The 55,389-nt window shown below is 68.3% G+C and carries 52 protein-coding genes and 2 riboswitches (2 of these 54 cut by a window edge); of the genes, 24 read left to right on the top strand and 28 right to left on the bottom strand.

From position 1 onward, the window contains the following. The 4 genes from AC5P56_RS01785 to def form a co-directional block, all read right to left on the bottom strand. On the bottom strand, window positions 1-1,622 hold the 5' portion of the coding sequence (locus AC5P56_RS01785; protein ID WP_049439261.1) for an ArnT family glycosyltransferase. It extends 88 nt beyond the left edge of the window; only the first 1,622 of its 1,710 coding nucleotides appear in the window; its start codon is at window positions 1,620-1,622; the stop codon falls past the left edge of the window. 24 nt (window positions 1,623-1,646) lie between these two features. Then, a complete protein-coding gene (gene rsmB / locus AC5P56_RS01790; protein ID WP_046432737.1) occupies window positions 1,647-2,978 on the bottom strand; it encodes a 16S rRNA (cytosine(967)-C(5))-methyltransferase RsmB in 1,332 nt (443 codons plus the stop codon). Between the two features lie 3 nt (window positions 2,979-2,981). Next, window positions 2,982-3,905, bottom strand: a complete 924-nt coding sequence (gene fmt, locus AC5P56_RS01795; protein WP_014648563.1) for a methionyl-tRNA formyltransferase — start codon at window positions 3,903-3,905, stop codon at window positions 2,982-2,984. A gap of 120 nt (window positions 3,906-4,025) precedes the next feature. Continuing rightward, window positions 4,026-4,538 carry a peptide deformylase gene (def, locus tag AC5P56_RS01800; protein ID WP_014648564.1) on the bottom strand — a complete coding sequence of 171 codons (513 nt, stop codon included), beginning with the start codon at window positions 4,536-4,538 and terminating at the stop codon, window positions 4,026-4,028. A gap of 126 nt (window positions 4,539-4,664) precedes the next feature. On the opposite strand from def, the gene AC5P56_RS01805 reads away from it, so the two are divergent. The 9 genes from AC5P56_RS01805 to AC5P56_RS01845 all read left to right on the top strand — a co-directional run bounded on the left by AC5P56_RS01805 (window position 4,665) and on the right by AC5P56_RS01845 (window position 14,241). Then, window positions 4,665-5,795, top strand: a complete 1,131-nt coding sequence (locus tag AC5P56_RS01805) for a LysM peptidoglycan-binding domain-containing protein (RefSeq protein WP_032958270.1) — start codon at window positions 4,665-4,667, stop codon at window positions 5,793-5,795. A gap of 129 nt (window positions 5,796-5,924) precedes the next feature. Beyond that, entirely contained in the window at window positions 5,925-7,052 is a 1,128-nt protein-coding gene (gene dprA / locus AC5P56_RS01810) for a DNA-processing protein DprA (protein WP_014648566.1), read from the top strand. Window positions 7,053-7,095: 43 nt separating this feature from the next. Then, entirely contained in the window at window positions 7,096-7,569 is a 474-nt protein-coding gene (locus tag AC5P56_RS01815; RefSeq protein WP_005419622.1) for a DUF494 family protein, read from the top strand. A gap of 39 nt (window positions 7,570-7,608) precedes the next feature. Beyond that, window positions 7,609-8,376 (top strand): pilin, encoded by a 768-nt coding sequence (locus tag AC5P56_RS01820; protein ID WP_288496749.1) that lies wholly within the window; start codon window positions 7,609-7,611, stop codon window positions 8,374-8,376. A gap of 49 nt (window positions 8,377-8,425) precedes the next feature. Next, on the top strand, window positions 8,426-9,355 hold the full coding sequence (locus tag AC5P56_RS01825) for an RDD family protein (protein WP_049408647.1): 930 nt from the start codon (window positions 8,426-8,428) through the stop codon (window positions 9,353-9,355). Window positions 9,356-9,548: 193 nt separating this feature from the next. Further along, window positions 9,549-12,041, top strand: a complete 2,493-nt coding sequence (locus AC5P56_RS01830) for a DNA topoisomerase I (protein WP_049408649.1) — start codon at window positions 9,549-9,551, stop codon at window positions 12,039-12,041. A 128-nt stretch (window positions 12,042-12,169) separates the two neighbouring features. Further along, a complete protein-coding gene (tsaC, locus tag AC5P56_RS01835) occupies window positions 12,170-12,760 on the top strand; it encodes an L-threonylcarbamoyladenylate synthase type 1 TsaC (RefSeq protein ID WP_288496748.1) in 591 nt (196 codons plus the stop codon). 43 nt (window positions 12,761-12,803) lie between these two features. Further along, window positions 12,804-13,493 (top strand): hypothetical protein, encoded by a 690-nt coding sequence (locus tag AC5P56_RS01840; protein WP_014648571.1) that lies wholly within the window; start codon window positions 12,804-12,806, stop codon window positions 13,491-13,493. A gap of 34 nt (window positions 13,494-13,527) precedes the next feature. Further along, a complete protein-coding gene (locus AC5P56_RS01845; RefSeq protein WP_041864295.1) occupies window positions 13,528-14,241 on the top strand; it encodes a hypothetical protein in 714 nt (237 codons plus the stop codon). Between the two features lie 94 nt (window positions 14,242-14,335). Here AC5P56_RS01845 and AC5P56_RS01850 read toward each other — a convergent pair whose 3' ends face one another. Then, window positions 14,336-15,112, bottom strand: coding sequence for an SDR family oxidoreductase (locus AC5P56_RS01850; RefSeq protein WP_014038643.1), 777 nt, complete (start codon window positions 15,110-15,112; stop codon window positions 14,336-14,338). A 112-nt stretch (window positions 15,113-15,224) separates the two neighbouring features. On the opposite strand from AC5P56_RS01850, the gene AC5P56_RS01855 reads away from it, so the two are divergent. Continuing rightward, complete coding sequence (locus AC5P56_RS01855; protein ID WP_134809345.1) at window positions 15,225-15,437, top strand: hypothetical protein; 213 nt, start codon at window positions 15,225-15,227, stop codon at window positions 15,435-15,437. Between the two features lie 98 nt (window positions 15,438-15,535). Here AC5P56_RS01855 and sppA read toward each other — a convergent pair whose 3' ends face one another. From sppA to AC5P56_RS01875, 4 genes are all read right to left on the bottom strand, one after another. After that, on the bottom strand, window positions 15,536-17,458 hold the full coding sequence (gene sppA, locus AC5P56_RS01860; protein ID WP_032958263.1) for a signal peptide peptidase SppA: 1,923 nt from the start codon (window positions 17,456-17,458) through the stop codon (window positions 15,536-15,538). Window positions 17,459-17,573: 115 nt separating this feature from the next. After that, on the bottom strand, window positions 17,574-18,938 hold the full coding sequence (locus AC5P56_RS01865; RefSeq protein ID WP_046432753.1) for an MATE family efflux transporter: 1,365 nt from the start codon (window positions 18,936-18,938) through the stop codon (window positions 17,574-17,576). 206 nt (window positions 18,939-19,144) lie between these two features. Continuing rightward, the gene (locus tag AC5P56_RS01870; RefSeq protein WP_032958258.1) at window positions 19,145-19,726 is read right to left on the bottom strand and encodes a DUF3106 domain-containing protein; all 582 of its coding nucleotides are present in this window, start codon (window positions 19,724-19,726) and stop codon (window positions 19,145-19,147) included. After that, entirely contained in the window at window positions 19,719-20,723 is a 1,005-nt protein-coding gene (locus AC5P56_RS01875) for a hypothetical protein (protein ID WP_014648577.1), read from the bottom strand. Before AC5P56_RS01875 ends, AC5P56_RS01870 begins: the two co-directional genes overlap by 8 nt. A 412-nt stretch (window positions 20,724-21,135) precedes the next feature. On the opposite strand from AC5P56_RS01875, the gene AC5P56_RS01880 reads away from it, so the two are divergent. Beyond that, on the top strand, window positions 21,136-23,313 hold the full coding sequence (locus AC5P56_RS01880; protein ID WP_197604966.1) for a primosomal protein N': 2,178 nt from the start codon (window positions 21,136-21,138) through the stop codon (window positions 23,311-23,313). Between the two features lie 96 nt (window positions 23,314-23,409). Here the strand turns inward: AC5P56_RS01880 and AC5P56_RS01885 are convergent, their stop codons facing one another. After that, window positions 23,410-24,030, bottom strand: a complete 621-nt coding sequence (locus tag AC5P56_RS01885) for a glutathione S-transferase family protein (RefSeq protein ID WP_014648579.1) — start codon at window positions 24,028-24,030, stop codon at window positions 23,410-23,412. A gap of 112 nt (window positions 24,031-24,142) precedes the next feature. After that, window positions 24,143-24,922, bottom strand: coding sequence for an NYN domain-containing protein (locus tag AC5P56_RS01890; protein ID WP_014648580.1), 780 nt, complete (start codon window positions 24,920-24,922; stop codon window positions 24,143-24,145). A gap of 123 nt (window positions 24,923-25,045) precedes the next feature. Here AC5P56_RS01890 and AC5P56_RS01895 point away from each other — a divergent pair, with 123 nt between their 5' ends. Continuing rightward, on the top strand, window positions 25,046-26,326 hold the full coding sequence (locus AC5P56_RS01895; protein WP_142235122.1) for an NAD(P)/FAD-dependent oxidoreductase: 1,281 nt from the start codon (window positions 25,046-25,048) through the stop codon (window positions 26,324-26,326). 92 nt (window positions 26,327-26,418) lie between these two features. Here AC5P56_RS01895 and AC5P56_RS01900 read toward each other — a convergent pair whose 3' ends face one another. The 3 genes from AC5P56_RS01900 to AC5P56_RS01910 all read right to left on the bottom strand — a co-directional run bounded on the left by AC5P56_RS01900 (window position 26,419) and on the right by AC5P56_RS01910 (window position 27,690). Continuing rightward, the gene (locus AC5P56_RS01900; protein WP_049408667.1) at window positions 26,419-26,835 is read right to left on the bottom strand and encodes a hypothetical protein; all 417 of its coding nucleotides are present in this window, start codon (window positions 26,833-26,835) and stop codon (window positions 26,419-26,421) included. 3 nt (window positions 26,836-26,838) lie between these two features. Beyond that, complete coding sequence (locus AC5P56_RS01905; protein WP_134809355.1) at window positions 26,839-27,270, bottom strand: nuclear transport factor 2 family protein; 432 nt, start codon at window positions 27,268-27,270, stop codon at window positions 26,839-26,841. Window positions 27,271-27,414: 144 nt separating this feature from the next. Next, window positions 27,415-27,690 carry a GIY-YIG nuclease family protein gene (locus AC5P56_RS01910; protein WP_111206764.1) on the bottom strand — a complete coding sequence of 92 codons (276 nt, stop codon included), beginning with the start codon at window positions 27,688-27,690 and terminating at the stop codon, window positions 27,415-27,417. Between the two features lie 40 nt (window positions 27,691-27,730). Continuing rightward, window positions 27,731-27,820, top strand: a riboswitch (glycine riboswitch). Between the two features lie 13 nt (window positions 27,821-27,833). Further along, a riboswitch (glycine riboswitch) is annotated at window positions 27,834-27,939 on the top strand. An 82-nt stretch (window positions 27,940-28,021) separates the two neighbouring features. On the opposite strand from AC5P56_RS01910, the gene AC5P56_RS01915 reads away from it, so the two are divergent. Continuing rightward, window positions 28,022-28,639: a trimeric intracellular cation channel family protein gene (locus tag AC5P56_RS01915; RefSeq protein WP_005411215.1), complete on the top strand. Its 618-nt coding sequence runs from the start codon at window positions 28,022-28,024 to the stop codon at window positions 28,637-28,639. A 262-nt stretch (window positions 28,640-28,901) separates the two neighbouring features. On the opposite strand, the gene AC5P56_RS01920 is transcribed toward AC5P56_RS01915, so the two are convergent. The 7 genes from AC5P56_RS01920 to AC5P56_RS01950 all read right to left on the bottom strand — a co-directional run bounded on the left by AC5P56_RS01920 (window position 28,902) and on the right by AC5P56_RS01950 (window position 34,353). Next, window positions 28,902-29,975: a 3-deoxy-7-phosphoheptulonate synthase gene (locus AC5P56_RS01920; protein WP_134809357.1), complete on the bottom strand. Its 1,074-nt coding sequence runs from the start codon at window positions 29,973-29,975 to the stop codon at window positions 28,902-28,904. A 294-nt stretch (window positions 29,976-30,269) separates the two neighbouring features. Then, window positions 30,270-30,527 (bottom strand): hypothetical protein, encoded by a 258-nt coding sequence (locus AC5P56_RS01925; RefSeq protein ID WP_014038658.1) that lies wholly within the window; start codon window positions 30,525-30,527, stop codon window positions 30,270-30,272. 90 nt (window positions 30,528-30,617) lie between these two features. Further along, window positions 30,618-30,956, bottom strand: a complete 339-nt coding sequence (locus AC5P56_RS01930) for a DUF6616 family protein (protein WP_134809356.1) — start codon at window positions 30,954-30,956, stop codon at window positions 30,618-30,620. A 48-nt stretch (window positions 30,957-31,004) separates the two neighbouring features. Then, the gene (locus AC5P56_RS01935; protein WP_014648587.1) at window positions 31,005-31,745 is read right to left on the bottom strand and encodes a DNA alkylation repair protein; all 741 of its coding nucleotides are present in this window, start codon (window positions 31,743-31,745) and stop codon (window positions 31,005-31,007) included. Further along, window positions 31,742-32,242: a MarR family winged helix-turn-helix transcriptional regulator gene (locus AC5P56_RS01940; protein WP_111206766.1), complete on the bottom strand. Its 501-nt coding sequence runs from the start codon at window positions 32,240-32,242 to the stop codon at window positions 31,742-31,744. The genes AC5P56_RS01935 and AC5P56_RS01940 overlap by 4 nt, the downstream gene beginning before the upstream one ends. A 72-nt stretch (window positions 32,243-32,314) precedes the next feature. Beyond that, window positions 32,315-33,613 (bottom strand): sensor histidine kinase, encoded by a 1,299-nt coding sequence (locus AC5P56_RS01945; protein ID WP_014648589.1) that lies wholly within the window; start codon window positions 33,611-33,613, stop codon window positions 32,315-32,317. Window positions 33,614-33,645: 32 nt separating this feature from the next. Next, window positions 33,646-34,353, bottom strand: coding sequence for a response regulator transcription factor (locus AC5P56_RS01950; protein WP_014648590.1), 708 nt, complete (start codon window positions 34,351-34,353; stop codon window positions 33,646-33,648). A gap of 106 nt (window positions 34,354-34,459) precedes the next feature. On the opposite strand from AC5P56_RS01950, the gene AC5P56_RS01955 reads away from it, so the two are divergent. Together AC5P56_RS01955 and AC5P56_RS01960 are read left to right on the top strand one after the other, a co-directional pair. Next, a complete protein-coding gene (locus AC5P56_RS01955) occupies window positions 34,460-35,389 on the top strand; it encodes a retropepsin-like aspartic protease (protein ID WP_241887574.1) in 930 nt (309 codons plus the stop codon). Window positions 35,390-35,456: 67 nt separating this feature from the next. Continuing rightward, window positions 35,457-36,620 (top strand): serine hydrolase domain-containing protein, encoded by a 1,164-nt coding sequence (locus AC5P56_RS01960; RefSeq protein WP_069117774.1) that lies wholly within the window; start codon window positions 35,457-35,459, stop codon window positions 36,618-36,620. A gap of 92 nt (window positions 36,621-36,712) precedes the next feature. Here AC5P56_RS01960 and AC5P56_RS01965 read toward each other — a convergent pair whose 3' ends face one another. The 3 genes from AC5P56_RS01965 to AC5P56_RS01975 form a co-directional block, all read right to left on the bottom strand. Further along, window positions 36,713-37,324: a DUF6445 family protein gene (locus AC5P56_RS01965; RefSeq protein ID WP_032958237.1), complete on the bottom strand. Its 612-nt coding sequence runs from the start codon at window positions 37,322-37,324 to the stop codon at window positions 36,713-36,715. Window positions 37,325-37,458: 134 nt separating this feature from the next. Further along, window positions 37,459-39,108 (bottom strand): chaperonin GroEL, encoded by a 1,650-nt coding sequence (gene groL / locus AC5P56_RS01970; RefSeq protein WP_005411226.1) that lies wholly within the window; start codon window positions 39,106-39,108, stop codon window positions 37,459-37,461. Between the two features lie 81 nt (window positions 39,109-39,189). Next, window positions 39,190-39,477, bottom strand: a complete 288-nt coding sequence (locus AC5P56_RS01975; RefSeq protein ID WP_005411227.1) for a co-chaperone GroES — start codon at window positions 39,475-39,477, stop codon at window positions 39,190-39,192. Between the two features lie 311 nt (window positions 39,478-39,788). On the opposite strand from AC5P56_RS01975, the gene AC5P56_RS01980 reads away from it, so the two are divergent. From AC5P56_RS01980 to AC5P56_RS02000, 5 genes are all read left to right on the top strand, one after another. Next, window positions 39,789-41,579 (top strand): endonuclease, encoded by a 1,791-nt coding sequence (locus AC5P56_RS01980; RefSeq protein ID WP_014648594.1) that lies wholly within the window; start codon window positions 39,789-39,791, stop codon window positions 41,577-41,579. Window positions 41,580-41,647: 68 nt separating this feature from the next. Further along, on the top strand, window positions 41,648-41,986 hold the full coding sequence (cutA, locus tag AC5P56_RS01985; RefSeq protein WP_014648595.1) for a divalent-cation tolerance protein CutA: 339 nt from the start codon (window positions 41,648-41,650) through the stop codon (window positions 41,984-41,986). Then, window positions 41,983-44,364 carry a protein-disulfide reductase DsbD family protein gene (locus tag AC5P56_RS01990; protein WP_053494579.1) on the top strand — a complete coding sequence of 794 codons (2,382 nt, stop codon included), beginning with the start codon at window positions 41,983-41,985 and terminating at the stop codon, window positions 44,362-44,364. Before cutA ends, AC5P56_RS01990 begins: the two co-directional genes overlap by 4 nt. Next, on the top strand, window positions 44,361-44,924 hold the full coding sequence (locus tag AC5P56_RS01995) for a TlpA family protein disulfide reductase (RefSeq protein ID WP_134809363.1): 564 nt from the start codon (window positions 44,361-44,363) through the stop codon (window positions 44,922-44,924). Before AC5P56_RS01990 ends, AC5P56_RS01995 begins: the two co-directional genes overlap by 4 nt. A 638-nt stretch (window positions 44,925-45,562) precedes the next feature. Continuing rightward, the gene (locus AC5P56_RS02000) at window positions 45,563-48,085 is read left to right on the top strand and encodes a sulfite reductase flavoprotein subunit alpha (protein WP_288496613.1); all 2,523 of its coding nucleotides are present in this window, start codon (window positions 45,563-45,565) and stop codon (window positions 48,083-48,085) included. Window positions 48,086-48,177: 92 nt separating this feature from the next. Here the strand turns inward: AC5P56_RS02000 and AC5P56_RS02005 are convergent, their stop codons facing one another. Beyond that, window positions 48,178-50,715: a methyl-accepting chemotaxis protein gene (locus AC5P56_RS02005; protein ID WP_288496612.1), complete on the bottom strand. Its 2,538-nt coding sequence runs from the start codon at window positions 50,713-50,715 to the stop codon at window positions 48,178-48,180. A 203-nt stretch (window positions 50,716-50,918) separates the two neighbouring features. On the opposite strand from AC5P56_RS02005, the gene AC5P56_RS02010 reads away from it, so the two are divergent. Next, window positions 50,919-51,758, top strand: coding sequence for an arylamine N-acetyltransferase family protein (locus tag AC5P56_RS02010; protein ID WP_197574716.1), 840 nt, complete (start codon window positions 50,919-50,921; stop codon window positions 51,756-51,758). A 65-nt stretch (window positions 51,759-51,823) separates the two neighbouring features. Here the strand turns inward: AC5P56_RS02010 and AC5P56_RS02015 are convergent, their stop codons facing one another. Continuing rightward, entirely contained in the window at window positions 51,824-52,195 is a 372-nt protein-coding gene (locus tag AC5P56_RS02015; RefSeq protein ID WP_014648601.1) for a VOC family protein, read from the bottom strand. Window positions 52,196-52,277: 82 nt separating this feature from the next. On the opposite strand from AC5P56_RS02015, the gene AC5P56_RS02020 reads away from it, so the two are divergent. Further along, window positions 52,278-52,994 (top strand): transporter substrate-binding domain-containing protein, encoded by a 717-nt coding sequence (locus AC5P56_RS02020; RefSeq protein WP_014648602.1) that lies wholly within the window; start codon window positions 52,278-52,280, stop codon window positions 52,992-52,994. A 34-nt stretch (window positions 52,995-53,028) separates the two neighbouring features. On the opposite strand, the gene AC5P56_RS02025 is transcribed toward AC5P56_RS02020, so the two are convergent. Next, window positions 53,029-53,928 carry a LysR substrate-binding domain-containing protein gene (locus AC5P56_RS02025; protein ID WP_032959086.1) on the bottom strand — a complete coding sequence of 300 codons (900 nt, stop codon included), beginning with the start codon at window positions 53,926-53,928 and terminating at the stop codon, window positions 53,029-53,031. Window positions 53,929-54,026: 98 nt separating this feature from the next. Between AC5P56_RS02025 and AC5P56_RS02030 the strand changes: the two genes are divergently transcribed. After that, window positions 54,027-54,170 carry a hypothetical protein gene (locus AC5P56_RS02030; RefSeq protein WP_167692587.1) on the top strand — a complete coding sequence of 48 codons (144 nt, stop codon included), beginning with the start codon at window positions 54,027-54,029 and terminating at the stop codon, window positions 54,168-54,170. 7 nt (window positions 54,171-54,177) lie between these two features. Here the strand turns inward: AC5P56_RS02030 and AC5P56_RS02035 are convergent, their stop codons facing one another. Continuing rightward, window positions 54,178-54,744 carry a GIY-YIG nuclease family protein gene (locus AC5P56_RS02035; protein WP_032959085.1) on the bottom strand — a complete coding sequence of 189 codons (567 nt, stop codon included), beginning with the start codon at window positions 54,742-54,744 and terminating at the stop codon, window positions 54,178-54,180. A gap of 132 nt (window positions 54,745-54,876) precedes the next feature. On the opposite strand from AC5P56_RS02035, the gene AC5P56_RS02040 reads away from it, so the two are divergent. Further along, on the top strand, window positions 54,877-55,389 hold the 5' portion of the coding sequence (locus AC5P56_RS02040) for a D-alanyl-D-alanine carboxypeptidase family protein (RefSeq protein ID WP_134809365.1). The gene runs 282 nt beyond the window's last position; the window shows 513 of its 795 coding nt (coding positions 1-513); the start codon lies at window positions 54,877-54,879; the stop codon falls past the right edge of the window.

Below are 55,389 nucleotides of genomic sequence, written 5' to 3' on the forward strand. Positions count from 1 at the left end.
CACCAGCGCCGCCGGTTGGCCACGCCGGCCAGTTCGGAGCGGTTGCGGTCGACGCACGACAGCATCGCGTACTCGTGGACCAGCAGCCAACGGCGTCCGGGTGCCAGCCGCTGCCAGCGCGTGGCCGCCACCAGCTGCTCGTCCCAGTCAGTCTCGAAACCGAAGGTCGCTGCGGGACGGTCGGCCAGCAGCAGGTGCTGTTCCTTCCAGGCCACCAGCCCCAGCTCGGCATCGGGGCCCAGGCGGGTACCGACCGCGCGCATCAGGCCACGGGCCGAACTGGAATCGTTCAGCAGCGGGTAGCCGACCAGGCTGTACAGCACCCAGACCACCGCCAGGGTCGACACCAGCGCAAGCTGCCGGCGACGGCCACAGGCCAGCAGGCTCAATCCGCCCCACAGGCCCATCGCCAGGATCGTCCACGCCAGCGCGTCGACGGCCCCGGGGGCGAGCCCGCGGCTATGGGTCAGGCGCAGCTCGAAGGCCGGGTCACCCAGCACCGCCATCACGCCAGCCACGGCCAGGCCCAATGACAGCAGGCCGGTGAACAGCCCCACCACGGCCTGCACATCGCGTCGCTTCAGCAACCCCGGCAACAGCGGTGCCAGCACCAGGCAGAACATCGGCAGCGCCGGCAGGATGTAGACGTCGCGCTTGCCGGCGGGAATCGAGAAGAACAGCACCACCATCAGCCACCAGGCCAGCGGCAGCAGATAGCGCGCGTCGCGGCGTTGCAGCCGGCGGCGCCAGGCCGGAATCGCCCAGGGCAGGGCCAGGAATGCCGGGATCCACATCAGCGGCATCGTCGCCAGGAAGTACCAGGCGGGCTGGTGGTGATCCCAGGAATGGGTGTAGCGCCGCGCCGTCTGCTGGAACAGGATATCGTCCATGTAGGCGCGATATTCGTCCGAGCCGGTGGCAAAGCCGGCCAGCAGCATCGGCGCCAGCCACAACGACACCGCCAGCAGGAAGGCCAGCGGCGCCAGCCAGAAGCGCGCGTCGCGCGCGTGCAGGCCCACCCGTGGCCACCGCAGCGCCGTGGCGATTGCCGCGGGCACGATCATCAGCAGCGCCAGCATGCCCACGCCCTTGGTGATCACGCCGATGCCGGCGAAGAACCAGCCCAGCCACCACCAGCGCCAGGCCGGCCCCAGCAGCAGGTGGCGCAGCAGGCCGTAGTTGGCCAGGGTGATGAACAGCAGCAGCAGGGGATCGATCTGCGCCTTCTTCGCCTGGAAGGTGAACTGCAGCGCGAACAGCAGCGCCCAGCCGGCATACAGCCCCACCCGCCGCGTCCACAGCCGCCGGCCCAGGTCGACCACGCACCACAGCGTGCCCAGTGCCGCCAGCAGCGACGGCAGCAGGAAGGCCACGCGCCACTGCCCGACCAGGCTGTACAGCGTGGCCTGCCACCACATCAGCATCGGCGGCTTGTCCGAGTACAGCTCGGTCCCGCGGTGCGGGAACAGCCAGTGGCCGCTGTCGAACATCTGCTTGGCCACCAGCGCGAAGCGCGGCTCGTCCGACGGCCACGGATCACGAAGGCCCAGCCCGGCCCCCAGCACCAGCAGGGCCATCACCACGAACAACCACGTCTCGCGCGACGCGCGGGATTTCAGCATGGGACTCGCAACGTCAGCGGGGGGTCAGGCCGTTTTTAGCAGACGCGCGTAAAAGAATCCGTCAGCATCGCTGTCACCCGGCAGTCGCTGGCGCGCGATCCCCTCGCAGTCCAGGCCGAATCTGTCATCCAGCGGCTGTGCCACCGCGTCCGGATGCCACTTCAGGAAGGCCCGCACCTGATCGATGTTCTCGGCGCGCAGGATCGAACAGGTGGCGTACAGCAGCACGCCGCCCGGACGCAGCATCGACCAGCAGGCCTCCAGCAGGCGGGCCTGCACGCCGACCAGCGCATCGATATCCTCGGCGCGGCGGTGGAACATCACGTCCGGCTGGCGGCGGATCACGCCGGTGGCCGAACACGGCGCATCCAGCAGGATGGCGTCGAACGGGGTGCCATCCCACCACGCACCGGGGTCGCTGGCATCGGCCACCCGGGTCTGCGCGCCCTCACCTACACCGGTGCGGGTGTAGGTATCGCGGGCACGCGCCAGGCGACGCGCATCGATATCCAGCGCCAGCAGGCGCAGGCTCGGGTCACGCTCCAGCAGGTGCGCCGACTTGCCACCCGGTGCCGCGCAGGCGTCCAGAACGCGGGCGCCGGACGCCGGTGCCAGCGCGTCCGCCGCACATTGCGCCGACAGGTCCTGCACCGACAGCGCACCGTCGGCGAACCCCGGCAACTGGTTCACCGCGATGGGCGCCACCAGGCGCAGCGCGTCGGCGCTGAGCGGGCTGGCTTCGGCAGCAATGCCGGCCTCGGCCAGCGTGGCCAGCGCCTTGTCACGCCCCCCCTGCTGGCGGTTGGCACGCAGCCACAGCGGCGCCGGCTGCAGGCTGGCAGCAAAGATCGCCTGGGCCTGGGACGGCCAGTCGCGCTCGACGGCATCGGCCAGCCACGCCGGAAAGGCGTCACGCGCAGGCTGCTCCGGGAACCCCTCGCGCTGCGCGCGGCGCAGGATCGCGTTGACCAGCCCGGCCTGGCGCTCACGGCCCAGCGCGCGGGCGGCGTCGACCGTGGCCGACAGGGCCGCATGCGCCGGCAGTTCCAGCACGTCCAGCTGCGCGAAGCCCACCATCAGCAACGTGCGCAGGTCGGCATCACGCGCCGACAGCGGCTTCTGCATCCACGACTGCAAGGCAGCGTCGTAGGTACTGCGGCGGCGCAGGACTGCAAAGCACAGCGCTTCCAGCAAGGCCCGATCACGACTGTCGGCCAGCTTGGGCAGTGCCCAGGCCAGTTCCGCCTTCAGCGAGCGGCCACGGGTGAACACCTGCGCCAGTACGCGTGCGGCCAGCATGCGGGTGGCCGCGCCCGGCGCCGCCTTGGCGACGGAGAAATCATTCTGCTTCGACACCGCTTATGCCCCCACGTGCAGGTCGCGGCGGGCATTGAGGTAGTCGGCGGCGGTGATCGCCTTGCCGCCTTCGCGCTGCAGCGTGCGCAGCCGCAGCGCGCCCTGGCCGCAGGCGATGTCGATACCATCGCGGCTGGCCGCCAGCACCGCCCCCGGCGCCTGGCCGTGGGCCAGGTCAAGAGCGACCGCGCCGTGGATGCGCACGCGCTCGCCGGCCAGCGTGGCCTCGGCGATCGGCCACGGATTGAAGGCGCGCACGGTGCGGGCCAGTGCATCGGCGTCCTGCGCCCAGTCCAGGCGGGCTTCGGCCTTGTCCAGCTTGTGCGCGTAGGTCACGCCCTGCTCGGGCTGCGGCCGCGCGATCGGCTTGATGCCGGCACGCAGCAGGCCCAGGCCGTCGGACAGCACCTGTGCGCCCAGTTCGGCCAGCTTGTCATGCAGCTGGCCGCCGGTATCGGTGGCCGCGATCGGCAGCTCCTGGTGCAGCAGCACCGGGCCGGTATCCAGGCCGGCTTCCATCTGCATCAGGCACACGCCGGTCTTTGCGTCACCGGCCTGGATCGCGCGCTGGATCGGCGCGGCACCGCGCCAGCGCGGCAGCAGCGAGGCATGCACGTTCCAGCAGCCGTGGGTCGGGATCGCCAGTACCGCCCTGGGCAGGATCAGGCCGTAGGCGACCACCACCATCAGGTCCGGCTGCAGGTCGCGCAGCTGCCGCTGGGCAGCTTCATCCTTCAGCGATTCGGGCTGGTAGACCGGAATGCCACGGGCCACGGCTTCGAGCTTGACCGGCGACGGTGCCAGGCCACGGCCGCGCCCGGCCGGGCGATCAGGCTGGGTATAGACGGCCACGACCTCGTGGTGGCGCGCCGCGGCGCGCAGCGACGACACCGCGAATTCCGGCGTACCGGCAAAGACAATCCTCATGGCTACCCCACTTGCAGGATGGATTCGTGCAGGAAAGAAAACGGCGCCGTCGGCCGGCGCCGTACAGCCCGCGCGCGTCGCGCAGGCACGGGCCACCCGGAGGGCGGCCCGGATTGGCGATCACGCCACGTGCTTGCGCTGCTTGGCCAGCTTCTTGCGGACCATCTCGCGCTTGAGCGGCGACAGATAGTCGATGAACAGCTTGCCGTCCAGGTGGTCCATCTCGTGCTGGATGCAGGTGGCCAGCACTTCACCGGCCTCCAGCTGCTGCTCCTGGCCGTTGCGGTCCAGGTACTTCACGGTGATGGTGTCAGCGCGGGTCACGTCGGCGAAGATGCCCGGGACCGACAGGCAGCCCTCCTGGTACACCCGGCCCCCGTCCTTGGCGACGATTTCCGGGTTGATGAACACATGCGGTTCATTCTTCTCTTCGCTGACATCGATGACCATGAAGCGCTTGTGCACGTCCACCTGGGTGGCGGCCAGGCCGATGCCCGGGGCGTCGTACATGGTCAGGAACATGTTGTCGATCAGTTCCTGGAAGGCCGGCGTGGTGACTTCGGCGGCGTCGATCAACGCAGCCTTGGTACGCAGGCGCGGATCGGGGAACTCGAGAATGGGGAGAAGGGCCATGGCTGTTTCCGGGTAGGGGGCCGGCACGCCGGCATACGTCGCAGATTCTAGCTCCAACGCTTGCCTTGCGCCCCGGTTTCTGGACTATAGTGCGTGGACCTGTTGGGGAATCAGGGCTTCACACCTATGTTGCTTCGTTTTCGTACGGTCGTCGCCGCGGCGATGCTGACCGTGGCTGCCTATGCTACCGCCGTGGAAGTGAATGGCGGGCACCCGGACACCTATGTGGTCCGAAAAGGGGATACGTTGTGGGATATCGCCGCACGTTTCCTGCAGAAGCCTTGGCTGTGGCCGGAGATCTGGCAAGCCAATCCGCAGATCGCCAACCCGCACCTGATCTATCCAGGTGACGTGCTGAGCCTGGCCTACCTGGACCGGGTGACCGTGTCCCAGGCCGGTCCGCGCCAGGAGGCCCCGATCGACGCCATTCCGCTGGCCCAGGTCGAGCCGTTCCTGAAGCAGCTGAGCGTTGTCGACAGCGTCAAGCAGCTGCCCTACGTCGTCGGCCTGGAGGACAGCCGCCTGCGCGTGTCCGGTGGCGACACCGTCTACGTGCGCCTGGCGGATGCCCAGGTGGGCCAGCGCTGGGCCGTGGTACGCCCGACCGTGCGTTACGCCCAGCCCAAGCCGACCGAGGACCTGACCGCCAATGGCGACGTCACCCCGGGCAGCGGCAACCTGTGGAAGGCCTACAACGCACCCAACGCACGTCGTGGCGTGCTCGGCTACGAACTGGCCCAGGTCGCCACCGGCACCATCACCCAGATCGCCGGCGGCAAGGTCGAGGCCTCCACGCTGGTGCTGGACAAGAACGTCGGCGGCCGCGAAGTGCGCGCCGGCGACCGCCTGGTGCCGGTCGAAGCCCGGCCGTACGACCTGCAGTTCGTGCCCCACGTACCCGCTGCGGGTGTCGAGGGCGTGGACGTGCGCGTGCTGGCGGTCACCGACATGTTCACCGCCGGTGGCCCACGCGACGTGATCGCGATTTCGGCCGGCCGTGCCCAGGGCGTGGACAACGGCACCGTGTTCTCGCTGTGGCGCCCGGGCCGCCATGTAGCGCACCGCATGAAGTACCCGACCTCCTCGCGCATGGACGACTCGCTCAGCACCGGCGCAGGCCGGGTCTCGCTGCCGGATGAATATGCCGCGCATGCGATGGTGTTCCGCACCTTCGACAACGTCAGCTACGCGCTGGTGATGCAGGGCGTGAAGCCGGTGCAGGTGGGTTACAACGCGCTGCACCCGGACGCGAAGTAACGGTTGCCGGACTGCCCCGGCCACCACTGGAGTGCCGGCCGCGGGCCGGCAGGCACCTCCGGCAAAACCTGACAGCCACATGCGAAGGCGCCCTAGGGCGCCTTTGTTGTGTGCGGCCGATAGTGGGGGATGACCACACATGCATACGAGGCGCTGCTGCGCCTGTTGATGGCGGGAGGCGCACTGGCGTCCCGACGGGCCCTGCTGCAGGCCGCGGGCGATGCGGAAACCGCCATCGCGCAAGGCACTGCGACCTGGCGTGCGCACGGTTGCACGCCGGAGCAGTGCGCCGCCCTGGAACGCCCCGATACCCGGGCCTGGACATCGGCCCGGCGCTGGCTGGAACAGGACAACCATCACCTGCTGCCGTGTACCGATCCGGCCTTTCCGCCATCACTGCTGGAGGTACCCAACCCGCCGCTGGCGCTATTCGTGGCCGGTGATCCCTGCCTGGCCTGGCGCCCTTCGGTGGCGCTGGTCGGCAGCCGCTCGCCCACCCCGGGCGGGCGTGCACTGGCCGCGCGTTTTGCCGGCTGCTTCGTCGAGGCCGGCCTGGCGGTGACCAGCGGCCTGGCCGCAGGCATCGATGCGGCCGCGCACCAGGCTGCGCTGGAGGCCGGCGGCTGCACCATGGCAGTGATCGGCACCGGCCCTGACCGGGCCTATCCGGACAGCCACGCGCGGCTGCAGGCGCGGATCGCCGCCGAAGGCGTGGTGCTCAGCGAGTACCTGCCGGGCACGGCTGCCCGTCCCAGCCACTTCCCTGCGCGCAACCGGCTGGTGGCCGGACTGGCGCTGGCCACCGTGGTGGTCGAGGCCGCGCAGCGCTCGGGCGCGCTGATCACCGCGCGCCTGGCCGCCGAGGCAGGCCGCGAGGTCTGTGCCCTGCCCGGGTCGGTGCTCAACCCGCGCGCGACCGGCTGCCATCGCCTGATCCGCGAGGGCGCGGCGCTGGTCGAGCGCCCCGAGGAGGTCCTGGAACTGCTCGCCCCCGCCCTTCGCCAGCAGCTGCCGGGCTTGCAATCGCGGTTGGCCACCCCCACTGAACAGGCACCGCCGGCGCTCCTGCCGGCGCGCTGGGCCGACGACCCTGACTACCAGTGCTTGTGGCGGGCGCTGGACCACAACCCAAGCGGTATGGATTCACTGATCACGCGTTGTGGATTGACGGCGTCACAGGTGTCCTCCATGCTGCTGGCCATGGAACTGGCGGGAATCGTGGTGTGCGTACACGGCCGCTACTGTCGAACTCCCTAGTTTCTTCACCTCCACAGCGTCGCGCGACGCAGGCCGAGGGGCAATGAAAGAGAGCATCCTGGATGTACTGCTGTACCTGTTTGAACACTATTTCAGCGAAGATGCGGACCTGATCCGTGACCGCGATTCGCTCCAGAACGGCCTGATCCAGGCCGGTTTCAGCCCCACCGAGATCAACAAGGCGTTCGACTGGCTCGATGCCCTGGCCGCGCAGCGGCCGAGCGTGGCCCAGGCGCGGGTCGATGGCCCCGTGCGCATCTACCACGGCCCCGAGCTGGACAAGCTGGACGTGGAATGCCGCGGCTTCCTGCTGTACCTGGAACAGCACGGCATCCTCGACGCCGACCAGCGCGAGCTGGTGCTGGACCGGGCGATGGCCCTGGACCAGGACGAACTGGACCTGGACGACCTGAAGTGGGTCGTGCTGATGGTGCTGTTCAACCAGCCCGGCTCCGAAGCGGCCTACGCCTGGATGGAGACGCAGATGTTCATGGACGAGCCAGAACCCCTGCACTGACCGTACACTTGGGGGCATAGCGCATTCAGGAGCGTCCCCGTGAGCGAGTGGTTCCACGCAGAAGGCAACCGGCAGCAAGGCCCGCTGCCGGCGGAACAGTTGGTCGAGTTGTTCCGCAACAACCAGATCTCCCTGGACACCCTGGTCTGGCGCGACGGCCTGCCGCAATGGCAGCCGTTGCGCAGCGTGGTCGATGAGCTGGGCCTGATCGTGCCGGCGCTGGACGTCGCCGCGCCGGCCGTGGAACCCGAGCCGGAGCCCGAACCGGAACCGGTTGCGCCGCCGCCGCCGCAACCACCGGTGCTGCCACCGTCCACGCCCTATGCCACGCAGACCCCGGCCGGGGTGCTGCCGCCGCCGAAAAAGAAGCTCTCCGGCTGCGCCCTGACCGCGATCATCGGCGGCGGCGGCCTGCTGCTGGTGCTGGTGCCGGTCATGGCCATCCTCGCGGCGATCGCCCTGCCTGCCTACAACGACTACACCGTGCGTGCCAAGGTTGCCACCGCGGTCAATGCCCTGCAGCCGCTGAAACAGCAGGTGCAGCACTTCGCCGACGACGAAGGCCGCTGCCCCGGTGCCAACGATGCCGGTTTCCCGGCGCCGGGTGATTTCACCCAGGCCGGCCTGTCGGCGGTGAACATCGGCCGCTTCAACAACGGCCACTGCGGCATCGAAGCAACGCTGGCCGTGCCCGGCAAGAGCCTCGATGGCGACCTGCTGTGGCTGGAATATGATCGCGACAGCGGCCGCTGGGAATGCAGCGGTGAAAGCGACGACAAGTACCTGCCGCCGTCGTGCCGCGGCTGAGCCACGCGCACGGCAGCACCTCCAAGGACGATCCAACAGGGAACATGCAATGACCGAGTGGTACTACGCCGAAGGACAGCAACGCCAGGGCCCGCTGCCGGTCCAGGAAATCCGCCAGCGCTTCCAGCGGGGCGAACTGAACCTGGACACCCTGGTCTGGCGCGAAGGCATGGCCCAGTGGGCTGCACTGCGCCAGGTGGTCGATGAGCTCGGCCTGCAGACACTGGCCGATGCCAGCACGGCCACCGCCAGCGGCGGCTTCGACCTGCGCGGCGACTACGCCGCCATCGACAACGGCACTGCACCGCTGCCTGGCACGGGCGCGCTCAGCAGCTCGCCCTACAGCGCCCCGGCCGCTTCCGGTGCCGGTGGCCCGCAGCCGGTGATCGGCGGCGAGGTGGTCTACGCAGGCTTCTGGAAGCGCGTAGCGGCGTACATGATCGACTACTTCGTGCTGGCCATTCCGGGCGGCATCATCGGCGCCATCATCGGCGTGGTGCTTGGCGCCAGCATGGGCGCGGTGGGCAGCGGCGAGACCTCCATCGAAATCGTCGCGCAGGTGGCCAGCGCGCTGATCAACATGGCCATCGGCGTTGCCTACTACACCTGGTTCCATTCCTCGCAGGGTGGCGCCACGCTGGGCAAGATGGCGGTCGGCATCAAGGTCGTGCGCAGCAACGGCGATCGCCTGACCAAGGGCCGCGCCTTCGGCCGCTACTGGGCCATGCTGCTGAGCAGCTTCACCCTCGGCATCGGCTTCCTGATGGCCGCCTTCACCGAGCGCAAGCAGGGCCTGCACGACATGATCTGCGACACCCTGGTGGTCGACCGCTGGGCCTACACCGACCAGCCGCACCTGCAGCGCCATGAGCTGGGCACGGTCACCATCGTGATCCTGGTGCTCACCGGCCTGCTGGTGCTGGCGGGCCTGGTGGTGCTGGTGGCCGCGGTCGGCTTCATCGCCAAGATGGCCTCATGAACGGCCATCCTCACGTCTGGCTGCTTGACAGGGGCTGGCCGGGCGTGATTCCTCTAATAAGGTGAAACCTGAACGCCCGGCACACTACCGGGCGTTCAGCGTATTGATTTGTCCGTGGCCGCTTCACTAATGCGGCCGTTTGCTCCACCCTAGCGGCCCCTCCCCTGCGGCTCGCCCCACAGACACTGCTGCCATGCCCAAGCACCTGCTCATCGTCGAATCGCCGGCCAAGGCCAAGACGATCAACAAATACCTCGGCAAGGACTACACCGTCCTGGCCTCGTATGGGCATGTGCGTGACCTGATTCCGAAGGAAGGCGCGGTCGACCCGGACAACGGGTTCGCCATGCACTACGACGTGATCGACAAGAACGAAAAACATGTCGACGCGATCGCCAAGGCCGCCAAGGGCGCCGACGACATCCTTCTGGCGACCGACCCGGATCGCGAAGGTGAAGCGATCAGCTGGCATATCGCCGAGATCCTGAAGGAACGCGGGCTGGTCAAGGACAAGCCGATGCAGCGCGTGGTGTTCACCGAGATCACCCCGCGCGCCATCAAGGAAGCGATCAGCCAGCCGCGCGCGATCGCCAGCGACCTGGTCGATGCCCAGCAGGCGCGCCGCGCGCTGGACTACCTGGTCGGCTTCAACCTGTCGCCGGTGCTGTGGCGAAAGGTCCAGCGCGGCCTGTCCGCCGGCCGCGTGCAGAGCCCGGCGCTGCGCATGATCGTCGAGCGCGAGGAGGAGATCGAAGCCTTCATCGCCCGCGAGTACTGGTCGATCGCCGCCGAGTGCGCACACCCGTCGCAGCACTTCAACGCCAAGCTGGTCAAGCTGGACGGGCAGAAATTCGAGCAGTTCACCATCACCGACGGCGACACCGCCGAAGCCGCCCGCCTGCGCATCCAGCAGGCCGCGCAGGGCTCGCTGCATGTCACCGACGTGGCCAGCAAGGAGCGCAAGCGCCGCCCGGCGCCGCCGTTCACCACCTCCACCCTGCAGCAGGAAGCCTCGCGCAAGCTCGGTTTCACCACCCGCAAGACCATGCAGGTGGCGCAGAAGCTGTATGAAGGCGTGGCGATCGGTGACGAAGGCACCGTCGGCCTCATCTCGTACATGCGTACCGACTCGGTGAACCTGTCGCAGGACGCGCTGGCCGAGATCCGCGACGTGATCGCCCGTGATTACGGTATCGCCTCGCTGCCGGACCAGCCGAACACGTACCAGACCAAGTCCAAGAACGCCCAGGAAGCGCACGAGGCGGTGCGCCCGACCTCGGCCCTGCGCACCCCGGCCCAGGTGGCGCGCTTCCTGACCGACGACGAGCGCCGCCTGTACGAACTGATCTGGAAGCGCGCCGTCGCCTGCCAGATGATCCCGGCCACGCTCAATACCGTCAGCGTCGACCTGTCCGCTGGCAGCGAGCACGTGTTCCGTGCCAGCGGTACCACCGTGGTGGTGCCCGGCTTCCTGGCCGTGTACGAGGAAGGCAAGGACAACAAGAGCGCCGAAGACGAGGACGAAGGCCGCAAGCTGCCGGCGATGAAGCCGGGCGACCGCGTGCCGCTGGAACGCATCCAGGCCGAGCAGCATTTCACCCAGCCGCCGCCGCGCTACACCGAAGCGGCGCTGGTGAAGGCGCTGGAAGAGTACGGCATCGGCCGTCCGTCGACCTACGCCTCGATCATCCAGACCCTGCTGTTCCGCAAGTACGTGGAAATGGAAGGCCGCAGCTTCCGCCCGTCCGACGTCGGCCGCGCGGTGTCCAAGTTCCTGTCCAGCCACTTCACCCAGTACGTGGACTACGACTTCACCGCCAAGCTCGAAGACGAGCTCGACGCCGTCTCGCGTGGCGAAGAAGAGTGGATCCCGCTGATGGCCCGCTTCTGGGAGCCGTTCAAGGAGCTGGTGGAAGACAAGAAGGAATCGGTGGACCGCGCCGAGGCCAGTGGCGCGCGCGAGCTCGGCACCGACCCGAAGACCGGCAAGCCGGTCAGCGTGCGCCTCGGCCGCTTCGGGCCTTACGCCGCCATCGGCAGCACCGCCGAGGACGCCGAGGAGAAGCCGAAATTCGCCTCGCTGCGCCCCGGCCAGTCGATGCACACCATATCCTTGGAAGACGCGCTGGAACTGTTCCTGATGCCACGCGCGCTGGGCGAGGACAACGGCGAGCCGGTCAGCGTCGGCATCGGCCGCTTCGGCCCGTTCGCCAAGCGCGGCAGCACCTATGCCTCGCTGAAGAAGGAAGACGACCCGTACACCATCGACCTGGCCCGCGCCGTGTTCCTGATCGAAGAGAAGGAAGAGATCGCGCGCAACCGGATCATCAAGGAGTTCGAGGGCAGCGACATCCAGGTGCTGAACGGCCGCTTCGGCCCGTACATCAGCGACGGCAGGATGAACGGCAAGATCCCCAAGGATCGCGAGCCGGCATCGCTGACCCTGGCCGAAGTGCAGCAGCTGATGGAAGAAACCGGCAAGCCCGTGCGCAAGGGCTTCGGCGCCAAGAAGGCTGCCGCGAAGAAGGCACCGGCCAAGAAGGCGGCGGTGAAGAAGGAAGCGGCGCCGAAGAAGGCCGCAGCCAAGAAAGCGCCTGCCAAGAAGGCGGCGAAGAAGGCCGTGGTAAAGAAGGCCGCTGCAAAGAAGGCACCTGCGAAGAAGGCCGTCAAGAAGGCCGCGAAGTAGATTCACGCCATGCGTGGATAAGGGGTAGTGCCGGCCGCTGGCCGGCAACATCCAGAAGCACCCGATGCCGGCCAGCGGCCGGCACTACCGGGCCAGGGTCCACCCCTTCTGCACGCCGCAGGGGGATAATGGGGGCCCACGTCGGGCCGGTCGCCGCCATGAAAGAACTCACCCTGGACTCTGCTGTCGCCACGCTCCGCGCCGGCGGCGTGATCGCCTATCCGACCGAAGCGGTCTGGGGCCTGGGCTGTGATCCCTCGCATGAGGCGGCGGTGCACATGGTGCTGCGGCTGAAGCAGCGCCCGATCGAGAAGGGCATGATCCTGGTCGCCGCCGAATTGTCGCAGCTGGAGGGCTGGGTGCGCCTGCAGGCGTTGCCCGATGCCCGACAGCGCGCGGTGCTGGCCAGCTGGCCGGGTGCCAACACCTGGATCCTGCCGGCCGGTCCGCGCGCCCAGCCCTGGATTACCGGCGAGCACAGCGGCATCGCCGTGCGCATCAGCGCGCACCCGCTGGTCGCCGCCCTGTGCCGCGCCTGGGGGGGGCCCCTCGTCTCCACCAGCGCCAACCTGGCCGGTGAACCACCGGCACGCAGCCGTGCCGAGCTGGATCCACGCCTGCTGCGCCTGCTCGATGGCATCCTCGATGGCGAAACCGGCGGCCTGTCCCAGCCCACCCCGATCCGCGACGCGCTCAGCGGCAACGTGCTGCGCTCCTGAGCGGACGATTGCACTGCCACGCACAATCACGCACCCTGCCGCCATGAACCTGCTGCGCACCGCCCTGGGCCTGTGCCTGCTGCTGCCATGGACCGCACCGGCCGCCGAGGACGTGCGCGTCTACCGCTGCGTCGCCAGCAATGGCGCCGTGGCCCTGCAGGACAGGCCCTGCAGCAGCGGCCGGCAGGAGGTGCGTGACCTGCAGCGCCCGCGCGATCCGGCACCCCGGGTGGTGCGCAGTGACGCCCCTCCCGCGGCGCCCAGCGAGGTTCCGGTGATGCGCGATCGCGAAGTCCGCCACGTCTACATCCAGCCGCCACAACCGTTGTACGAGTGCGTGAGCGACGACGGTCGCCGCTACACCAGCGACAGCAACGAGGGCAATCCGCGCTGGGTCCCGTTGTGGACCAGCGTGTGGCTCCCGCACGGGCACCACGGCGCGGTCCACCCCGGTCCACGCCCGGGCTTCGGCACGCCGGTCGGTGCGCCAATCGGTGAAGGCACAGGCTACCGGCCGCCTGCGGTGGGCGTCGGCGTGCAGGTGCCGGCCGGCAGCGTGCTGGTCCGTGACAGCTGCCATGCGCTGCCGCCGCAGGACGTCTGTGCGCGCCTGCGTGACCGCCGCTGGGAACTGGACCGCCGTTACAACAGCGCGCTGCAGAGTGAGCGCACCGCCATCAGCAATGAACAGCGCGGCATCGACGCGCGCCTGTCGCGGGACTGCGAACGCTGAGCGCGATGCCTGCCGGGGCATGTACGCTGTGCGCATGAAGAACCTGATCTGGCTGGCCCTGGGCCTGTTCGCCGGCAACGCGTTGGCCGACGACGGGGTGATCTACCGTTGTACCTCCAGCAGCAGCGATGTGCCCACCCTGCAACGCACGCCCTGCCCTGCCGGCAGCAAGCAGCAGGTGGTGAGGGTGCCGGCCAGTGCTCCGCCGGCGCCGGCCTCAGCGGCACCCGTGCCGGCCGCGCCCGGACCGGCCGCGGCCACTGCGCCGTCCGTTCCCGCACCCGCGCCTCGTCGCCCCGGGGAAGGACGCACGATCATGGAAGCTGGCATGGTCGAACGCGAAGGCGGCGATCTGATACTCGACAGTGCATCGCTGCCACGCCAGGCCGATGCCGCGCCGGACAGCAATGCGCCGCCGAAGCCGCCGCTGCCACCGATCTTCCAGTGCACCGACAGCCAGGGCGGTGGCTACCTGCACGAATACGAAGCCGCCCCCGGGCGCTGCGAACTGATGACCGTGCAGGGACTGGGCGGCGCCACGCCGGTCAATGCCGCCGGCTGCGAAGTGGTGCGCGACCGCTGCGAGGAACTGCCGGACGCGCAGCGCTGCAGCAGCTGGCAGCAACGCTTCCGCGACGCACGTGGCCGTGAGCGGTTCGCCTCGCCGGAAAACCGCGACAACGCCCGTGGGGAACGCGAACGGCTGCAGGGCGTGCTGGAGGCCAGCAACTGCCCGGTACCGGGGTGACAGCCACCCGGTAGTGCCGGCCGCTGGCCGGCAATCGCAGGATCTTCAAGTGATTCCAGTTGCCGGCCAGCGGCCGGCACTACCCTTTGGAAGATCAGAACCCGTAGCGCAGGAAGCCGCCATCCACCGCGATGCATTCGCCGGTGACATAGCTGGCCGCCGGCAGGCACAGGAAGCCAACGGCTGCGGCCACTTCCTCCGGCTCGCCGATGCGGCGCATCGGCGTGCGGTTGATCACTTCCTCGTAGTAGTCCGGGTCCGACAACGGACCGGACGTGCGCCGCGTGCGGATGTACCAGGGCGCCACCGCGTTGACCCGGATGCCATCCTCCGCCCACTCGACGGCCAGGTTGCGGGTCATCTGGTGCATTGCCGCCTTGGTCATGCCATAGACCACGCCACTGCGCACATGGGTCAGCCCGGACACGCTGCCGACATTGACGATCGAAGACGACGCGTGCCGGGCCAGCAGCGGATGCGCGTAGCGCGACAGCTCGAAGGCCGAGAACAGGTTGGTCTCGAAGATCTTGCGCCATTCGTCCTCGGAATATTCCGTGGCCGCCTTGGTGACGTTGCCACCGGCATTGTTGACCAGGATGTGCAGGCCATCGCTGTGATCTTCCACCCAGTCCAGGATCTGCCGACGGTCCTCGTCATCGGAGACATCGGCCGCCAGCGCGTGCACCTGGTGCTGCGGATAGACATCCAGCAGTTCGTCGCGCGCCGTTTCCAGCATGTCGATGTCGCGGCCGACGATCATCAGGTCGGCGCCGAGGCCAGCCAGTTCGTGCGCAATGGCCAGGCCAATACCGGCGCTGGCACCCGTGATCAGGGCCGTCTGGCCGTCCAGGCGCCACCGTTGCTGGGTCATGAGTCCTCCGGGGCCGCGCCCGCTGTGTTTCGATGCCGCAAGGATACGCGCTCACGGCAGCGCTCGGCCGGGGATGCGACACTTGCCCATACGCCCACCGCGGAGAGCCGCCATGCGCATCCTGATCCTGTCCACGTCGCTGCTGGCCAGCCTGCTGCTGGCGGCCTGCCAGCGGCCGCCCACGCCGAACCCGGAGAAGCCACCGGTGCCACGAGCGATGTCACGTGCGATCAACGACCCGCTGGACCGCGCCAAGGACGTGCAGAAAACCGTCGATGATGCCGCTGCGCGTGAGCGCAAGGCCGAAGCCGACGCGACGCAATGACCTGTGGGGTCAGAGACCTTTGTGCTGCCAAGGGATCCGACCCCATGAACGAAAACGCCCGGCCAGAGCCGGGCGTTTTCATTCGGTACCGTTGCCGATCAGAATCCGCAGAAGCAGTACGCCAGCGCCTTCACCGGAGCGCCATTGCCCTTCTCGCGGGCCGCGTTCTCGACGAAGCGCAACTGAGTGTCCACTTCCGGCATCGTGCGTGCCAGCATCATCCGCGCCATCCCCGAATCGGACAGCATCCAGGCACCGGCGCGGCTGCCGGCGAAACCGCTGACGAACTGCGCGAACGGCGTGGCCGCCTTCTCGATGTAGCGCACGCGATAGGCATCGGCCTTGCCCAGCTTGGCGCGGCTGGCCGCATCGGCCACCGCGTCCTTCAGGCCACCGAAGGCATCGACCAGGCCGCGTTCCTTGGCCTGTGCACCGCTCCACACGCGGCCACGGGCGACCTCGTCCACGGCCTCGACCGGCTTCTTGCGGGCGTCGGCGACACGGCCGGTGAAGTCCGCGTAGCCCTTGTTGATCACCGTCTGGATGACCTGGCCCACGGCCGGGTCCATCGGGCGGGTGACATCGAAGGCGCCGGCGAAGCGGGTGGTGCCGACACCGTCGGTGTGCACGCCGATCTTGTCCAGCGCGCGGCTGAAGTTCGGCACCATGCCGAAGATGCCGATCGAACCGGTGATGGTCGACGGATCGGCATAGATGCGATCGGCGTTCATGCTGATCCAGTAGCCACCGGAAGCGGCCAGATCACCCATCGACACCACGACCGGCTTGCCAGCGGCCTGCAGGGCTACCACTTCACGACGGATCTGCTCGGAGGCGAACACTTCCCCGCCCGGCGAATCCACCCGCAGCACCACCGACTTCACGTTGTCGTCGTCGCGCGCGGCACGCAGCAGCGCCGAGGTCGACTCGCCACCGATGCGGCCGGCCGGCAGGTCACCGCCACTGATTTCGCCGGCGGCCACCACCACGGCCACCTGCGGACGCGAGTCCACCGGGTTGCGGCGCGCGTCGAGTAGGGCCAGGTAGCGGCCGAAGTCAACGTTGCGGAAACCACCGTCGGCATCCTCGTCGGCCACGCCGCGCTCGATCATCAGATCCTCGAATTCCTCGCGGGTCTTCAGCGCGGTCACCAGCTTCTGCTGCAGGGCGAACTTGGCCAGGTCACCACCGGCGGCAGCGATGCCTTCCGGCAGGGTGTCGATGCCGGCGGCCAGCTGTGCCGGATCCAGGCGGCGGGCCTTGGCGATGTCGCCCAGGTAGCGCTGCCACACGTCGTTCATCCAGAACAGGTCGGCTTCCTTGGAGGCCGGCGACGCCGCGTCGAGCACGTACGGCTCGGCCGCGGACTTGTACTCGCCCACCTTGAACAGGTGCACGTCCACGCCCAGCTTGTCCTGCAGGCCGGTGCGGAAGTACTGGCGGTAGCGGCCGAGGCCTTCGAGCACGACCGAACCCATCGGGTCCAGGTAGACCTCGTCGGCCTGCGCGGCCAGCAGGTACTGCGACTGGCCCATGCTCTCGCTGTAGGCCACCAGCTGCTTGCCGGAGGCGCGCAGGTCCTGCAGCGCGGCGGCCACCTCACGCAGCGAGGCGAAACCGGACGGCTGCAGCTTGTCCAGCTCCAGCACCACGCGCTCGATCTTCTTGTCTTCCTTGGCCGACTCGATCACCCGCAGCAGATCGCGCAGCTGGATCTCCTCGGCGCCGTTGTCACCCACCGCCTTGGCCAGCGCGCGGCTGACCGGGTCGGCGCTGAACTGCTCGACCAGGCGGCCTTCCGGCGCGATCACGAGCGTCGTGCGGTCCTGCAGCGACTTGCTGGCACCGGCACCCATGCCGGCGGCGATGACGAACATCACCAGCAGCAGGAACAGCAGGCCGAAGAACACCAGGTTGAGGATCAACCGGCGGGTGAAGTTCATGACGTCCCACAGCCCGATGAAGAAACTGGCGACGGGGTTGCGACGCGCCGGGGGCAGCGGGGGCACGGGTTGATTCATGGAACGCTCCGGATGGCTTCTTGCCGTGGTACCAGCATAGCCGGTGCCGCGTGATGCAGCATCGGACACAAGTCAGGGGATCGCCCGTCACGGGTGAACGTGGCGGGCGGGAAGATCAGGACAGCGCGGATTGCCCGATGCGCTGGCTGCTGCGGCGCAGGCGCCAGCCCATCAGGATGGCAGCGGCGGTCAAGCCGACGATCAGGCCGATCCACATGCCCTGCGGGCCCATGCCCAGCCCCAGGCCGAGCCCGGCGCCGAGCGGCATGCCCAGGCCCCAGTACGCGAACATGGCGATGAACATCGGCACGCGGGTGTCCTTCAGGCCGCGCAGCGCGCCGGCCGACAGCACCTGGATGCCGTCCGGGAACTGGAAGGTGGCCGCGTACAGCAGCAGGGTCGAGGCCAGGCCGGCCACCGCCAGGTCGTTGGTGTACACACCGACGATGGCATCGTGGCCGAACAGCAGCACCGCCGCCGACAACGTCTGCGTGCCCATGATGATCGCGTAACCGGCCCAGGCCGCACGCCGCACGCCGAAGCCGTCACCACGGCCGACCGCATGGCCGACGCGCACGGTGGTGGCCTCGGCCACGCCCATCGGAATCATGAAGCACAGCTGCGCGACGTTGATCGCGATCTGGTGCGCAGCGGCTTCGTTGGCACCAAGGCGGCCGATCAGCAGCGCGGTGACGATGAACAGGCCGCCCTCCATCAGCACGGTGATGCCGATCGGCAGGCCGGTGCGCAGCAAGTCCCAGATCGCCTTCCAGCGCGGCCCTTCGAAATGCGAGAACAGCTGCAGATGGGCGAAGCGCCTGGTGAACCACAGGTAGGTGGCGAAGGCGATTGCCTGCAGCCACATCATCACCGCCGAGGCGATGCCCAGGCCTTCGGCGCCCATTTCCGGGAAGCCGAGCTTGCCGTTGGCCAGCACATAGCCCATCGGTGCCAGCACCAGCAGGCCACCGAAGCCGAGCAGCATCGTCGGCAGCGTCCAGTGCATGCCTTCACTGAGATAGCGCATGCAGAAGTACAGGGTCAGCGCAGGTCCGCCCCAGCGCACCGCATGCAGGAACGCGGTCGCCCCCGGCACGATGTCCGGCGCGATGCCGAACGACGGCAGCAGCGGCGGCACCACGGTGAGGAAGGTGAACATGATCAGGCCCAGCCCCAAGGCCAGCCACAGTGCCTGGCGGAACAGCGGGCCGATCTCGCGCTCGCGGCCGGCGCCATGCAGCTGCGACACCGAGGCGGTGAGCGAGATCAGGGTACCGATCGGAATCAGCATCGGCAGCCACAGCAGCGCCGTACCGATGGTGACGGCGGCCAGTGTGGCCGTGGCGTGGTGGCCGGCAATCACGTTGTCGACGAAGGAGATCAGACCGGTGGACACATGGCCCAGCACAAGCGGCAGGGCGAGCAGACCGGTGGCGCCGACTTCCTTGCTGAAGCGCGGCGTGGAGGTTGCAGTAGACATAAGGTGCTTGACGCGAACTGCGGTTGCGCGCGAAGGGCACAGGCACCGGGTTGCGGGCGCCCATCTTACGCGGGCGGCGCGTGCATTCCCATGACATGGCGTGAATGCTGGGTTTCAGCCGCCCCACACAAAAAGGGGACGGAGGGGATTAAGTCGTTTCAGGCCCGCTAGTGCCGGATGCGACTTAATCCCCTCCGTCCCCTTTTTTACTGGCCGGCCTGGCGCTTGAGCCAGCTGTCGCGCTCGGCGGCGGGCACGGCGAGGAAAGCGCTGCGCACTGCGTCGCGTTCCTGCGGTGGCGTGCGCTGCGCGACCAGAGTCAGCTGGGCCAGCTGCGCCGGGCTGAGCTGGCGCAGTACGGCCAGCGCGGTCTCGCGCTGTTCCGGCGGCACGAAGCCGAACAAGCCATGCAGCTTGGGGAATTCCAGGCCCAGTTGCGGGCCCAGCCGCCACCCGTCGCGGAACGCCTGGTCCTGGTCGCGGAACTGTTGGCGCAGGCGCTGCTGCTGGTCCGCAGGCAGCGCATTGAATCGCGCAGCCGCCTGGCGGATGCGCTCGCGCTCTCCTTCCGGCAGCGCGCGCCAGGCGGCGTAGTCGGCGCGGCGCTGGCGCTGCTGCTGCGCATCGAGCTGGGCGAAGCCAGAGGGTGCTGCCGTCGACGGTGCTGGCGAAGCCACCGGCGTGGCCGGCGACGTCGGTGGCGGCAACGGCACGTTCAACGATTGCGGCGCGGCAGACAGCGACAACGGCAGGGCCAGCAGCAGGCTGGCGAACACGGACTTATTCATCGGCAGCAGCGGTTTCCAGCGTGGCACTGGCCGGCTCCGGCCGGCTCGGCCTGGATTGCGATTCATCCACCGGCAGCGGGCCGCCCGCGGCAGTCCACGCGTACAGGTCGGCATCGGCAACCAGCGGGTAGTCACGATCGGCCAGCATCGCTGCGTCGTCCGTGGCCTGGGCCGTGGTCGCATCCGGCGTGGCGTTGACCTTGCTGGGTGGCAGGGCTTCCACCGTCACCGGACCGGCTTCGCCCACCACCCCCTCCGGCAGCGGTGCATCACTGCCGAAGGAATGCCCCTGCCAGTGGCGCCAGCCCAGCGCTGCGGCCAACAGTATCGCCACGGTCGCCAGCAGGATCAGCGGACCGCGCCAACGTGGCTTGGCGTTCGTGCGACGGCGCTTGCCATTGGCGGCCGCCCGCTCATCGCGCTGCGGTGCGCGCCAGCTCGGGGTCGGGGCTTCATTGTGGGCGGTCGCGGCGGCGGGTTGCTGCAGCTGCTGCAGGCGCGCGGCCGGCAACTCACGGATACGCGCCTGCACCTGTTCGGCCAACTGGCGCCAGGCCGAGGCATCCGGCTGGCCGTGGGCATCACGCGGGCAGGCGTCGGCCAGCAGGTGCTGGTAGCCGGCCTCGTCCTGGTCGAGCACGCGCATGGCGATGCCCTCGTCCAGGCTGCCCCCCACCCGCAGCAGCAGCGCAAGGCGCGGCAGCGGCGGCATCGCGCCCAGCACGGCCAACGGCGGCAGCCACTGCCCGCCCACCGGCTCGCGCAGCGCCTGGCGCTGGCCCAGAAGGGTCCAGAAGCGGGTCGGCCACTGCGCCATCGGCAGGTCGCTGGCCACTGCGGCAAAGGCGCGCATCACCGCCACCAGGGTCTGCTCGGCACGCGCGGCATCGCCGCACTGCAGTTCAGCGACCACCAGGGCACGGCGCTCGACGCCACGCAGGAACGCCGACAGCGCGCCGGCCGCGGTCGAGGAAACAGGGGCGGGCACAGCCGTCATCGGTCACTCCAAAGGTCTGCCGGCATGATAGCGGCAGGCCATCGACACCCGTAGGACTTGCGCCCACAGGCACTTCGTGCTGCAGGTTGTGCACAGCACCACGCCCCCTCCGGCGAAAACTGTGGTTTCGGGCTGAATTCACTCTGTTTCAGCATTGTTTCACACTTAAGATATTGATTTTATTGTCTTTTGTTGTGTGGCGATTTTTTGACCAACCCAAGCGTGAGGCCGTCGCCATCGGCCTTCTACGTTTCCGATGGCCGTTAACGCACAACGTTATCCACAGAACATGTGGATAAGACTGAATCTCCAATGGACACCGATATTTAGGTGACATTTATGATTCAACGGGCGCCGCCCCGCCGCTCCCGCTGCTGCCGTTCGCGCGCGCATGGCCCGTTACACTGGCCCGATGCTTTCACCGATTCCGACCCTGCAGGTCGCCCTGCCTGTCCCCCTGCCCCGCCTGTTCGACTACCTGTCGCCGGAGGGCGATGCACCGGCGGTCGCGGTCGGCTGCCGCCTGAAGGTGCCGTTCGGCAACCGGGAGCTGGTCGGTGTGGTGGTGGGGCACGGCCAGACCGACGACGGCCAGGGACTGCGCCAGGCCTTGGCCTGGTGCGACCCGCAGCCGCTGCTGCAGGGGGAGCTGTGGCAGAGCCTGCAATGGCTGGCGCGCTACACCCATGCGCCACTGGGCGAGGTGCTGAGCACCGCCCTGCCCGGCCCGCTGCGCCATGGCGAGGTCCTGCCCGACACACACCACTGGGGTTGGCAGCTGACCACCGAAGGCCACGCCCAGCGTGAAAAGCTGCGCGCTGGCAGCCGTCCACGGCAACTGGCCGAGCTGCTGGCCGAAGCCATCGTGGATGAGGACGTGCTGGGCGAACGCATGCAGGACTGGCGCACCGCCGCGCGCAGCCTGGCCAAGCGCGGGCTGGCCGAGCGGGTTGCGTTGAGCGTGGCCCCCCAACACGCGCAGCCACTGCCCGGTCCCACGCTCAACCCGGACCAGGCCGAGGCGGTGGCCGCGATCACTGCCGCCGACGGCTTCCAGCCGTTCCTGCTGGATGGCGTGACCGGCAGCGGCAAGACCGAGGTCTACCTGCAGGCGATCATCCATTGCCTGGCGCAGGGCAGGCAGGCGCTGGTGCTGGTGCCGGAAATCGGCCTGACCCCGCAGACCCTGGCACGCTTCCGTGGCCGCCTCGGCATCGCCGTGCATGCGCTGCACTCGGGGTTGAACGACAACGAGCGCGCGCGCGTCTGGGCAGCGGCCTCACGCGGCGAAGCGCGCGTCATCGTCGGCACCCGCTCAGCGGTGTTCACGCCGCTGCCCCAGGCCGGCCTGCTGATCGTCGACGAGGAACACGACGGCAGCTACAAGCAGCAGGACGGCATCCGTTACCACGCGCGCGATTTCGCCCTGGTCCGGGCCAAGTCGCTGGGCGTTCCGGTGTTGCTGGGCAGTGCCACGCCCTCGCTGGAAACCCTGCACAACGCCTACGCCGGGCGTTACACCCACCTGCGCCTGAAACAGCGCGCCGGCGATGCGCGGCCACCGCGCGTGCGCATCCTCGATGTACGCAAGCGCCCGCTGCATGACGGCCTCTCGGCCGATGTGCTGGCCGGCATCGGGGAGCATCTGCAGCGTGGCCAGCAGGTGCTGGTGTTCAAGAACCGCCGCGGCTACGCACCGGTGCTGCTGTGCCACGACTGCGGCTGGACCGCGCCATGCCAGCGCTGCGATGCGCCGATGACCGTGCATGGTGGCGGTCGTCGCCTGCAGTGCCACCACTGCGGCGCGCGGCAACCGGCGCCGCTGGCATGTCCGGCCTGCGGCAGCCTGGCGCTGCAACCGCAGGGCATCGGTACCGAACGCCTGGAAGAACATCTCACTGCGGCCTTCGCCGACTTCCCGGTGGTGCGCATCGACCGCGGCACCACCTCACGGCGCGACGCGCTGGAACAGCAGCTGGCGAAACTGGGCGACCAGCCCGGCATCCTGGTCGGCACGCAGATCCTGGCCAAGGGCCACGACCTGCCCAAGCTGACCCTGGTGGTGGTGGTGGGTATCGATGAGGGCCTGTTCTCGGCCGACTTCCGCGCCAGCGAAAAACTGGCGCAGCAGCTGATCCAGGTGGCCGGTCGCGCGGGACGTGCGCGCGACCCGGGCGAGGTCTGGCTGCAGACCCATCACCCCGGGCACCCGCTGCTGGAAACCCTGGTGAGCGGTGGCTACCATCCGTTCGCGCAAGCCGAGTTGAACCAGCGCCAGGCGGCCGGATTCCCGCCCTTCGCGCATCTGGCGCTGATGCGCGCCGAAGCGCAGCAGGTGGAGCATGCCAATGCATTCCTGCTGGCAGCCCGGCACCTGCTGGGCGAACAGAACGTGGTCGAGGCCTACGGGCCGATGCCGGCGCCGATGCCGCGGCGGGCCGGTTACCAGCGCACGCAGCTGCTGCTGTCTGCGGTGCAGCGGCCGCCGCTGCATGGCGTGCTTTCGCAACTGGTTCCGCAGCTGTACGCGCTGCCGGAAGCACGCAAGGTGCGCTGGTCGCTGGATGTGGATCCAACGGATCTTTATTGAGGGGTCAGAGCCCACCCGTCGGGTGGGATCCGACCCCGATGCCCTGGGGTCGGATCCCTTTTCGCAGAAAAGGGCTCTGACCCCGGACGCCTTCGCTTACGTCAGCGGCGACATCACGCCGCGCTGGTAGGCCGGTCGCTCACGCAGGCGCGCATACCACTCGGCCAGGTGCGGCAGGTCCGGGCGCTGGATCGGCAGTTCATACCAGGCGTACACCAGCGAGCCGAGCGGAATGTCGCCCATCGCGAACGTCCCGCCCGACAGCCATGGCTGCGTGGCCAGGGTGGCATCGGCCATCGCCAGGTAGTCACCGGCACGGACGATGGCCGCGCTGATGCGCGCTTCGTCACGGTCGGCCGGCGCGGTGCGCATGATGCCCCAGACCAGGTCGCTGTACAGCGGCGCCATCCGCGAGGTGCTCCAGTCCATCCACTTTTCGGCCTGCGCGCGCTCCATCGGGTCCTCGGCGTACAGCGTGCCCAGCGCATAGCGCGCGCTCAGGTAACGCACGATGGTGTTCGATTCCCACAGCGGCAGGCCGTGGTCCTCGATCACCGGCACCAGGCCGTTGGGATTCATCGCCTGGTACTCCGGCGTCTGCGTGCCACCATGGCTGCCGCCGACTTCGATGGATTCGTACGGCAGGCCGATCTCCTCGGCACACCACAGCACCTTGCGGACGTTGCTGGAATTGCGGCGGCCCCAGATCTTCAACATGCGGGTTTTCCTTGCTGGCAATGCGAGCGGCAACGATACGCCTGATTGGAGTGGAGATGTGCGTGCAGGATGCGGGATCGGGCGCCTGCGCGCTGCCGGCCGGCGGCCGGCACTACCGGTTCTTTTTTGGCAGCGCGCGCACGTAGGACGACTTGCCGTCCTTCTTCAGCTCGAACAGGCCGATCGCCGCCAGCAGATCGCTGAGTTTGCCGTAGCCATAGTTGCGCGGATCGAACGAGGCCTGGTTGCCGATCTGGCTGCCGACCGGCCCCAGGTGCGACCAGCCATCCTCGCCCTCGGCCGAGGACACCGCGCGGCGCAGCATCTTCACCAGCCGGGTGTCGCTGCGCATCTCCGCCCCGCTCTTGCGCGGGCGTGCATCATCATTGGCGACGGGCTCGTTCGATGCCTGTTCGCTCGATGCCTGCTCGGCATCCGGCACGCTGGCGTGGGTCTGGCCCAGCGCTTCCAGGTAGGTGAACTTCGAGCACGCGTTGACGAACGGTTCCGGCGTCTTCTTTTCGCCGAAGCCATACACCTTCACGCCGTCGGTCAGCAGGCGCATCACCATCGGGGTGAAATCGGCATCGCTCGACACGATGGCGAAGCCATCAAGGTTGCGCGCGTACAGCAGGTCCATGGCATCGATCACCATCGCCATGTCCGACGCATTCTTGCCCTTGCTGTAGGCGAACTGCTGGATCGGGCGGATCGCGTATTCGTGCAGCACCGCTTCCCAGCCCTTCAACCGCGGGCTCTTCCAGTTGCCGTAGGCACGGCGCACGTTGGCCACGCCATAGCGGGCGACTTCGGCCAGGACCTCGTCGATCTTCGAGGCCGGCGCATTGTCGGCATCGATCAACAGGGCGATGCGCTTTTCCGGTTCGCTCATGGATTCCTCGCGGGCGGTTGCCTGAACCCGAGTATCGCCGATCCACCCAGGCGCTGACGTGACAGGTGGCCGCCGTGCGAAGATGCCAGGCGCTTCCCCCAATGCCCCCACTGGAGTGAGTCGATGAGTCGCGAGCGCGTTCCCCACCTGGTCGTTGTCGGCGGCGGTTTTGCCGGTCTCTGGGCCACCCGTGCCCTGGCCCGCGAGCGCATACGCATCACCCTGGTCGACCGCCGCAACCATCACCTGTTCCAGCCGCTGCTGTACCAGGTGGCCACCGCCGGCCTGTCCGCGCCGGATATCGCCGCACCGCTGCGCCACATCCTCGGCCACCAGCGCAACGTGGAAGTCCGCCTCGGCGAAGTGGTGGCCATCGACAAGCAGGCACGGCAGATCGGCATGGCCGATGGCAGCACGCTGGACTACGACAGCCTGCTGCTGGCCACCGGCGCTACCCACGCCTACTTCGGCAACGACCAGTGGGCCGAAGATGCCCCCGGCCTGAAAACGCTGGACGATGCCATTGCGCTGCGCCGCAAGCTGCTGCTGGCGTTCGAGCGTGCCGAGGCCGAACCGGACCCGACCAGGAAGGCGGCGTGGCTGAGTTTCGCCATCGTCGGTGGTGGTCCCACCGGCGTCGAACTGGCCGGCACGCTGGCCGAGATCGCGCGCCACACGCTGCGCAACGAATTCCGCCACATCGATCCGGCCAGCGCCAAGGTGCGCTTGGTCGAGGCTGGGCCGCGCGTGCTGTCCTCGTTCCCGGAAGTGCTTTCGCTGAAGGCGCGCCGCCAGCTGGAAAAGCTGGGCGTGGAAGTGCTGACCGGTACCCCGGTGAGCGACATCGACAGCCAGGGCTTCAAGCTCGGTGAGCAGTTCGTGCCGGCCCGCACCGTGGTCTGGGCCGCCGGCGTGGCCGCTTCACCACTGGCGCGCACGCTGGACGTGCCGCTGGACCGCGCCGGCCGCGTGCAGGTGCAGCCGGACCTGACCCTGCCCGATCACCCGGAGCTGTTCGTGGCCGGCGACCTGGCCGCACTGAGCCAGGCCGACGGCAAGCCGGTTCCCGGCGTGGCGCCCGCGGCCAAGCAGATGGGCAAGTACGTGGCCGAGGTGGTCCGCGCGCGCCTGCATGGCAAGGCGGCACCGGGGCCGTTCAAGTACGCCGACTACGGCAACCTCGCCACCATTGGCCGCATGGCCGCGATCGTGCACCTGGGCCGGCTGCAGCTCTCCGGCGTGCTGGCCTGGTGGTTCTGGCTGGCCGCGCACGTGTTCTTCCTGATCGGCTTCCGCAACCGCATCGTGGTGCTGCTGAACTGGGCGGTCGCGTACTGGAGCTACCAGCGCAGCGCGCGCATCATCTTCGGTGATGATCAGGACGACCGGCGGCCGAGGCGGTAAGGCCGCACGCAACAGGGGTCGGATCCCTTTCCGCGGGAAAGGGCTCTGACCCCGTCAACAAACATGGAGCGCCATCCACGCATGGCGTGGATCTACTTCCGGCAGAAGTCCTCCTTCCTCGCGGTGTCCGCAATCTGCGCGGTACTCCAATGCCGGGTGATCCAGATCGCCAACGCGGTGCTGCTGAGATGCCAGCGCAGCATGCCGCGCCGAGGTTGCCGCCACAGGTGGCGCCGGGCAATCCAGAAGGCCTCCCGCTCCACTTCAGGCACCTTGTTCTTCATCCCGTCCTTGTCGAAGAACTGGGCGGTGAAGCGCCAGGGGTTCATCGGCTGGTATCCCGCCCGTGGCTCACCGCTGCACGCAGCCACACCACTGGGCGCGCGGTCGGCCGGCTTCGGCCGACCGTCCACCAATGCCAGCCCGAGCAGATACAGCAGGCCAGGCAGCAGCGCGATGCCGGCGACCAGCACGACGACGGAGATCCATGCGTTGCCGGCGGCACGCATCGCTCAGTGCGCCTTCGGTTTCGGGTACCACAGTGCGTTGACGATGACCCAGCGCTGGTCGAAACGCCCCATGTGGAAGTAGTCGACGAACCACGGGGTTTCCAGCCGCACCGAGGCCGCGTTGCCGGTCACGTCCAGCACCGTGCAGCGGCGATCCCATTGATCCTTCGGGGTCTTCAGCGCGCCCTGTTTCGTCAACGAGACCAGCTCTTCCTTCGACATCCGGCGCAGGCCCAGGCGCTCGTCGGGTGTATCGCCGAGGACCGCGCGCTTGGCCAGGTCCGGGTGCAGCGAACGGGCGACGCGCTGCGGATCGGCCTCCAGCTGGCCATCGACGTGGTCGTGGCAGGTGGCTTCGATGGCCGCGATCGTGGCGGGGTCGGCGGCAGGGCTCGTTGCTGCGGAGAGAGCGAATAGCAGGGCGATCGTGGACATCCGGGTCTCCAGCTCTGGGCGCGGGGCGATCATCGCATGGACCGGGTAGCCCATCCACGCAGGGCGTGGATCTACTGTAGAGCCGAGCCCGTGCTCGGCTCCCGCATCGGGCAGACGGAACAACAGCCGAGCGTGGGCTCGGCTCTACAGAAGCGCAGGATCCGTTGCCTGCAGCCAGGCCAGCTTGCGTTCGCGGGGCTGCTGCTTGAGTTGCCACTCGGCCCGCGAGGCGGCGGCCCGGTCCGGGTATTCGCGCACGGCCAGCACGCGCAGCGGCGGCCGGGCCCGGGTGTAGCGCGCGCCCTTGCCGGCCTGGTGGGCGGCGAAACGCGCCTCCACATCGGTGCTGATGCCGGCGTAATAGCTGCCATCGCGGCATTCGAGCAGGTACAGGAACCACGGGCGGACGGACGAGGCCATGCCTGGATTATGCCGTGCTGCACTGCAGCGGATATACTGGCACCCGAATGCAGGAGAGAGGCGCCGCGCTGGCGCCCGCCGAAGGCGCAGGCTCCCATGATCGCTCAGGCCGGTGGGCTGGAATCCCACCAACCATGCATTCGACTCGCCGAGCTGGAGAGAGGTCACCGGGCATGCCCGGGGCGATCCGCCGAAGGGGCACGCGGCCCATGCCGCTGAACTCTCAGGCAAAAGGACAGCGGGAGCGGCACCGGTCATCGTCATCCCGTCATTGCGCAGGCAGTGGCGGTGGTCGCGCATGGCCGGCCCCACCGCGCCCGGAGCCTGTCCCATGCTGCTGTCCATCATCTACCTGATCGCCATTTCCGCCGAAGCCATGACCGGCGCACTGTCCGCCGGCCGCCGCCGCATGGACCTGTTCGGCGTGGTCATGATCGCCTGCGTCACCGCCCTCGGGGGTGGTTCACTGCGCGACATCCTGCTCGGCCACTACCCGCTGGGCTGGGTGAAGCACCCCGAGTACCTGGGCTTCACCGTGTGCGCGGCGCTGATCGCCACCTGGGTGGCGCGCTGGATGCACCACTTCCGCCGCACCTTCCTGGTGCTCGACGGGCTGGGCCTGATCGCCTTCACCCTGATCGGCTGCTCGATCGCGCGCGAAGCCGGCCATGCAATGCCGATCGTGCTGATCGCCGGCATGCTGACCGGCGCGTTCGGCGGGGTGCTGCGCGACATCCTCTGCAACGAGGTGCCACTCATCTTCCAGAAGGAGCTGTACGCGATCATCGCGCTGCTGACCGGCGCGGCCTATCTGTTGCTGCTGCACTGGGGCGTGGCCGATGCCACCGCGATCCTGTGCTGCCTCGGCGGCGGCTTCGCGTTGCGCCTGCTGGCGATCCACTACCGCTGGGAAATGCCGAAGTTCGTGTACCACGACGAAGTGCATTGAGCCTCTTCGTAAAGTCGAGCCATGCTCGACTGCTCTTTGCAGGAAACCAACGCGCTTCGCGCGCAGGTCGGGCATGGCTCGACGCTACAGGAAGCGGTATCACCACCCCGGCGATGTACCTGGCGCTGTCGCTCATGCGCAGCGCCAGGCGCATCGCCGGTGCAGATGGGCCGGCCTCCAACTCCGACCGGCCCTGATCGCGGCCGCACCCCCGCAGGCGCTGGCCGCCATCCACACACGTGCCGCACTCAGGCGGCTTCGATCAGGCTGCTTCGGACACCTTCACGTCGCGACGGGCGCGCACGGCCGCAGCCAGACGCTCCAGCACCGTCACGGTGGTGTCCCAGTCGATGCAGCCATCGGTGATGCTCTGCCCGTAAACCAGCGGCTGGCCTTCCACCAGTTCCTGGCGGCCACCGACCAGATGGCTCTCGATCATCACGCCAACGATGCGCTGTTCGCCGTCTTCCAGCTGAACAACAATGTCTTCGATCACCTTCGGCTGGTTCTCGGGGTTTTTCAGGCTGTTGGCGTGGCTGGCGTCGATCATCAGGCGCGTCGGCAGCTTGGCCTTGGCCAGCACCTGGCAGGCGTCGGCGACGCTGCCGGCGTCGTAGTTCGGCTGCTTGCCGCCACGCAGGATCACATGGCAATCCGGATTGCCGGTGGTCGACACGATGGCGGTGCCGCCCTGCTTGGTGACCGACAGGAAGTGATGCGGGTTGGACGCCGCACCCACCGCGTCAGCGGCGATCTTGACGTTGCCATCGGTGCCGTTCTTGAAGCCGACCGGGCACGACAGCCCCGAGGCCAGCTCACGATGCACCTGGCTTTCGGTGGTACGCGCGCCGATCGCGCCCCACGCCACCAGGTCGGCGATGTACTGCGGCGAGATCACATCGAGGAATTCGACACCGGCCGGCAGGCCGAGCTTGTTGATGTCGCGCAGCAGGCCGCGTGCGATGCGCAGGCCCTTGTCGATCCTGAAGCTGCCGTCCAGGTCCGGGTCGTTGATCAGGCCCTTCCAGCCCACCGTGGTGCGCGGCTTCTCGAAGTACACACGCATGACGATTTCCAGTTCGCCGGCCAGCGCGTCGCGCAGCGGCTTCAGGCGCTGGGCGTATTCGATGGCGGCCTTCGGGTCGTGGATCGAGCACGGGCCCACCACCACTGCCAGGCGGTCGTCACGGCCGTGCAGGATCTGGTGCAGGGCCGCGCGCGAGGCGCTGACGGTGTCGGAGGCTTCATCGTCACAGGGCAGCATCGCCAGCAGCTGGGCAGGCGGTGTCAGCGGTTCGATGGTGCGGATGCGCAGGTCGTCGGTGTGCGGGGGCATTGCAGGAGATCTCCGGAACGTTGGGGTCCCCAGCGTGGCGGCATGAAAAAAGCCGCCAGGTTCGCTGGCGGCTTTCGGGAATGCGTCTGAAGCTTTCTTCAGGATGAGCGCAGTCCTTCCTCCGCCAGTGGCTTCGGAAAGTAATACCAGTAAAAGCGGGTGGCGGCTGCGTTCATGGGGTGTATTGATAGCACAGCTTTTGCGCAGTGCAAAATGTTTCATCCGCAACCGCGGGTGCGGTTCAGCGAGGCGCGCGCCGGCGCTGCCCACGCGGCAGCAGCCACGCAAAGCCGCTCATTTGCCATGCACTTCCACGTCCAGCAACAGGCCTTCGTGGATGTCGGCCCAGCGCTCCAGCACGCGGTCCAGCTCCTGCCTGGCCTCGTCCAGCTGCTCGGGATTGAGCAGGGAACGGGCGGTGTAGAGGTCGGAGACCAACCGCCGCAGGGCCGCCTCCGGGATGGCCACCGACGGCCCTTCCCGCCCCGGCAACTGCAATGCCGGGCTGTCGCCAAGCGGGCCGAACAGCGTGACCTGGAGCGTGCTCTGCATGATCAACTTCCCTGCGGATGGACATGGGCAATGTCCTGTTTACCGCGTCCGGGTGACAGGCGCATGTGCCATGCGCGTACGGAGACGCTGCTACAAGGCGGCCAGGTCGGCAAGGTGCTGCCCCATCCCATCGTCTGCGCCGACGGCGTTGACGGTGGCGAAGTACTGATGCCAACCGGTGGCGGCAATGCCGGCCACCAGCGCATCGGCGTCCGCGCGGCTTGCACAGCGCCAGACCGCATAGAACTGCTCATCGCTGCCGTGCTGTACGCCCCTGGCAATGCGGCCCATCGCCAGCAGTGTGATGCGGACCGGATCGAACTGCTGCATGCCTGCACCGATACGGGCGAAGAAGGCATTCCGCTGCTCGGGCTGGAGCGTGGTCCAGGCGGGGGTGGCGGTATAGAGCTCGATGAAGGTGTGCGACATGCTGCTTCTTCCTTGAAGGTTTGGGGGGTTGCCGGCCAGCGGCCGGCACTACCGGAGCGAGCGCATGGCGCGTTTGCGGATGTAGGCATTGGCATCACCAGGGTGCTGCTGTTGCCAGCGCGCGCACAGCGCACGCAGCCACTGCGGCTGTGTCTTGCCGGCATCATTGAGCCAGTTGCCGACCGAGTCCTGCACATAGCGCTCCGGGTCGTCGGCGAGTGCTTCCAGCATCGCCTCTGCAAGTTCCGGCTGCCGCTTGAACAGCGCGACATGTGTGGCCCACACGCCGCGCGGGCGCAGCGCTTCGCAGGCGAAGCGGCGCAGGTACGGCGATCCTTCCTGCGTCCATGGTTGCAGGTACTCCAGCGCCTGCAGTGGTGCGGCAACAATGTCGGCACGCAGCGCCAGCCACGCCCATTCGCGCACGCCGAAGTGCGGGTCGTCAGCCAGTGGCCGCATCGCCTGCAGCTTGGCCGGCAGCGTCGCGTCGGCGTCGCCGCCGATCAGGTAGCAGGCCCAGCCACGCACCGTGTCTGACGCATGCGCCTGCCAGCGCGCAGGCTCCCCCTGTCCGGCTTCGTGCAGCAACCGCGCCGCCAGCGCCATGCGCTGGGTGATGCCCTTGCCTGAGGCATCGCGCATGCATTGCAGCGATTCCGGCTCAAGGGCAGGCGCCACCACCTGCAGCAGCGCGGTGAAATCCACGGCCAGGCATTCGGCCAGATGGGTGGCAGCAGCGCTGCCACTGTTGAGTGCATGCAGCCTTTGCGCAGGAACGGGCGTGCTCATGCTGCCGATTCCCGCCCGCCGTCCGTGTGCTGCCAGACCTTGTGCAGCAGCTGCGACAGCTGCTGCTGTTCACCCGCATCCAGGCCGTCGAACAGGCCGCTGATCCATTGCGTGTGCTGCTCGAACAACGACTCGGCCAAGCGCTTTCCCGGTGCGGTCAATACGATCTGCAGACGGCGGCCATCCCCGTCATCGCTGCGACGCTGCAGCAGGCCTTCACGCTGCAGGCCATCGAGCAGGCCGCTGATGGTGGCACGGGTCACGCCGGCACGCTCGGCCAGCAGGTGCGGCGGCAGCGTGCCACCGGCCCCGTGCAGCAGGAACAGCACGACGAAGCGGCCCTCGCTGAGCCCATGCGGTGCCAGCCGCGCGGCGCAGTCGCGATCGATCGACGAGGACAACGAGAGCAGCTGGAAGCACAGGCGCAGTTGCGCGATGTTGGCGTGGCCGCGTCGCTGCGATTCCTCCAGAAGGGCCTGATGCTTGGCTTCGATCATCTCACGAACGCGATATGGTTAGGCGCCTAATCATATCACCGGATAGCCGCTACCTGTAAATCACAGCCGATATCAGGGGAGCTTTCCCAGCAGCAGGCGCGCGATCAGCCCGCCACCCTCGCGGTGCAGCAGCTGCAGTTCGCCTGCGTGACGCCTGGCCACGTTGGCGGCCATGGCCAGTCCCAGCCCGGTCCCACCGGTAGCGCGACTGCGCGAGCTTTCGCTGCGCTGGAACGGTTGCAGCAGGCGGACACGATCAGCTTCGGCGATGCCCGGCCCGCGATCCATCACATCCAGCTGCACCCCATGTCCCCACACGGCGACATGCAGCTCCACGGCGCCCGCGTAACGCTCGGCGTTGTCGATGAGATTGTCGACCGCGCGCCGGAGCAGCAGCGCATCGCCATGCCACGGCAGCGTATCCGGGCACTGAAGCGAAATGTCGACCCCGCGCAGCAGCGCCCCTTGCAGGCATTCCTGCAGCAGGGCAGCCAGATCCAGCGAGCGCATCTGCAAGGGCTGCAGCTCGCCGCGTGCATAGTCCAGCACCTGCTCGATCATCGCGTCCATGCGTTCGATGTCCGCCACCATCCGGGCGGCCTGTGGTGCGGGAGCGAACTCGGCGCGCAGGCGCAGGCCGGTCAGGGGCGTGCGCAGGTCATGCGCCACTGCCGCCAGCATATGGGTCATGTCCTGTGCCTGGACCCGCAGGCGTTCGCGACCGGTGCTGATCGCGGCGGCCAGCATCTGCACTTCGCGTGGGCCATCGTCGGGCAATGGCGACTCGGCCTGCAGGTCGACGCGTGCGCTCGCTTCGGCCAGGCGCCGCAGCGGGCGCCCCAACCGGATCGACGCCCACGCCGCCAACGGCGCCAGCAGGATCGCACCGCCCAACAGGGCGAGCATCACCTGGCGGCGCCAGGCCGCCAGGTCACTATGGTCGCTGCCGACCACCCGCCAGCGGCCGTCGGCCTGGCGCATCCCCAGTTCAAACGGCGGCCACTGCATCGCGGTCAGCAGCGCGGCCTGTGATTTCAGCACGCCAGCACGACCGGAGGCGTCCAGTACCGCGCCACCCTCGATGACCTGCACATCGGGCGCCCTGCCCTGCCCCGTCCATGCCAGGCGTACATCCTCGGCCGGCATGCCCATCTGCGCGGCCGCCAGCTGCGCGAGCCAGTCGCTGGCGCTACCTTGGGGGGGCGCGTCCTGCGTCGCCCTGCGCAATCCCAGTGACGCCGGCGCCTGTTCCCCACGCAGTACCTGCATCGCATGGTCCAGCCGCATCGGTGGCGGCGCGGGCCGGGGCATCCAACCCACCACTGCAACGCTGGCCAGGGTTGCCAGCAGCAGGCTGGCCAGCGCCAGCATCGCGATCCAGCGAGTGGTCGACCACCGGCTGCTCACAGCACCTGTACCTCAGCGTCGAAGCGATACCCTTCCCCGCGCAGTGTCTGCACGAGGGCTTCTGCCCCGGACGCGGCCTGCCCGAGCTTGCGGCGCAGGCGGCTGATCGCGAGGTCAATGGCACGGTCCACGCTGTCACTGGCTTCTCCGCGACTCAACTGCAGCAGCTGCTCACGCCCCAGCACCCGCCCGGGACGTTCGGCCAGCGCCAGCAACAGGGAAAACTCGCCACGACTCAGCACCAGCTCGGCACCGTCCGGTGCGAACAGGCGACGCTGGTCGGGCAGCAATCGCCAGCCATCAAACCGCAGTTCGCTGGCCACCTGCGTGCGCAGCTTGTCCTGACGGCGCAGCAGTGCGCGTACCCGCGCCAGCAGTTCACGCGGATCAAAGGGTTTGGCCAGGTAGTCGTCCGCGCCCATCTCCAGGCCGATCACGCGGTCCGGTGCAGCCCCCATCGCCGACAGCATCAGGATCGGGATCGCCCTCGCCTGCAGCCTGCGGCAGACCGACAGCCCATCCTCACCGGGCATCATCCAGTCGAGGATGATCAGGTCCGGTCGTTCGGCCTGCAGCAGCACGTCCAGTGCCGCCGCATCCGCCGCCAGGCGTACCTGGTAGCCGTGCAGCAGCAGGTGGTCGGCGATGGCGTCGCGGATGCTGGCATCGTCGTCGACGACGATGACACGGATGGGAGTACTCATTCGGACAGTATCCAGCACCTGTGTATCAGGACGGTATCAACGCCGATATTCCGGCGATACGCCGCCGTGCGCCAATGGTCACCCACGATCACTGCGGAGTCTTCCCTTGCGCCTCTTCCTGTTGCCCCTGTTCGCCGCTCCCTTGCCTGCGCTCGCCTCCAACGCCGCCGCGCACATCCTGCCGATGTGGATGCAGGGCGGTCATCCGGCGGTGGCCGTCTCGCTGGACGGGCGCGCCGAACCGCTGCGCTTCGTGGTCGACAGTGCCGCCGGGGCAACGCTGGTCGATGCCCGCGTCGTGCGGCGCTATGGCCTGGAGGATGCGGATGCAGAGGTATCACAGGCGCAAGGGGCGAGTGCAGCTTCGGCGCGGTTGCAGCGCATGCGCAGCACGTCCTGGCAGCTGGGCAGCTGGCAGCTGCAGGCCGAAGCCATGAACGTCGATCTGTCATCGTTGCCGAAGGATGATGATCCAGCCATCGACGGCTTGATCGGCAACGATCTGACCGGGCGCTGGGACACCCGTTGGGACTTCGGCCGCAATCAACTGGCGCTGTGGACACCCGGCGGATTGAACCTGGAAGGACCGGGTTGCCAGCCCAATGCGCTGCCCGGCCGCACTGGCGGCCTGCGCCAGTTCGGCTTCATCACGCTTGCACTGGGCGCGCCTGCGGTGGACGCCATCGCCGTGGTCGACACCGGTGCCGCACAGACCGTCCTCAACGCCGAAGCCGCCCGCGCACTGGGGCTGCGCACCGACGGCAGCGACGCGCGGGTGCGGGTGCGTGAAAAGGGCACCGAAGGCCTGGGCGGCGGCAAGCAGGCAACCTGGCTGTACACCCTGCCCGGCATGACCGGCGGCGGCTGGCAGCACCCGTCGATGGAGGTCCGCATCAGCGAACTGCCGGTGTTCAAGGCGATCGGCCTGGAGGGCCGGCCGGCGCTGATCCTCGGTGCCGATGCAATGCGCGGCGGCCAGGTGGACATCGGTGCCGGCGCGGCGCGGATCTGCCTGCGCCGGCCGCAGGCCGGCTGACATCTGGCGATGACGCCAGCGGCAGCCCGGCGTAGCATCACCGTGCGCCCCACCAGGAGTTCCACGCATGTGCCGTGCCACCCTGATGTTGCTGACGCTGCTCCCGCTGGCGGTACTGGCCGCGCCGCCACCCGTGCCCTCGCCCACTCGCATCGATGCCGAAGCACGGCGGCTGATGCAGGCGGCCCATGCGCGCGGGATGGCGCTGGCGGTGATCGATGACGGCAAGGTGGTGCATGTGGCCGCCTACGGTGAACGCAACGCCGCAGGCGAGCCGCTGCGCACCGACACCGTGATGTATGCCGCATCGCTCACCAAGATGGCCTTCGGCCACCTGGTCGCACAGCTGGCGCAGGACGGGGTGATCGATCTGGATGCCAGCATCGCCACAGCTCTGGACGTGCCGCTGCCAGACTACCCGCCCGAACCGAAAAAGTACGCCGACTACAGCGTGCTGGCGAGTGATGCACGCTGGCGCCGGCTCACGCCCCGAAAGCTGCTGAATCACGCCAGCGGCTTTGCCAACTTCGGCTTTCTCGAACCGGATGGCCGGTTGAAGTTCCACTTCGAGCCCGGCAGCCGCTACGGCTATTCCGGCGAGGGCCTGATCCTGCTGCAGTTCGTGATCGAACGTGGGCGACTGGGCGAGGATGTGGGTGCGTTGATGCAGCAGCGCGTGTTCGATCGCTTCGGCATGGCGCGCACCAGCATGTCGTGGCGCGCGGATTTCGCCGGCAACCTGGCCGATGGCTGGACCGTCGAAGGCAATACAGAGCCGCACGATCAACGCAGCCGTGTGCGGGCGGCAGGATCGATGGATACCACCATCACCGACATGGCCCACTTCGCCGCCGGTTATGTGCGCGGCGATGGGCTGTCTGCGGCAATGCGCAGGGAACTGGTGCGGCCGCAGCTGCCGATCACCACCGCCAGCCAGTTCCCAACGCTGCAGCCGGAGCTGCCCGTTGCGCAGCAGCACCGGGATCTGGCCGCGGGCCTGGGCGTGGTGACCTTCCGTGGCCCCCAGGGTGCAGGCTTCTACAAGGGCGGCCACGACGATGCGGTCGGCAACACCCTGGTGTGCATCGAGCGGCACAAACGCTGCGTGGTGATCCTGGGCAACGATGTACGGGCCGAGGCCACCTTCCCGGCACTGGTGGCGTTCGTGCTGGGTGATACCGGCGTGCCATGGCAGTGGGAATACGGCGCGGCGAAGGCCTTCGTCGAATGAAGGCGCGATGATCCCTGGGCGGGGAGTGCGGAGGGATGGGAGCAACCATGCATGGCGTGTGGATCCACCTCACGCGTGGATGCCTGCTCCGCTCAGCGCGCCTGCTCGAAGAACATCAGGTACACCAGCCGGCCATTCTCCGGGCGGTCGCCGAACGCTGGCCCGGCGGTATGCCAGAACCAGGGCCGCAGCAGCACCAGCCGGTTGAAACGCATCGGGATGCGCATGGTCATTTCCCACTGGCTGTCGTCGTTGCTGTCGCGCTCGATGATGTCACGATGCATGTCGCCGCCGTTGGCATAGCCCAATGCGGCCAGCTCCGCTGCATCCAGGGCCATGCGCTCGGTGCCGGTACGGCGGTGGCGGAAGAACTCGGTGCCGCCCTCGCAGTGCTCCGGTGCACTCAGGTAGAGGATGCCCGACCAGTGCGAGTGATCGGCGTGCACCTTGGCGCGGCCGGTGTCACCGGCCAGGGTAAGGCGGAACTTGCCATGCGACTGCAGTGGGTTGACCGGCCGCAGCGGTTCGTTGACCAGCCGCGAGACCGCGCCGGACAGCCCATCCAGTTCCAGCCGCTGCTGCGAATTGCGGCCGGGGAATGCACCCTCCTGCACCGGATAGGTCAGGCCCAGCGCCGCCTGGCGCAGCCCCTGCGCATCGGCAGGAGAAAGGAAGTCGTCGACGACGATGAAGGAGGTAGGCATGGCCACCGAGCGTAGCGATGCGCTGCTGCGGCGGCAACCGGGCAACGAAAAACCCCGCCTTGCGGCGGGGTTCTTCCTTGCATCGGGAGGGCGTGCCGACCAGGGTCGGCAACGACCGCCCGGGGGACGTGGACTTAGAAGTCCATGCCGCCCATGCCACCCATGCCGCCCATGCCACCGGCGCCACCCATGGCCGGCTCGTCCTTCTTCGGAGCTTCGGCAACCATGGCTTCGGTGGTGATCATCAGGCCAGCGATCGAGGCGGCGTTCTGCAGCGCCGAACGGGTCACCTTGGTCGGGTCCAGGATGCCGAACTGCAGCATGTCGCCGAACTCGCCGGTGGCGGCGTTGTAACCGAAGCTGCCGGTGCCTTCCTTGACCTTGTTGATGATGACCGACGGCTCGTCACCGGCGTTGGCCACGATCTCGCGCAGCGGGGCTTCCATCGCGCGCAGGGCGATCTGGATGCCGTGGTTCTGGTCTTCGTTGGCGCCCTTCAGGCCGGCCAGCGCGGTGATCGCGCGGACTAGGGCAACGCCGCCGCCCGGAACCACGCCTTCTTCAACGGCCGCACGGGTCGCGTGCAGGGCGTCGTCGACGCGATCCTTCTTTTCCTTCATTTCGATTTCGGTCGAGGCGCCGACCTTGATCACGGCAACACCGCCGGCCAGCTTGGCCACGCGTTCCTGCAGCTTCTCGCGGTCGTAATCCGAGGAGGTGTCCTGGATCTGGGTCTTGATCTGCGCCACGCGTGCATCAACGTTGGCCTTGTCGCCGACGCCGTCGATGATGGTGGTGTTCTCCTTGGAGACCTGCACCTTCTTGGCGCGGCCCAGGTCCTTGATGGTGGCCTTCTCCAGCGACAGGCCGACTTCTTCGGAGATCACGGTGCCGCCGGTCAGCACGGCCATGTCTTCCAGCATCGCCTTGCGACGGTCGCCGAAGCCCGGGGCCTTGACGGCCACGACCTTGACGATGCCACGGATGGTGTTGACCACCAGGGTGGCCAGCGCTTCGCCTTCAACTTCCTCGGCCACGATCAGCAGCGGCTTGCCGGCCTTGGCGACGCCTTCCAGCACCGGCAGCAGGTCACGGACGTTGGAGATCTTCTTGTCGTGCAGCAGGATGAACGGGTCATCCAGGTCAGCGGTCTGCGACTGCTGGTTGTTGATGAAGTACGGCGACAGGTAGCCGCGGTCGAACTGCATGCCCTTGACCACGTCCAGCTCGTTGTCCAGGCCCGAGCCTTCTTCAACGGTGATGACGCCTTCCTTGCCGACTTCCTTCATCGCGTCAGCGATGATCTGGCCGATCGACTCGTCCGAGTTGGCCGAGATGGTACCGACCTGGGCGATCGCCTTGTCGTCGGCGGTCGGCTTGGAGATGTTCTTCAGCTCGGCGACGGCGGCCGAGACGGCCTTGTCGATACCGCGCTTGAGGTCCATCGGGTTCATGCCGGCGGCAACGGCCTTGGCGCCTTCGCGGATCAGGGCCTGGGCCAGCACGGTGGCGGTGGTGGTGCCGTCGCCGGCATCGTCGTTGGTGCGCGAAGCAACTTCCTTCACCATCTGCGCGCCCATGTTCTCGAACTTGTCAGCCAGTTCGATCTCCTTGGCGACGGAGACGCCGTCCTTGGTGATGGTCGGCGCGCCGAAGCTCTTTTCCAGCACGACGTTGCGGCCCTTCGGGCCCAGGGTGGCCTTGACGGCATTGGCGAGAACGTTGACGCCGCGCACCATGCGCGAACGGGCGTCTTCACCGAAACGAATATCCTTGGCAGCCATTGCATTTACCTCATTGGTAGCGCCGGACGATGCCCGGCGGCTGGGAGTTTGGGATCAGGTTGAAACAGGTCGCGCCGGGGCTCAGCCGATGACGGCGAGCACGTCGTCTTCGCGCAGGACCTTGTATTCGACGCCTTCGCTCTTGTACGAGCTGCCGGCGTACTGGCCGTAGATGACCTTGTCGCCGACCTTCAGCGACGGCGCGCGCACGTTGCCGTTGTCCAGCGGCTTGCCGGGGCCGACGGCCACGACCTCACCCTTGGTGGACTTTTCCTTGGCCGAGTCGGGGATGACGATGCCACCGGCGGAGATTTCGTCGGCTTCGATCGGCTTGACCACAACGCGGTCGTGCAGCGGCTTGATGCTCATAGGAGACCTCTTAAGTGATTGATTGGTCTAAAAAAGTCCGGCGATGTTAGCACTCACCCCAGGCGAGTGCCAGAACCGCACGTGAAGAAACCCGACAACGTCGGGAGCAGGGCAGAGATGGAGCCCCGCCGCCCCCTTTCAAGGGCGGAATGAAAAAATTTTTCCGCCCGCGCGCCTCGGCCAAGGCGTCGGGCTTGGACAATTTCGGTGACAAGCGTCGCACTGTCAGATATCTGACGTTCATTTACGACAAAGTGTCACTGGATCGGCCTTAGGCTCGGTCAGGCATTCCCAATCACAAGGAGTAGTCGATGCGATTGCTGTCCCCGCTTGCCGCCGCCTGCCTGCTGGCACTGGCCGCCGCGCCGGCCCAGGCCGAGGTTTTCATCAACGAACTGCACTACGACGACAGCACCGCCGCCGGTGACGTCGGCGAAGCCATCGAAGTGGTCGCCACCGCCGGCGAGGACCTGTCCGGCTACCGCCTCTACCTCTACAACGGCAGCAATCCTTCGGCGGCCGCGGTCTACGCCAACAACCCGGTCCCGGCCGGCACCGCCGCCGGCTGCGGCAGCGCGACCATCGCCGTGGTCAACTACCCGACCAACGGCATCCAGAACGGCCCCAACGACGGCATCGCCCTGGTCGATGCCAGCGGCAAGGTGGTCCAGTTCCTCAGCTACGAGGGCGCCATCACCGCCTCCGGTGGCCCTGCCGCCGGCATGACCAGCCAGAACATCCCGGTGGCCGAGACCAACAGCACGGCCGCGGGCACCTCGCTGCAGCTGACCGGCAGCGGCAGCCAGTACACCCACTTCACCTGGGCCGAGTCGGCCAGGCAGACCTTCGGCAGCTGCAACAACGGCCAGACCTTCAGTGGCGGCGGAACCCCGGGCCCGAACACACCGCCGTCGGTCTCCACCACCACCCCGGCGCAGGGCAGCAGCACCTTCCCGGCCGCCGCCGACCTGGAAGTGGTGTTCAGCGAGACGGTGAACCTGGCCAGTGGCGCCTTCGCCCTGAGCTGCGGCACCTCCGGCAGCGTGCCGTTGACCTTCCCGGCCAGCGGCCGCAGCGTGAAGCTGTCCACCAACACTGCGCTGGTGGCCGGTGAGGCCTGCCGCTTCGACATCCGCGCCGCGCGCATCACCGACCTGCAGGGCGCGCACCCGGCCGCCGACAGCCGCATCGCCTTCACCGTGGCCAGCACCGGCGGCAATCCGGACCCGGGCAACCCGGGCGTGCCGGCCGGCTATTACTCCAAGGTCAACACCAGCAGCCCCAGCCAGCTGCGCTGCTCGCTGCATGCCACCATCAAGGGCCACACCGCCTACCCTTACAGCGGCTCGGGCACCAGTACCTGGACCATTCTGGAAATCGCCGACGAGGATCCGAACAATTCCGGCAGGATCCTCGATGCATATCGCAACCACAGCTACGCCAAGGTGACCGATCGCGCCGGCAGTGGCAGTGGCCTGAAGTACAACCGCGAGCACACCTGGCCGAACTCGCTGGGCTTTGCCACCACCACCGGTGACAAGGGCCTGCCGTACGCGCCGTATACCGACACCCACATGCTGTACCTGACCGACGCGCAGTGGAACGCCGACCGTGGCAACAAGCCGTTCGGCAAGTGCGACGCCAACTGCGGCGAGCGCGCCACCGAGGCCAACAACGGCCAGGGCGGCGGCAGCGGCGGCTATCCGGGCAACTCCAACTGGGTGCGCACGCCGGACGGCAACACCGGCACCTTCGAGGTGTGGGGCAAGCGCAAGGGCGACATGGCGCGTGCGGTGATGTACATGGCGATCCGTTACGAGGGCGGCAAGGATGCGGCCACCGGCCAGTCCGAGCCGGACCTGGAGCTGACCGACGACCGCAGCAAAATCGTCAAGACCAGCAGTTCGCCGGCCTACATGGGCCTGCTGTCCACGCTGATCGACTGGCACCTGTCCGATCCGCCGGATGATGCCGAGCGTGCGCGCAATGACGTGATCTACAGCTTCCAGGGCAACCGCAACCCGTTCATCGACCACCCCGAGTGGGCAACCCCGGCCCTGTTCACCTCGGCCAAGCCGGCCACCTGCCAGCTGGCCAACTGACCGCGCAACGCAGCGGTCCACTGCCGCCGCCCGGCCCTGACCCGGCGGCGGCCCTATACTCGGCGGTCATGTCGACCGTCGATCCCGTCCTGCTGCTGTTGACCACCTGCCCGGACCGGGCCAGTGCCGAGCGCATCGCGCACGCGCTGGTCGGCGAGCGCCTGGCGGCATGCGTGACCCGCCTCGATGGCGCGCAGTCGACCTACCGCTGGCAGGGGGAGGTGACCACCGACGCCGAACTGCAGCTGCTGGTGAAAACCACCGCGAGCCGCGTCGATGACGCAATTGCCCGGATCGTCGCACTGCATCCGTATGAACTCCCGGAGTGCATCGCGGTCGAAACCCGGGCCGGCCTGCCGGCGTATCTGGACTGGATCCGGGCACAGACCCGGGAGGACACTGATTGAAGACTCTGTTTGCGCGCGGCGCCGCCTTGTGCGCCCTGTTGTGGCTCTCGCTGCCGGCCTTCGCGCTGGATGAGAAGGACCTGCTGCCGGTGGACCAGGCGTTCGCGCTGACCGCCAGTGCCCCCGAACGGGGCCAGGTGCAACTGCAGTTCAAGATCGCACCGGGCTATTACCTTTATCGCCACCGCACCAGCGTCAAGGCCGACCCGGCCTTCAATGCCGGCGCGCTGCAGATGCCCAAGGGCGACAAGCACCACGACGATTTCTTCGGCGAAGTCGAGACCTATCGCGAGCGCCTGCAGGCCACCCTGCCCGGCACGCCGTCCGAGGCTGCCGGCACCATCAGCCTGGAAGTGCGTTACCAGGGCTGCGCCGATGCCGGTGTCTGCTACCCGCCGCAGAAGCGCGTGGTGCAGGTCACCCTGCCGGGCGCCGGTGCGGCGGCGGCGGTGCCTGCCGCGCGTGCCGGTGCGGCCAACCCGTTCAACAACCCGCTGGCCGGTGCCGGCAACAGCGGTGGCCTGCGCCTGCCGGGCGCGGCCAACAACAGCCAGGCCCTGCCGCTGCCGTCGGAACAGGCGTTCGGCTTCGATGCCATCGCCAGTGACGGCAACACCCTGCTGCTGCGCTTCAGCCCAGCGCCCGGCTATTACCTGTATCGCGACCGCACCTCGCTGAAGCTGGAAGGCAGCGCCGGCGTGCTGGCCGGCAAGCCGCGCTGGCCGGCCGCGCAATCGCATCGCGACGAGCACTTCGGCGATGTCTCGGTCTACTTCAACCAGGTGGAAGTGCCGCTGCCGCTGCGCCGCACTGTCACTGATGCCGTCGACAGCACCTTGGTGGTGACCTTCCAGGGCTGCCAGACCGATGGCATCTGCTACCCGCCGATGACCCGCCGGGTGAAGCTGTCGATTCCCGCTGGCAAGCTGTCCGCCAGCATTGACCAGGCGCCAGCGCGCAACGAGGTGATCAGCCCGCTGCCCGCCGCCGGCGTGCCACGTGAATCCGCCAACGGCGCACCGTTGCGCCTGCTGCCGACCGTCCCCAACGACGGCATTGCCACTCCCGCCGCCAGCGGCAGTGAGGGTGCGCGCAATGAGTTCGCCGCCGACGCGCGCGATGGCAACGCACTGCGCACGCGCCCACCGGCGACAACCCCGAACCCGGACCGTTCGTTCGTGTGGGTGCTGCTGCTGGCGCTGGCCGGTGGCCTGGTGCTGAACCTGATGCCCTGCGTGCTGCCGATCCTGTCGCTGAAGGTGCTGAGCCTGGCGCAGAGTGGCGAAAGCCCTGAGCGGGCACGCAGCCATGCCCTCTGGTACACGCTGGGCGTGCTGGTCGCGTTCGCGGTGATCGGCGCGCTGATGGTGGGCCTGCGCGCGATCGGCAACGCCGTCGGCATCGGCTTCCAGCTGCAGCACCCGGGCGTGGTGGCGGCGCTGGCCTACATCATGTTCGCGGTGGGCCTGAGCCTGTCCGGCGTGTTTACCCTCGGCGGTGGCATCGGCAACCTCGGCCAGTCGCTGGCCAGCCGCAGCGGGCCGGCCGGCGATTTCTTCACCGGTGCGTTGGCCTGCCTGGTCGGCAGCGCCTGCGTCGGCCCGTTCATGGGCGGGGCGATCGCCTACGCGTTCATTGCCCCGCCGCTGAAGGCGATGACCGTATTCCTGTTCCTCGGCCTGGGCCTGGCGCTGCCGTTCCTGCTGATCGGCTTCGTGCCGGCGCTGGCACGCCGCCTGCCCAAGCCCGGCCCGTGGATGGAAACGCTCAAGCACGTGCTGGCCTTCCCGATGTATGCCACCGCGCTGTGGCTGCTGTGGGTGCTGGGCAAACAGCGCGGCGTGGACGGCATGGCACTGGTGCTGGGTGGCCTGCTGCTGTTCGCCTTCGGCCTGTGGCTGTTCGAGCGCAATCGCTGGACCGGCTCGCGTGCGGTGACCCTGCTCGGCGTGCTGCTGGCGATCGGCGCGCTGGTTCCTGCCTGGGGCGTGACCCAGCTGGCACCACCGGCGCGGGCCGCACAGGCCGCCAGCGAGAACGTGGTCGAGTATTCGCCGCAGTTGCTGGACCGCCTGCGTGCGGACAACCGCGTGGTGTTCGTCAACATGACTGCCGACTGGTGCGTGAGCTGCAAGGCCAATGAACGTGCCGTGCTGTCGCGGCCGGAGTTCAAGGAACTGCTCAAGCGCACCAACGCGGTGTACATGCGCGGTGACTACACCAACGTCGACCCGCAGATCACCACGTTCCTTGAAGAGCACAAGGCCGTGGGCGTGCCGCTGTACGTGGTGTACGGCCCGGGGGCGCCGCCGACCGTGCTGCCGACCCTGTTGACCCAGGCGGTGGTCGAGGAAGCGCTGCTGCGCACCGCACGATGAAGTGGCAACGGCCAGCGCTGCTGTGGACAGCGGTGCTGGCCGCCGGCCTCGGCCTGTGGGCCGGGCATCGATTCTCACCCGGCCCGTCTGCACCGGCCGCGCCAACGACGGCTTCCACAGCGACGGCCGTGAAGCCTGCCCTGCAGGTGGGTGATCCCTTGCCGGCGCTGATCCTGCCGGACCTGGCGGAACAGCCGCTGGACCTGCGCGCCCGCTTCGCCGGCCGGCCGCTGCTGATCAATGTCTGGGCCAGCTGGTGTGCGCCCTGCGTGGAAGAGATGCCCGAACTGGCCCGCTTCGCCGAAGCCCAGGGCGACAACGGTGTGCAGGTGCTGGGCATTGCGCTGGATGCTCCGGACGACGTGCGCGCTTTCCTGCTGCGGGTGCCGGTGGACTACCCGATCGTGGTCGAGACGCCGGGGCCACGCGATGCCAGCGTGCAGCTGGGCAATACGCAGGGCCTGCTGCCCTACAGCGTGCTGTTCGATGCACAGGGACGGCGGGTGAAGGCAAAGCTGGGGCCGTTCGCCCACGGCGAGATCGACGGCTGGGTGAAGTGAGGGTGTTTTTGCAGGGCTTGCAGCCCTGCACCCTGCTCAATGCAACGGCAACAGCCAAAGCGGGCTTTCCGTGGGATGGCGGGGCGCTGTGGCCGTGCAGGACACGCCGTAAACCCGTCCGTGGGGGCTCGATGGCGCCATCCATGGCGCCAACGGTCCTGCACAGCCACACCGCCCCACCTTCGACAGATTCCGGCGGCTGTTGGTAGGTGTCGACCTTGGTCGACACATCTGTCAGATATCGATATTCAGAACGGAATCAGACCCCGTGCCGACCAACGGTCGGCACCCACCAAAGCAGAACGTCGTTCCGACAGATCGCAGGAAACTGTCGAAGGCGGGGTGGGTCCGGTTGAGGGGGTGTCCGCGGCATGGATGCCGCGGCCAAGGCTACAGGGACGTACTTGCGCCGTCCCCCGCAACCGGACCCGCCCCGCTTCCTCACAGGAAACCCGCTGTTGCTTCGGCTGTTGCTTCTGAGGTTGCCGGCCAGGCCGGCACTACCGCGGGTGCCGGGCGCAGCCCGGCCGGCAACCCCTGCTTGACCGCAGGCAGGGCGCCACGGAGAATTCCGCGACTAATTCTCATTTGCTGTTGCGCAGGATGCGGGCGGCAGCCTCCCGGGCCCCTCTCCTTCGATGTTCAAGAACGTCCTGTTCCAACTGCATTGGCTGCTGGGCATTACCGCCGGTGCCGTCCTGGCCCTGATGGGCCTCAGCGGCGCCATGCTGTCCTTCGAGGACGAGCTGCTGCGCGCGGCCAATCCTGGCTTCGCTGAGATCGCCGAGCACCATGCGGACGGCCAGCATCCCCTTGCACTCAGCGAACTGGTGCCGTTGCTGCAGGCTGGCAGCGAGCGTCCCCTGCAACGCCTGCGCGTGGATGCCACCGGACAGCGGCCGTCGGTCGCGCGCTTTGCCGGCGGCAAGGAACACTGGGTGTACTTCGATCCGTACAGCGGCGAGCGCTTCAGCGCCCTGCGCGGGCAGGCATTCTTCGACGTCGTCGAGGACCTGCATCGCCACCTCGCTGCCGGTGAGCGCGGCAAGTGGATCACCGGCAGCTGTGCAATCGCGCTGCTGTTCTTCACCCTGTCCGGTCTCTACCTGCGCTGGCCACGACGCTGGTGGCACTGGCGCAGCTGGCTGGCGGTGGAGTGGACGCGCAGCGGCCGAGGCTTCCTGTGGAGCCTGCACTCGGTGGTCGGCACCTGGGTGCTGCTGATCTACCTGATGAGTGCGCTGACCGGCCTGTGGTGGTCGTTCGACTGGTACCGCAACGCGGCCAACACGCTGCTCGGTGTGGCGCCGGCGGCAAAGCACACGGTTGCCGCCGACGCGGCACTGGACGTCCATCGCATCGAGGCCACGCTGTACGCGCTACCCGGCGTGCGCACCGGCTTCATCGACCTGCGCCTGCCGGAGAAGCCGGGGCAGGCGCTGAACGTGCGGGTGATGGCCGGTGATCCGTCGCAGCGCGGCGGCCACCACGACCGTGCGCATGACCTGCTGCAGCTCGATCCGGCCAGCGGCGCGGTTCTCGATGCCCGCCCGTACGCACGCCAGGGCGCGGGCGGACAGCTGGCCACCAGCGTGTTCGCGCTGCATTCGGGCAGCTACTTCGGTGTGCCCGGGCGCGTGGTGGTGATGCTCAGCAGCCTGGGCATGAGCCTGTTCTTCATCACCGGCTGGATGCTGTACCTGGACCGCCGCCGCAGCCAGCGTGCAGCGCGAGGGCTGCGCCGCGCGCTGCCGGCCACGACCACCGATGGCCGTGGTCCGCCGTGGCTGGTGGTGCATGCCAGCCAGAGCGGACTGGGCGAACAACTGGCGTGGCGTGCGGCCGCGCAGCTGCAGGCGTCCGGTCATGCGGTGCAGGTGCTATCGCTGGCCCGCGTCGATGCCGCGACGCTGCAGGCCACCTCCCAGGCGCTGCTCGTGCTGAGCACGTTCGGCGACGGCGAGCCACCGGATGCCACGCGCCGCGCGGCGCGGCTGCTGCTCGCACAACGCTTGGACCTGTCGCGCCTGCAGTTCGGCCTGCTCGCGCTGGGCGACCGCCAGTACCCGCATTACTGCGGCTTCGGCCGCCAGTTCGATGGCTGGCTGATCGGCAACGGCGCGCGCCCGCTGTTCGAGCGCATCGATGTCGATGCCGCTTCGGTGCCGGCATTGCGCCAATGGCAGCAGCAGCTGGGTACGCTCACCGGCATCGTCACCGATGACAGCGTGCTGCCTGCGGCTACGCAGATGCATGAGTGGCGCCTGCTCGGCCGCGACCACCTCAACCCGGGCAGCGTCGGCGGAGCCATCTGGCGTATCCGTCTTGCCGCACCGGCCGACGTGCAGTGGCAGGCGGGTGACATCCTGCACATCGCACCCCGCCACAACGCGCGGCATGCCGGTGCCGTGCTGAAGGGACACGGTCTGGATCCGCTGCAGCCCCTGCTGGTCGATGGCCATCCGCGCACGCTGCTGGCGCTGGCCAGTGAACGCGAGCTGCCCGAGGCCGATGCCGCGCTGGCGGTGCAGGATGCCTGCCTGTGGCTGGCCGGGCTGCCGCTGCTGCCCAGCCGCGAGTATTCGATCGCCTCCTGCACGGATGATGGCGTGGTGGAGCTGGTGGTGCGGCTGGTGCATGACGCCTCCGGTCGCGCCGGGTTGGGCTCGGGCTGGCTGTCGTTGCATGCACCGATCGGTGCCGGCATCGTCGCCCGCGTGCATCGCAACCCCGGTTTCCATCGCGTCAGCGGCGCGCCGATGGTGCTGATCGGCAACGGCACCGGCATCGCCGGGCTGCGCAGCCTGTTGCGCGAAGCTGCCCACGCAGGCGAGCGCGGGCACTGGCTGCTGTTCGGTGAACGCCAGCGCGCACACGACTTCCTGTTCGCCGACGAGATCGAAGCCTGGCAGGCCAATGGCCATCTCACGCGGGTGGACCTGGCGTTCTCGCGCGATGGCGAGGGTGGTTACGTGCAGGATCGCCTGCGTGCGGCCGTCGATGCGCTGCGCGACTGGATGCACCGTGGTGCGGTGGTCCATGTCTGTGGGTCGTTGCAGGGCATGGCCGAAGGCGTGGACCAGGTGCTGCGAACCGCGCTGGGTGATGAAGCGGTGGAAACGCTGCTGGAAAACGGGCGCTACCGCCGCGACGTGTATTGATTCCTGCCGCCGAACGCTGGTGTGAGCCGAGCATGGGCTCGGCTCTACAGTGTTCGTGCAGCCGATGTAGCGCCGAGCCCACGCTCGGCTGACTAGGCCGCCGCGCGCGCCTGCGGCATCGACTGCAAGCGGAACGCGCCCACGGCTTCTGCCAAGGCACGCACCTGCGCCTGCATCTGCGCCGTGGAGGCACCGGCCTCTTCCACCAGGCTGGCGTTGCGCTGGGTGCTGGCTTCCATCTGCACGATGGTCTGGTTCACCTGTGCGATGCCCGCATGCTGGTCCTGCGACGCACTGCGGATACCTGCCAGCAGCTCGGCCAGCTGCTGCACGCTGCCGACGATCTCGCCCATCGTGGTGCCGGCCTGCGCGGCCTGCTGGTTGCCCTGGCCGACACGCGCCACCGAATCCTCGATCAGCCCCTTGATCTGCTTGGCCGCCTCGGCACTGCGCTGCGCCAGCAGGCGCACTTCGGCGGCCACCACGGCGAAGCTGCGGCCCTGCTCGCCGGCACGCGCCGCTTCCACCGCCGCATTGAGGGCAAGGATGTTGGTCTGGAAGGCGATGCCGTCGATCAACTGGGTGATGTCGCCGATCCGTCGCGAGGCTTCGCTGATGCCATGCATGGTCGCGACCACCTGGCCGACCGCCTCGCCACCCCGCTGGGCCACCGCCGCCGCGCCCTGCACCAGTGCATCGGCGCGGCCTGCGGCATCGGCGTTGCGGCCGACGGTATCGGTCAGCTCCTGCATCGACGCCGCGGTCTCTTCCAGGTTGGCGGCCTGCTGCTCGGTGCGCCGCGACAGATCGTGATGGCCGGCGACGATCTCGCCAACGCCGGTATCCAGGCTGGAGGTGGCCTGCTGGATGCGGGTGACGATGCGGCCCAGCTGCGCGACGGTGGCATTGGCATCGTCGCGCATGCGCGCGAACACGCCCTGCAGGTCCCCCTCCATGCGCACGCTGAGGTCGCCGCAGGCCAGCGCAGCCAGCAGTGCCTGCAGGTCACCAAGGTTGGTTTCAAAGGTGGCCAGCAGGCGATTGATGCTGGTCGACAAGGTGCGCACGAAGCCCTGCTTGCCCTCCAGCACGATACGGCCATGCAGGTCGCCGCGTGCTGCAGCATCGACCAGGGCAGCGACCTCGGTTTCCAGCAGCGTCTCCAGCGCACGACTGCGCCATTCCACCGCTACGCCGAGGAACTGCCCTTCGTCGATGATGGGGTTGGCAATCAGCTGGTAGCGCACGCCGGCATGGCCGATCTCGCGCTCCTCGCGCTGGCGCGCGCCGGCCAGGCTGGCCAGCGCCGGATGCAGGCGCAAGGCATCGCTGCCCACCAGATCTTCGGCCTCGCGCTCGAGTTGCTGCAGCAGTGCCGGATTGACGTAGGCCACCTGGCCCTCGGCATCGATCACCATCAGCCCGGTCTGCGCACTGTCCAATGCCTGCCGCACACGGGTGTTGCCGCGCGCCACGGCACGCTCGGTCTCGATGCGCGCGCGCAGGCGCTGCTGCATGTCGACCAGGCGCTGCGCCAGCTGGCCGATTTCATCGTTGGCGTTGTAGACGCGCAGGGTGGTGTCGAGTCGGTCGTCGGCGATGTCGCTGGCGAAGCGCAGGGTGTCCTGGATCGGCTGGCGCACCGCACGCCGCACCAGCACCAGGCTGGTGATCAACACACCGGCGACCAGCAGCAGGGTCACCGCGAACAGCACGCTCATGGTGCGTGCGCCGGCCTGCTGGCGCGCCTGTGCCTTGGCCAGCGCCGCCACCTGGGCCTGCTGGAAGGCGGCCAGCGCCGGCGCCACGCCGGCGGCGGTATCCAGCAGCGATTGCGCCTCTACATCCAGGCCCACGCGGGCGGCGGTATAGCCCAGCAATGCGGCCTGATAGGCCTCCATGCCGTTGCGAAGGGCATCCTGCGCATCGGTCGGCAGGCCCACCAGTGCGAGATCGAACGGCAGCTTTTCTTCGCTCGCACGGTCGGCATGGGTGGAGTCGCCATCGAGCAGCAGCAGTGCCTCCTGTCGGCGCATCTTCTGCAGGGACAACGCCAACGAAGGCCGCTGCAACGCATCCACCTGCGCCTGCAGGGCGTCGGCGGCCTGCTGCAATTGCGCGGCGAGGCCGGCATCGCCACGACCCATCTCATCGACGCGTTCGAACAGGGCGGCCACACCCTGCGAGAACGCGCCGGCGGCTTCGGTCAGTGCCTGCAGCGCCTCGCGCCAGCCGGGATCCATCGGCATCGCGCGCAGCGTCTGAAGATCGGCCTGGAGCGCCTTCTGCGTCGCCAGCAGCTGCGCGCGGTCGGCATCGTCGAAACTACGTGCATACTGGGTCTGCAGACGACGCGCCTCGGCCACCCGCGTGGCCACGCTCGCGGCCAGATCGCTGCCGTGCTGGTAGCTGGCCTGGCTGCGCGCCGCCTGCGTGCTGGCATGGCCGGTCCAGGCGTAGACGGCGGCGATCGCGATCAGGCCCAGCCCACAGACCCACAGGGTCGCCTTGAGCTTGCTGGCCACACTGAGCCGATGCGGCTGCAGCCACAGCAGCAGGCCGGGGGACGCCGAGCGCAGTGCGGCAAGCCGCATGCGCAGGGACCGGAGGTGGGGGACGACGGCCGACATGACAGGCTCCAGGCGGAAGGACGCACCTGTATCGGCGGGAAATGGCGCAACTTTAGGGCGCTCCTGGTTCACTCCCACCGATTGCTGGCGGACGCGGCCTTTGTACCCGGCACAGGCGACGGGGGGATGACACCCGCGCAATGCTTGACCTCAACCCCGGTTGGGAGAGCACAGTAGATCTCCCTCCCCCGCCCGGCGCGCGCATGACGACGCTCGATGTCCCCCGCTACCTGCAACGCCTGAAGCTGGATGCACCGCCACCGCTGACGCTGGCGGGCCTGACCCTGCTGCAGCAGCGCCACAACGCACTGCTTCCGTTCGAAACCCTCAGCTGCCTGCTGCGCGATGCAGTACCGATCGACCTGGACAGCGTGCAGCGCAAGCTGCTCGACGACCGTCGTGGCGGCTACTGCTTCGAACTCAATGGCGGCCTGCTGGCACTGCTGCAGGCGCTGGGCTTCGATGCACAGCCGTTGAGCGCGCGCGTGCTGCTGGCCGCCCAGGACGGCGAACTGACCGCACGCACCCACCTGCTGCTGCGCGTGCAGGTGGACGGCGATGACTGGCTGGTGGATGCCGGTTTCGGCAGCCTGACCCCGACCGTGCCGCTGCGGCTGCATGATCCGCAGCCGCAGGCCACGCCCCACGAGCGCTTCCTGTTGCAGCGCCTGCCCGGCGAGGGGGATTTCGTGCTGTCCGCCGAGTCCGGCGATGGCTGGCGGGCGATGTATCGCTTCGACCTGCACGCGCCGGCACCGATCGACAACGTCGTGGGCAACTGGTACGTGTGCACCCATCCCGATTCCAGTTTCCCCGGCCAGCTGCGCGCATCCCTGACCGGGCCGGACTGGCGACGCACCATCGGCAGTGGCAACTACACCGAGTACCGTCCCGGCCAGGCACCGGACAAGCGTCCGCTGCGCGATGTGGGCGACGTGCGCGAAGTGTTGCAGCAGCGCTTCGGCATGCAGCTGCCGGACGACCCACGGCTGGACCCGGCGATCAACGACTGGCTGCAGCGCTCACGCTCGGCCACGGTGTAGAGCCGGGCCGATGCTCGGATGAGCGTTGGCGGCTGGGTCAACAGCAGCCGAGCATGGGCTCGGCCCTACAGAACCACGCGCGCCTGCAGCGCAATGCGATTGCCTTCGCTGTCGGCGATCTCGGCCACGCGCCAGTCACCGGCATCGGCCGGGCCGAAGCGCAGCTCGGCCCCGGCCTGCAGCGCACGCTCGAGGCTGGCATCCAGGTCGTCAACCCCGATGTAGATGCGCGCACCGTGGACGGAGGGCAGATAGTCGGCCCCCCGCACCAGCGCCATGCTGGCACCGGTGGCCTCATCGGCAAACGGCAGGTAGGCCATCCTGCAGTCGTGCAGCAGGATCGGTTCGTCCACCGCCACCTGCAGCCAGTGCTGGTAGAACGTGATGGCCCGGCCCAGGTCAGTGACCGGTATCTCGACGTGCAGGATGGGGTTCATGTCCGCAGGATAACCGGATGCTGACACTGCCTTGCAGGTCCGTACTGGCATGCTGGACCGCCCTTTCCCCGCGGAGTCCTGCATGTCCCTGGCCGATCATCGTGGTGCGCTGGCACCGCTGGGCTTCCTGCGCGTGGCCATCAACCTGGGCAATCCAGTACTGGCGCAGGGGGACGCGCGCTCACCGCGCGGGCCGTCACTGGAACTGGCCACGGCATTGGCGCAGCGCATGGGCGTGCAGGCACGCTTCACCTGCCACGACGCCGCGGCCGCGGTGGTCGCTGCAGCCAGCAAGGATGCCTGGGACCTGGCCTTCCTGGCCATCGATCCGGCGCGCGCCGACCGCATCGCCTTCAGCGCCCCCTATGTGGAGATCGAAGGCACCTACCTGGTGCGCGAGGACAGCCCTGCGCAGCAGGTGGCCGACCTGGACCGCGATGGCCTGCGCATCGCGGTCGGTCGTGGCGCCGCCTACGACCTGTTCCTCAGCCGCGAACTGCGCCACGCCATGATCGAGCGGGCCGAGACGTCGGCCGCTGCCATCACCCTGTTCGATCTGCAGCGCCTGGATGCCGCCGCCGGCGTGCGCCAGCCGCTGGCCGCCTGGGCGCAGGCGCATCCCGGCCACCGCGTGCTGGCCGACCGTTTCACCGTGATCCAGCAGGCGGTCGCGGCGCCGGCCTCGCGCCCGGCCGATGCATTGCAGGCGCTGTTCGAGGAAGTGGAGGCGATCAAGGCAGGCTCGTTGCTGGGCGAAGCCTTCGCCCGTGCCGGGCAGGCGGTTACGTTGGTACGGTGACTGCCGGACACACGCAGTCGAGCATGGCTCGACGCTATAAATGCGCGTCTGCCATGTGCCGGACGTGCTCGGCCGCCTGAGCGTGCAGCCAGTCGCGGAAGGCCAGGAAGCCGCGATGGCGGGCCGAGCGCTGCGGGTAGACCAGCCAATGCGGCCAGGCGGTTTTCAGTCGCAGGCTGGACAGCGCCACCAGTTGGCCCGAATCCAGCAGCAGGCGCGCCCGCGTCACCCGTCCCAGCGCTACGCCCACCCCGTCCAGCGCCGCACGGTGATGCGCCTCCGAATCATCCAGCACCGCCACGAAGCGCGGCGGCGGGTTCTGCCCACTCAGCGCGAACCAGGCGCCCCACGCGCCATCGGGATCCCCCAGCAGCGGCCACTGGTTCAGCGGCACGCGGTCGATCCCTCCCATGCGTTCGATCAGCGCCGGGCTGGCCATCGGCAGCAGCCACTCGTCGAACAGCGGCTCCACCACCAGGCCCGGCCACTGCCCGCTGCCCAGCCGCAGCGCGGCGTCGAACTGGCGCTGTCGCTCGAAGTCAATCAGGCGTTCACTCGACTGCAGGTTGATCTCGATCTGTGGATGCTCGGCAACGAAGTGCCCCAAGCGCGGCACCAGCCACGCCGACGCCATCGACGGTACCGCGCTGATCGTCAGCACGTGCTCGGCGCGTGCGGCATAGGGCTGGAAGGCCTCGTTGATCGCATCCAGATGCGGGCCGACCTGGTCGAGCAGGCGCTGCCCTTCCAGGGTGAGGGTGACGCCGCGTGGCTGGCGGACCAGCAGTGGCTGCCCCAGCCGCTCTTCCAGCTGGCGCATCTGATGGCTGAGCGCACTGACGGTCAGGCTCATCGACGCCGCTGCGCGTGACAGGTTGCCCAGCCGCGCGGCGGCCACGAAGCCCTGCAGGGCGTGAAGGGGCGGACGGGACATCAGGCTTGAATTCCTCTCAAGGCATGCTTGCGGAAATGTCGCTTTTTCCGCGTCCATGCTGCCCGTATCGTGCAATCCACTCAAGTGGAGGGACGCTCATGAACATCTACGGCAGCCTGTTGTTCCTGCAGGGCCACGTGGCCAACGCCGAACTGGCCCGGCAGCTGGCCCGCCCGTCCACCGGCTCCCCCACGGGTGCGCCGCAACCGGCCGCGCCGGTTCAGAAACCGCGTGGCCGTTGAACACGGCTCAACCTGCATACCAACGCTGGACGTGTTCAGGCAGCCATGGCATTGGGTCGATATCCAGCGCCCGGCAACCGTCGAGGGTGTCACGCAGCACGCGCTCGCCGGGGCCACCGGGCATGCGCAGGCCATCCTCTTCCGGAAGCTGCACCGCCGCCCAGTCGTGCAGCCGGTCCATGCGCAGGCGCTGGGCGGCCTGCAGCCAAGCCTTGAGCTGGAAACAGCGATAGCCCTGTGCGCCCAACGCATCAACCGCGAGCGACAACGCCTGGTTGGCACCACGCACCCATTCGGTGCGACCTCCGGCCTTGTCCTGAACCGTCATCGGCGCCGGCGCGCGGTGCGCCTTGAACGGCGAACGCAGCTGCAGCTCCAGATCACGCGCATCGCGCTCGCTCTCCGCTTCCACCAGCGTACCGGCATCAAGGTCGAAGAACTCGAACCAGCGCCGGTGCAATGCGCTGATGCGCCCGAGCGGATCGCGTGAAAAGCCGATCTTCGCGTAGTCCTCCCACGCACAGGGGAAGACGTAGGCGAAGACACGACCGTCGATGCGGATATGCGGCTGCATGTGCGCAGGCTGCCTCCACTGCAGCCCGGGCGCAACCAGGCGTTGCGGTGGGCGCCGCAGGGCTTTGGCAGTACGGCTTCATGCAGCCGCTGCGGACTATCCTTGCTGGCTGTCGCTGTCATCACCGCCACCATGCCTGCTCCTGCGCCTGCCCACCTGCCGGTCTCGTCCATCACCCTGGACGCGGCAACCTTCGCGGTGGTCCACCAGCACAACGCGGACATCGCGCGGCAACCGGCCTCGCTGACCAAGCTGATGACCGCCTACGCCGCTTACGGATGCGTCGAAGAGAACGGTGGCACGTGGGACCAGGCGGTCACCATCGCCGCCGAGGATGTGCATGCCGTAGCCGATGATGAAACACGCATGGGCCTGGTGCCCGGCGAAACGGTCACGCTGGCGCGCCTGCTGGAAGGGTTGATGATCGTCTCCGGCAATGATGCGGCGCTGGCCATCGCACGCCATCTGGACGGATCACAGCCTGCGTTCCTGGGCCGCATGAACTGGCACGCGCGCCAGCTTGGCCTGCGCAGCACGCGGTTCGCCAGCGTGTCCGGCATCACCACCCCGCACCATGCCTCCAGCGCGCGCGACATGGCGGTACTCGCCGCCTGCCTGCTGAATGACCATCCGCAGATCCTGGCA

It is taken from the genome of Stenotrophomonas sp. YJH_SMC_131 (assembly GCF_059367975.1).

Excerpts from the sequence above, each read along its gene's own strand:
- fmt (WP_014648563.1), bottom strand. The coding sequence starts at position 3,905 with ATGAGGATTGTCTTTGCCGGTACGCCGGAATTCGCGGTGTCGTCGCTG.
- def (WP_014648564.1), bottom strand. The coding sequence starts at position 4,538 with ATGGCCCTTCTCCCCATTCTCGAGTTCCCCGATCCGCGCCTGCGTACC.
- AC5P56_RS01805 (WP_032958270.1), top strand. The coding sequence starts at position 4,665 with ATGTTGCTTCGTTTTCGTACGGTCGTCGCCGCGGCGATGCTGACCGTG.
- dprA (WP_014648566.1), top strand. The coding sequence starts at position 5,925 with ATGACCACACATGCATACGAGGCGCTGCTGCGCCTGTTGATGGCGGGA.
- AC5P56_RS01815 (WP_005419622.1), top strand. The coding sequence starts at position 7,096 with ATGAAAGAGAGCATCCTGGATGTACTGCTGTACCTGTTTGAACACTAT.
- AC5P56_RS01825 (WP_049408647.1), top strand. The coding sequence starts at position 8,426 with ATGACCGAGTGGTACTACGCCGAAGGACAGCAACGCCAGGGCCCGCTG.
- AC5P56_RS01830 (WP_049408649.1), top strand. The coding sequence starts at position 9,549 with ATGCCCAAGCACCTGCTCATCGTCGAATCGCCGGCCAAGGCCAAGACG.
- tsaC (WP_288496748.1), top strand. The coding sequence starts at position 12,170 with ATGGGGGCCCACGTCGGGCCGGTCGCCGCCATGAAAGAACTCACCCTG.
- AC5P56_RS01840 (WP_014648571.1), top strand. The coding sequence starts at position 12,804 with ATGAACCTGCTGCGCACCGCCCTGGGCCTGTGCCTGCTGCTGCCATGG.
- AC5P56_RS01845 (WP_041864295.1), top strand. The coding sequence starts at position 13,528 with ATGAAGAACCTGATCTGGCTGGCCCTGGGCCTGTTCGCCGGCAACGCG.
- AC5P56_RS01850 (WP_014038643.1), bottom strand. The coding sequence starts at position 15,112 with ATGACCCAGCAACGGTGGCGCCTGGACGGCCAGACGGCCCTGATCACG.
- AC5P56_RS01855 (WP_134809345.1), top strand. The coding sequence starts at position 15,225 with ATGCGCATCCTGATCCTGTCCACGTCGCTGCTGGCCAGCCTGCTGCTG.
- sppA (WP_032958263.1), bottom strand. The coding sequence starts at position 17,458 with ATGAATCAACCCGTGCCCCCGCTGCCCCCGGCGCGTCGCAACCCCGTC.
- AC5P56_RS01865 (WP_046432753.1), bottom strand. The coding sequence starts at position 18,938 with ATGTCTACTGCAACCTCCACGCCGCGCTTCAGCAAGGAAGTCGGCGCC.
- AC5P56_RS01870 (WP_032958258.1), bottom strand. The coding sequence starts at position 19,726 with ATGAATAAGTCCGTGTTCGCCAGCCTGCTGCTGGCCCTGCCGTTGTCG.
- AC5P56_RS01875 (WP_014648577.1), bottom strand. The coding sequence starts at position 20,723 with ATGACGGCTGTGCCCGCCCCTGTTTCCTCGACCGCGGCCGGCGCGCTG.
- AC5P56_RS01880 (WP_197604966.1), top strand. The coding sequence starts at position 21,136 with ATGCTTTCACCGATTCCGACCCTGCAGGTCGCCCTGCCTGTCCCCCTG.
- AC5P56_RS01885 (WP_014648579.1), bottom strand. The coding sequence starts at position 24,030 with ATGTTGAAGATCTGGGGCCGCCGCAATTCCAGCAACGTCCGCAAGGTG.
- AC5P56_RS01890 (WP_014648580.1), bottom strand. The coding sequence starts at position 24,922 with ATGAGCGAACCGGAAAAGCGCATCGCCCTGTTGATCGATGCCGACAAT.
- AC5P56_RS01895 (WP_142235122.1), top strand. The coding sequence starts at position 25,046 with ATGAGTCGCGAGCGCGTTCCCCACCTGGTCGTTGTCGGCGGCGGTTTT.
- AC5P56_RS01900 (WP_049408667.1), bottom strand. The coding sequence starts at position 26,835 with ATGCGTGCCGCCGGCAACGCATGGATCTCCGTCGTCGTGCTGGTCGCC.
- AC5P56_RS01905 (WP_134809355.1), bottom strand. The coding sequence starts at position 27,270 with ATGTCCACGATCGCCCTGCTATTCGCTCTCTCCGCAGCAACGAGCCCT.
- AC5P56_RS01910 (WP_111206764.1), bottom strand. The coding sequence starts at position 27,690 with ATGGCCTCGTCCGTCCGCCCGTGGTTCCTGTACCTGCTCGAATGCCGC.
- AC5P56_RS01915 (WP_005411215.1), top strand. The coding sequence starts at position 28,022 with ATGCTGCTGTCCATCATCTACCTGATCGCCATTTCCGCCGAAGCCATG.
- AC5P56_RS01920 (WP_134809357.1), bottom strand. The coding sequence starts at position 29,975 with ATGCCCCCGCACACCGACGACCTGCGCATCCGCACCATCGAACCGCTG.
- AC5P56_RS01925 (WP_014038658.1), bottom strand. The coding sequence starts at position 30,527 with ATGCAGAGCACGCTCCAGGTCACGCTGTTCGGCCCGCTTGGCGACAGC.
- AC5P56_RS01930 (WP_134809356.1), bottom strand. The coding sequence starts at position 30,956 with ATGTCGCACACCTTCATCGAGCTCTATACCGCCACCCCCGCCTGGACC.
- AC5P56_RS01935 (WP_014648587.1), bottom strand. The coding sequence starts at position 31,745 with ATGAGCACGCCCGTTCCTGCGCAAAGGCTGCATGCACTCAACAGTGGC.
- AC5P56_RS01940 (WP_111206766.1), bottom strand. The coding sequence starts at position 32,242 with ATGATCGAAGCCAAGCATCAGGCCCTTCTGGAGGAATCGCAGCGACGC.
- AC5P56_RS01945 (WP_014648589.1), bottom strand. The coding sequence starts at position 33,613 with ATGCTGGCGCTGGCCAGCCTGCTGCTGGCAACCCTGGCCAGCGTTGCA.
- AC5P56_RS01950 (WP_014648590.1), bottom strand. The coding sequence starts at position 34,353 with ATGAGTACTCCCATCCGTGTCATCGTCGTCGACGACGATGCCAGCATC.
- AC5P56_RS01960 (WP_069117774.1), top strand. The coding sequence starts at position 35,457 with ATGTGCCGTGCCACCCTGATGTTGCTGACGCTGCTCCCGCTGGCGGTA.
- AC5P56_RS01965 (WP_032958237.1), bottom strand. The coding sequence starts at position 37,324 with ATGCCTACCTCCTTCATCGTCGTCGACGACTTCCTTTCTCCTGCCGAT.
- groL (WP_005411226.1), bottom strand. The coding sequence starts at position 39,108 with ATGGCTGCCAAGGATATTCGTTTCGGTGAAGACGCCCGTTCGCGCATG.
- AC5P56_RS01975 (WP_005411227.1), bottom strand. The coding sequence starts at position 39,477 with ATGAGCATCAAGCCGCTGCACGACCGCGTTGTGGTCAAGCCGATCGAA.
- AC5P56_RS01980 (WP_014648594.1), top strand. The coding sequence starts at position 39,789 with ATGCGATTGCTGTCCCCGCTTGCCGCCGCCTGCCTGCTGGCACTGGCC.
- cutA (WP_014648595.1), top strand. The coding sequence starts at position 41,648 with ATGTCGACCGTCGATCCCGTCCTGCTGCTGTTGACCACCTGCCCGGAC.
- AC5P56_RS01995 (WP_134809363.1), top strand. The coding sequence starts at position 44,361 with ATGAAGTGGCAACGGCCAGCGCTGCTGTGGACAGCGGTGCTGGCCGCC.
- AC5P56_RS02000 (WP_288496613.1), top strand. The coding sequence starts at position 45,563 with ATGTTCAAGAACGTCCTGTTCCAACTGCATTGGCTGCTGGGCATTACC.
- AC5P56_RS02005 (WP_288496612.1), bottom strand. The coding sequence starts at position 50,715 with ATGTCGGCCGTCGTCCCCCACCTCCGGTCCCTGCGCATGCGGCTTGCC.
- AC5P56_RS02010 (WP_197574716.1), top strand. The coding sequence starts at position 50,919 with ATGACGACGCTCGATGTCCCCCGCTACCTGCAACGCCTGAAGCTGGAT.
- AC5P56_RS02015 (WP_014648601.1), bottom strand. The coding sequence starts at position 52,195 with ATGAACCCCATCCTGCACGTCGAGATACCGGTCACTGACCTGGGCCGG.
- AC5P56_RS02020 (WP_014648602.1), top strand. The coding sequence starts at position 52,278 with ATGTCCCTGGCCGATCATCGTGGTGCGCTGGCACCGCTGGGCTTCCTG.
- AC5P56_RS02025 (WP_032959086.1), bottom strand. The coding sequence starts at position 53,928 with ATGTCCCGTCCGCCCCTTCACGCCCTGCAGGGCTTCGTGGCCGCCGCG.
- AC5P56_RS02030 (WP_167692587.1), top strand. The coding sequence starts at position 54,027 with ATGAACATCTACGGCAGCCTGTTGTTCCTGCAGGGCCACGTGGCCAAC.
- AC5P56_RS02035 (WP_032959085.1), bottom strand. The coding sequence starts at position 54,744 with ATGCAGCCGCATATCCGCATCGACGGTCGTGTCTTCGCCTACGTCTTC.